This window comes from Streptomyces sp. ADMS, assembly GCF_033441795.1.
Taxonomy (GTDB): Bacteria; Actinomycetota; Actinomycetes; order Streptomycetales; family Streptomycetaceae; genus Streptomyces.
The window spans coordinates 1-55007 of sequence record NZ_JAVFVX010000029.1; the positions used below are offsets into that span (position 1 = coordinate 1).

The 55007-nt window shown below is 70.8% G+C and carries 56 protein-coding genes and 3 pseudogenes (1 of these 59 running past the window's edge); 25 read left to right on the forward strand and 34 right to left on the reverse strand.

Annotation, left to right across the window (positions count from 1 at the left end; all coding sequences use genetic code 11):
- Positions 1–401 precede the first annotated feature (401 nt).
- Positions 402–533: pseudogene (locus RB628_RS15050) on the forward strand (triacylglycerol lipase); the annotation flags it as partial.
- A gap of 139 nt (positions 534–672) precedes the next feature.
- Here RB628_RS15050 and RB628_RS15055 read toward each other — a convergent pair.
- The gene (locus RB628_RS15055; protein WP_318320915.1) at positions 673–2103 is read right to left on the reverse strand and encodes a glycoside hydrolase family 43 protein; all 1431 of its coding nucleotides are present in this window, start codon (positions 2101–2103) and stop codon (positions 673–675) included.
- Positions 2104–2491: 388 nt separating this feature from the next.
- A complete protein-coding gene (locus RB628_RS15060) occupies positions 2492–4762 on the reverse strand; it encodes a family 43 glycosylhydrolase (RefSeq protein WP_318320916.1) in 2271 nt (756 codons plus the stop codon).
- A gap of 465 nt (positions 4763–5227) precedes the next feature.
- Between RB628_RS15060 and RB628_RS15065 the strand changes: the two genes are divergently transcribed.
- From RB628_RS15065 to RB628_RS42615, 3 genes and pseudogenes are all read left to right on the forward strand, one after another.
- A complete protein-coding gene (locus RB628_RS15065) occupies positions 5228–5797 on the forward strand; it encodes a hypothetical protein (protein ID WP_318320917.1) in 570 nt (189 codons plus the stop codon).
- 143 nt (positions 5798–5940) lie between these two features.
- A pseudogene (locus RB628_RS42610) lies at positions 5941–5997 on the forward strand (hypothetical protein); the annotation flags it as partial.
- A 142-nt stretch (positions 5998–6139) separates the two neighbouring features.
- Positions 6140–6202 (forward strand): hypothetical protein, encoded by a 63-nt coding sequence (locus RB628_RS42615; RefSeq protein ID WP_412180659.1) that lies wholly within the window; start codon positions 6140–6142, stop codon positions 6200–6202.
- Between the two features lie 177 nt (positions 6203–6379).
- On the opposite strand, the gene RB628_RS15075 is transcribed toward RB628_RS42615, so the two are convergent.
- The 3 genes from RB628_RS15075 to RB628_RS15085 form a co-directional block, all read right to left on the reverse strand.
- On the reverse strand, positions 6380–7006 hold the full coding sequence (locus RB628_RS15075) for a YigZ family protein (RefSeq protein ID WP_318320919.1): 627 nt from the start codon (positions 7004–7006) through the stop codon (positions 6380–6382).
- 123 nt (positions 7007–7129) lie between these two features.
- Positions 7130–7675 (reverse strand): histidine phosphatase family protein, encoded by a 546-nt coding sequence (locus tag RB628_RS15080; protein WP_318320920.1) that lies wholly within the window; start codon positions 7673–7675, stop codon positions 7130–7132.
- The gene (locus RB628_RS15085; protein ID WP_318320921.1) at positions 7672–8400 is read right to left on the reverse strand and encodes a hypothetical protein; all 729 of its coding nucleotides are present in this window, start codon (positions 8398–8400) and stop codon (positions 7672–7674) included. Before RB628_RS15085 ends, RB628_RS15080 begins: the two co-directional genes overlap by 4 nt.
- A 43-nt stretch (positions 8401–8443) precedes the next feature.
- Between RB628_RS15085 and RB628_RS15090 the strand changes: the two genes are divergently transcribed.
- Positions 8444–9097 carry an MFS transporter gene (locus RB628_RS15090; RefSeq protein ID WP_412180656.1) on the forward strand — a complete coding sequence of 218 codons (654 nt, stop codon included), beginning with the start codon at positions 8444–8446 and terminating at the stop codon, positions 9095–9097.
- A 658-nt stretch (positions 9098–9755) separates the two neighbouring features.
- Positions 9756–10463, forward strand: a complete 708-nt coding sequence (locus tag RB628_RS15095; RefSeq protein WP_318320923.1) for a TetR/AcrR family transcriptional regulator — start codon at positions 9756–9758, stop codon at positions 10461–10463.
- A 99-nt stretch (positions 10464–10562) separates the two neighbouring features.
- On the opposite strand, the gene RB628_RS15100 is transcribed toward RB628_RS15095, so the two are convergent.
- Complete coding sequence (locus tag RB628_RS15100; protein WP_318320924.1) at positions 10563–10973, reverse strand: acyl-CoA dehydrogenase family protein; 411 nt, start codon at positions 10971–10973, stop codon at positions 10563–10565.
- Between the two features lie 196 nt (positions 10974–11169).
- Between RB628_RS15100 and RB628_RS15105 the strand changes: the two genes are divergently transcribed.
- Positions 11170–11577, forward strand: coding sequence for a CoA-binding protein (locus tag RB628_RS15105; protein WP_318320925.1), 408 nt, complete (start codon positions 11170–11172; stop codon positions 11575–11577).
- A gap of 27 nt (positions 11578–11604) precedes the next feature.
- Here RB628_RS15105 and RB628_RS15110 read toward each other — a convergent pair whose 3' ends face one another.
- Positions 11605–13044, reverse strand: coding sequence for an alginate lyase family protein (locus RB628_RS15110; RefSeq protein ID WP_318320987.1), 1440 nt, complete (start codon positions 13042–13044; stop codon positions 11605–11607).
- Between the two features lie 153 nt (positions 13045–13197).
- Between RB628_RS15110 and RB628_RS15115 the strand changes: the two genes are divergently transcribed.
- Positions 13198–14433: a 4-hydroxybenzoate 3-monooxygenase gene (locus RB628_RS15115; RefSeq protein WP_318320926.1), complete on the forward strand. Its 1236-nt coding sequence runs from the start codon at positions 13198–13200 to the stop codon at positions 14431–14433.
- Between the two features lie 28 nt (positions 14434–14461).
- Here the strand turns inward: RB628_RS15115 and RB628_RS15120 are convergent, their stop codons facing one another.
- Positions 14462–15019 carry a YbaK/EbsC family protein gene (locus RB628_RS15120; protein WP_318320927.1) on the reverse strand — a complete coding sequence of 186 codons (558 nt, stop codon included), beginning with the start codon at positions 15017–15019 and terminating at the stop codon, positions 14462–14464.
- Positions 15020–15061: 42 nt separating this feature from the next.
- Complete coding sequence (locus RB628_RS15125) at positions 15062–15634, reverse strand: XRE family transcriptional regulator (RefSeq protein ID WP_318320988.1); 573 nt, start codon at positions 15632–15634, stop codon at positions 15062–15064.
- Between the two features lie 176 nt (positions 15635–15810).
- Here RB628_RS15125 and RB628_RS15130 point away from each other — a divergent pair, with 176 nt between their 5' ends.
- Positions 15811–16668 carry an EamA family transporter gene (locus RB628_RS15130; RefSeq protein WP_318320928.1) on the forward strand — a complete coding sequence of 286 codons (858 nt, stop codon included), beginning with the start codon at positions 15811–15813 and terminating at the stop codon, positions 16666–16668.
- 25 nt (positions 16669–16693) lie between these two features.
- On the opposite strand, the gene RB628_RS15135 is transcribed toward RB628_RS15130, so the two are convergent.
- Complete coding sequence (locus tag RB628_RS15135) at positions 16694–17485, reverse strand: acyltransferase (protein ID WP_318320929.1); 792 nt, start codon at positions 17483–17485, stop codon at positions 16694–16696.
- 106 nt (positions 17486–17591) lie between these two features.
- Between RB628_RS15135 and RB628_RS15140 the strand changes: the two genes are divergently transcribed.
- Positions 17592–18161 carry a gamma carbonic anhydrase family protein gene (locus tag RB628_RS15140; RefSeq protein ID WP_318320930.1) on the forward strand — a complete coding sequence of 190 codons (570 nt, stop codon included), beginning with the start codon at positions 17592–17594 and terminating at the stop codon, positions 18159–18161.
- Between the two features lie 46 nt (positions 18162–18207).
- Here the strand turns inward: RB628_RS15140 and RB628_RS15145 are convergent, their stop codons facing one another.
- The 3 genes from RB628_RS15145 to RB628_RS15155 form a co-directional block, all read right to left on the reverse strand.
- The gene (locus tag RB628_RS15145) at positions 18208–18849 is read right to left on the reverse strand and encodes a DedA family protein (RefSeq protein WP_318320931.1); all 642 of its coding nucleotides are present in this window, start codon (positions 18847–18849) and stop codon (positions 18208–18210) included.
- A gap of 63 nt (positions 18850–18912) precedes the next feature.
- Positions 18913–19095, reverse strand: a complete 183-nt coding sequence (locus tag RB628_RS15150) for a hypothetical protein (protein WP_318320932.1) — start codon at positions 19093–19095, stop codon at positions 18913–18915.
- A gap of 71 nt (positions 19096–19166) precedes the next feature.
- A complete protein-coding gene (locus tag RB628_RS15155) occupies positions 19167–21074 on the reverse strand; it encodes an RICIN domain-containing protein (RefSeq protein ID WP_318320933.1) in 1908 nt (635 codons plus the stop codon).
- Between the two features lie 523 nt (positions 21075–21597).
- On the opposite strand from RB628_RS15155, the pseudogene RB628_RS15160 reads away from it, so the two are divergent.
- Positions 21598–22482 (forward strand): annotated as a pseudogene (locus RB628_RS15160) (UTP--glucose-1-phosphate uridylyltransferase).
- A gap of 123 nt (positions 22483–22605) precedes the next feature.
- On the opposite strand, the gene RB628_RS15165 reads toward RB628_RS15160, so the two are convergent.
- Positions 22606–23043 carry a DUF4442 domain-containing protein gene (locus RB628_RS15165; protein ID WP_318320989.1) on the reverse strand — a complete coding sequence of 146 codons (438 nt, stop codon included), beginning with the start codon at positions 23041–23043 and terminating at the stop codon, positions 22606–22608.
- Positions 23044–23130: 87 nt separating this feature from the next.
- Here RB628_RS15165 and RB628_RS15170 point away from each other — a divergent pair, with 87 nt between their 5' ends.
- Both RB628_RS15170 and RB628_RS15175 read left to right on the forward strand, forming a co-directional pair.
- Positions 23131–24246 carry a hypothetical protein gene (locus tag RB628_RS15170; RefSeq protein ID WP_318320934.1) on the forward strand — a complete coding sequence of 372 codons (1116 nt, stop codon included), beginning with the start codon at positions 23131–23133 and terminating at the stop codon, positions 24244–24246.
- A 125-nt stretch (positions 24247–24371) separates the two neighbouring features.
- Positions 24372–25670, forward strand: coding sequence for an MFS transporter (locus tag RB628_RS15175; RefSeq protein ID WP_318320935.1), 1299 nt, complete (start codon positions 24372–24374; stop codon positions 25668–25670).
- Between the two features lie 29 nt (positions 25671–25699).
- Here RB628_RS15175 and RB628_RS15180 read toward each other — a convergent pair whose 3' ends face one another.
- Positions 25700–26581: a fused MFS/spermidine synthase gene (locus tag RB628_RS15180; RefSeq protein ID WP_318320936.1), complete on the reverse strand. Its 882-nt coding sequence runs from the start codon at positions 26579–26581 to the stop codon at positions 25700–25702.
- A gap of 67 nt (positions 26582–26648) precedes the next feature.
- Positions 26649–27818 carry an elongation factor Tu gene (tuf, locus tag RB628_RS15185; RefSeq protein WP_318320937.1) on the reverse strand — a complete coding sequence of 390 codons (1170 nt, stop codon included), beginning with the start codon at positions 27816–27818 and terminating at the stop codon, positions 26649–26651.
- A 450-nt stretch (positions 27819–28268) separates the two neighbouring features.
- On the opposite strand from tuf, the gene RB628_RS15190 reads away from it, so the two are divergent.
- Entirely contained in the window at positions 28269–29054 is a 786-nt protein-coding gene (locus RB628_RS15190) for a TVP38/TMEM64 family protein (protein ID WP_318320938.1), read from the forward strand.
- A 43-nt stretch (positions 29055–29097) separates the two neighbouring features.
- Here RB628_RS15190 and RB628_RS15195 read toward each other — a convergent pair whose 3' ends face one another.
- From RB628_RS15195 to RB628_RS15205, 3 genes are read right to left on the reverse strand one after another with little or no spacing between them, the layout of a single operon-like run.
- Positions 29098–29829, reverse strand: a complete 732-nt coding sequence (locus RB628_RS15195) for a cupin (protein ID WP_318320939.1) — start codon at positions 29827–29829, stop codon at positions 29098–29100.
- Positions 29826–30761 carry a PmoA family protein gene (locus RB628_RS15200; RefSeq protein ID WP_318320940.1) on the reverse strand — a complete coding sequence of 312 codons (936 nt, stop codon included), beginning with the start codon at positions 30759–30761 and terminating at the stop codon, positions 29826–29828. The genes RB628_RS15195 and RB628_RS15200 overlap by 4 nt, the downstream gene beginning before the upstream one ends.
- Entirely contained in the window at positions 30758–32029 is a 1272-nt protein-coding gene (locus RB628_RS15205) for a Gfo/Idh/MocA family oxidoreductase (RefSeq protein WP_318320941.1), read from the reverse strand. The genes RB628_RS15200 and RB628_RS15205 overlap by 4 nt, the downstream gene beginning before the upstream one ends.
- Positions 32030–32378: 349 nt before the next feature.
- Between RB628_RS15205 and RB628_RS15210 the strand changes: the two genes are divergently transcribed.
- Positions 32379–33254, forward strand: a complete 876-nt coding sequence (locus tag RB628_RS15210) for an undecaprenyl-diphosphate phosphatase (protein WP_318320942.1) — start codon at positions 32379–32381, stop codon at positions 33252–33254.
- A 94-nt stretch (positions 33255–33348) separates the two neighbouring features.
- Complete coding sequence (locus RB628_RS15215; RefSeq protein WP_318320943.1) at positions 33349–33528, forward strand: hypothetical protein; 180 nt, start codon at positions 33349–33351, stop codon at positions 33526–33528.
- 89 nt (positions 33529–33617) lie between these two features.
- Here the strand turns inward: RB628_RS15215 and RB628_RS15220 are convergent, their stop codons facing one another.
- Both RB628_RS15220 and RB628_RS15225 read right to left on the reverse strand, forming a co-directional pair.
- Positions 33618–34361, reverse strand: coding sequence for an SDR family oxidoreductase (locus RB628_RS15220; RefSeq protein ID WP_318320944.1), 744 nt, complete (start codon positions 34359–34361; stop codon positions 33618–33620).
- 36 nt (positions 34362–34397) lie between these two features.
- Positions 34398–35042 (reverse strand): DUF4291 domain-containing protein, encoded by a 645-nt coding sequence (locus RB628_RS15225; protein ID WP_318320945.1) that lies wholly within the window; start codon positions 35040–35042, stop codon positions 34398–34400.
- Positions 35043–35132: 90 nt separating this feature from the next.
- On the opposite strand from RB628_RS15225, the gene RB628_RS15230 reads away from it, so the two are divergent.
- Positions 35133–35624: a nuclear transport factor 2 family protein gene (locus tag RB628_RS15230; RefSeq protein ID WP_318320946.1), complete on the forward strand. Its 492-nt coding sequence runs from the start codon at positions 35133–35135 to the stop codon at positions 35622–35624.
- Positions 35625–35787: 163 nt separating this feature from the next.
- Positions 35788–37362 carry an apolipoprotein N-acyltransferase gene (gene lnt / locus RB628_RS15235; RefSeq protein WP_318320947.1) on the forward strand — a complete coding sequence of 525 codons (1575 nt, stop codon included), beginning with the start codon at positions 35788–35790 and terminating at the stop codon, positions 37360–37362.
- On the opposite strand, the gene RB628_RS15240 is transcribed toward lnt, so the two are convergent.
- Positions 37280–38191 carry a Gfo/Idh/MocA family oxidoreductase gene (locus RB628_RS15240; protein WP_318320948.1) on the reverse strand — a complete coding sequence of 304 codons (912 nt, stop codon included), beginning with the start codon at positions 38189–38191 and terminating at the stop codon, positions 37280–37282. The two genes, lnt and RB628_RS15240, sit on opposite strands and share 83 nt — an antisense overlap.
- Before the next feature lie 127 nt (positions 38192–38318).
- Here RB628_RS15240 and RB628_RS15245 point away from each other — a divergent pair, with 127 nt between their 5' ends.
- The gene (locus RB628_RS15245; RefSeq protein ID WP_318320949.1) at positions 38319–38837 is read left to right on the forward strand and encodes a DinB family protein; all 519 of its coding nucleotides are present in this window, start codon (positions 38319–38321) and stop codon (positions 38835–38837) included.
- Positions 38838–38987: 150 nt separating this feature from the next.
- Positions 38988–39488: a hypothetical protein gene (locus RB628_RS15250; RefSeq protein ID WP_318320950.1), complete on the forward strand. Its 501-nt coding sequence runs from the start codon at positions 38988–38990 to the stop codon at positions 39486–39488.
- Between the two features lie 61 nt (positions 39489–39549).
- Here the strand turns inward: RB628_RS15250 and RB628_RS15255 are convergent, their stop codons facing one another.
- The 7 genes from RB628_RS15255 to RB628_RS15285 form a co-directional block, all read right to left on the reverse strand.
- Positions 39550–40083, reverse strand: a complete 534-nt coding sequence (locus tag RB628_RS15255; RefSeq protein WP_318320951.1) for a hypothetical protein — start codon at positions 40081–40083, stop codon at positions 39550–39552.
- Positions 40084–40204: 121 nt separating this feature from the next.
- Positions 40205–40888 (reverse strand): uracil-DNA glycosylase, encoded by a 684-nt coding sequence (locus RB628_RS15260; protein WP_318320952.1) that lies wholly within the window; start codon positions 40886–40888, stop codon positions 40205–40207.
- Between the two features lie 117 nt (positions 40889–41005).
- A complete protein-coding gene (locus RB628_RS15265) occupies positions 41006–42586 on the reverse strand; it encodes an ABC transporter substrate-binding protein (protein ID WP_318320953.1) in 1581 nt (526 codons plus the stop codon).
- Positions 42587–42946: 360 nt separating this feature from the next.
- The gene (locus RB628_RS15270; protein WP_318320954.1) at positions 42947–43705 is read right to left on the reverse strand and encodes an SDR family oxidoreductase; all 759 of its coding nucleotides are present in this window, start codon (positions 43703–43705) and stop codon (positions 42947–42949) included.
- Between the two features lie 16 nt (positions 43706–43721).
- Complete coding sequence (fabG, locus tag RB628_RS15275) at positions 43722–44483, reverse strand: 3-oxoacyl-ACP reductase FabG (RefSeq protein ID WP_318320955.1); 762 nt, start codon at positions 44481–44483, stop codon at positions 43722–43724.
- Between the two features lie 138 nt (positions 44484–44621).
- Entirely contained in the window at positions 44622–45005 is a 384-nt protein-coding gene (locus tag RB628_RS15280) for a DUF3037 domain-containing protein (RefSeq protein WP_318320956.1), read from the reverse strand.
- Positions 45002–45784 (reverse strand): HipA family kinase, encoded by a 783-nt coding sequence (locus tag RB628_RS15285; protein ID WP_318320957.1) that lies wholly within the window; start codon positions 45782–45784, stop codon positions 45002–45004. The genes RB628_RS15280 and RB628_RS15285 overlap by 4 nt, the downstream gene beginning before the upstream one ends.
- 114 nt (positions 45785–45898) lie before the next feature.
- Between RB628_RS15285 and RB628_RS15290 the strand changes: the two genes are divergently transcribed.
- Positions 45899–46336 (forward strand): Rieske (2Fe-2S) protein, encoded by a 438-nt coding sequence (locus RB628_RS15290; protein ID WP_318320958.1) that lies wholly within the window; start codon positions 45899–45901, stop codon positions 46334–46336.
- Between the two features lie 3 nt (positions 46337–46339).
- On the opposite strand, the gene RB628_RS15295 is transcribed toward RB628_RS15290, so the two are convergent.
- Positions 46340–46990, reverse strand: coding sequence for a cysteine hydrolase (locus tag RB628_RS15295; RefSeq protein WP_318320959.1), 651 nt, complete (start codon positions 46988–46990; stop codon positions 46340–46342).
- A gap of 145 nt (positions 46991–47135) precedes the next feature.
- On the opposite strand from RB628_RS15295, the gene RB628_RS15300 reads away from it, so the two are divergent.
- Entirely contained in the window at positions 47136–47603 is a 468-nt protein-coding gene (locus tag RB628_RS15300; RefSeq protein ID WP_318320960.1) for a pyridoxamine 5'-phosphate oxidase family protein, read from the forward strand.
- Positions 47604–48030: 427 nt separating this feature from the next.
- On the opposite strand, the gene RB628_RS15305 is transcribed toward RB628_RS15300, so the two are convergent.
- Entirely contained in the window at positions 48031–48933 is a 903-nt protein-coding gene (locus RB628_RS15305) for a LysR family transcriptional regulator (protein ID WP_318320961.1), read from the reverse strand.
- 73 nt (positions 48934–49006) lie between these two features.
- Here RB628_RS15305 and RB628_RS15310 point away from each other — a divergent pair, with 73 nt between their 5' ends.
- Positions 49007–49978 carry a DMT family transporter gene (locus RB628_RS15310; RefSeq protein WP_318320962.1) on the forward strand — a complete coding sequence of 324 codons (972 nt, stop codon included), beginning with the start codon at positions 49007–49009 and terminating at the stop codon, positions 49976–49978.
- Between the two features lie 309 nt (positions 49979–50287).
- Here RB628_RS15310 and RB628_RS15315 read toward each other — a convergent pair whose 3' ends face one another.
- A complete protein-coding gene (locus tag RB628_RS15315; protein ID WP_318320963.1) occupies positions 50288–51619 on the reverse strand; it encodes an aminotransferase class I/II-fold pyridoxal phosphate-dependent enzyme in 1332 nt (443 codons plus the stop codon).
- A gap of 46 nt (positions 51620–51665) precedes the next feature.
- Here RB628_RS15315 and RB628_RS15320 point away from each other — a divergent pair, with 46 nt between their 5' ends.
- Together RB628_RS15320 and RB628_RS15325 are read left to right on the forward strand one after the other, a co-directional pair.
- Positions 51666–52418 (forward strand): pyridoxamine 5'-phosphate oxidase family protein, encoded by a 753-nt coding sequence (locus RB628_RS15320; RefSeq protein ID WP_318320964.1) that lies wholly within the window; start codon positions 51666–51668, stop codon positions 52416–52418.
- A 5-nt stretch (positions 52419–52423) separates the two neighbouring features.
- Positions 52424–53056 carry an FMN-binding negative transcriptional regulator gene (locus tag RB628_RS15325; protein ID WP_318320965.1) on the forward strand — a complete coding sequence of 211 codons (633 nt, stop codon included), beginning with the start codon at positions 52424–52426 and terminating at the stop codon, positions 53054–53056.
- 141 nt (positions 53057–53197) lie between these two features.
- Here RB628_RS15325 and RB628_RS15330 read toward each other — a convergent pair whose 3' ends face one another.
- Positions 53198–54154: a DMT family transporter gene (locus RB628_RS15330; protein WP_318320966.1), complete on the reverse strand. Its 957-nt coding sequence runs from the start codon at positions 54152–54154 to the stop codon at positions 53198–53200.
- A 222-nt stretch (positions 54155–54376) separates the two neighbouring features.
- Positions 54377–55007 carry the 3' portion of an EamA family transporter gene (locus RB628_RS15335; protein ID WP_318320967.1) on the reverse strand. It continues 365 nt past the right edge of the window, so only the last 631 of its 996 coding nucleotides appear in the window; its start codon lies beyond the right edge, outside the window — the gene reads right to left on this strand; it ends in the stop codon at positions 54377–54379.

Consider the following 55007-nt stretch of genomic DNA (forward strand, 5'->3'; position numbering starts at 1 on the left):
AGATCTGGCGGCTCACCGGCAAGGACTGACCAGCGGCGGATCCCGCTGAGTCTCCAGGCCACGCCGACAAGAACAGGCCCCGCCTCCCCGCAGGGCCCCGAGAGGGGGCCACGACACCTGGTCGTGGCCCCCTCTCCACGCGTGTACCGGCGTCCCCGGCCCCGCCGACCACCGTATGGGGGCCGGGGACGCCGGAACCGCGGACAGCCCGGCAGCCCGCGATCCCCGGCTCAACGAGCGCGCAGTACCAACGCCCCGTCACCGGGCCGAGCACTGTGGGTGATCCGCCACCGGACGGCGCTCGACGAGGCCGACCCCCTGAACCGGCGTACGCGCAACGGACGAGTGCCCGAGGACCGGGCGAAGGCCCGGCCACGTCGCGGGGTCCAGGAGGTGTTTCGGGCAAACCCATCGCCGACGTCATCGCCGCCGAACCCCGCGCCCAGGCCGTCCTCGACGCTCAGCGCATCGGGACGCTCAAGCCGACCGGGCCGGTCCGTGTGGTCACCGGCATCCACGACGACATAGAGCCGTGCAGCGGCCCACCCCCCGGTCTCCGGAAGGGTGGGCCGCTGCACAGGACGGTCGTGGGCGTGGGGTGCCGGTGCCTGCCCCGCTGGTGTGCGGGCGGCGGGTGGGAAGTCGCCTGAGGGCGCCGGCATCCCGGTCAGGTCAGCTCGTCACCTTGAAGGTGGCGTCACTGCGCCCCGTCGTGGTGGTGATCCGGTCGAGCTTCAGTTCGTACGCGTAGTGGCGGATGTACCGGTCGGGGTAGTTGTACGACTGGAACGAGGACCATGTCGAGTCGGCGAGCCCGGCCACCTGACGGAACGTGGCGTCCGCGGCGAACTGGGCGGTGCCGTCGTTGTAGACCAGCTGGAAATCGAATCCGGCGTGCCGCAGGAAGTACCCGGGGTAGTTCACCGACTCGAAGGAGACGGTGCCGGACCCGGCCAGGCCGGGCCGCAGCCGGAACTGGGCGTCCTGGCTGGTGACGTTCTGGTCGATGCGCACGTCGAATCCGGCGTGCCGCACGTACCGGTCCTGGAAGTTGTACGACTGCAGCCGCTGGGCCGTGGTGTTCGCCCAGCGGGCGAGCACGCGGGTCTCCTCGGCGGCCGTCAGGTTCAGGATCGAGCCGTGGCGCTTCTTGGTGCCACCCAGGGAGTAGGTGCCCGAGACCGGGCGCTGGTAGGTGCCGGGGTCGGACGGGTTGGTCGTCGTGACCGGCATGTAGCCGCGGCCCGTGGCGTACTGGTCGAGGTAGAGGGTCCACTCGTTGCGGTCTCTGAACTTCATCCACATCGGACCCTCGACATCGGAACCGGTCAGGCCGATGCCGGAGAGGTTGCCGAGGCTGGTCCAGGTGCCCAGGATCGAGTTGCTGCCCTCGATCGTGATCTGGCCGTCGCCGGAGGCGCGCACGTAGCGGTAGTCGCCCACTCCGGACGGGGCCTCGACGATCTGGGTGTCGATGATGCCCTGCGTGCCGGGGCGGTCGATGTAGAGCTGCGGGGTGGTGGTGGTACGGAAGTCCGTGGTGCGGGCGTAGTAGATACGGTGCTTCAGCACGCCGTCGAGGGTCGCGTTCGTCGCCCAGTACAGGACGTAGTCGTTGGTGTCCGGGTTCCAGATCGCCTCGGGCGCCCAGGCGTTGCGCCCGTCGGGGATCGCGCCGGCGACGTTGAGCAGCCACGGCGCCGACCAGGTGACCAGGTCCGTCGACTCCCAGATCACGAGGTTGCGGCTGCCGTTGCTCTGGGAGCTGGACCACGTCTGACCGCAGTTGATGCACAGGTCGGTCGCGATGATCCAGTACTTGTCACCGCCCGGGGAGCGGACCAGTGCGGGGTCGCGCACCCCGCGCGTACCGACCGTGGAACGCAGGGCCATTCCGCCGCCGTTGAGATCGGTCCAGTTCAGACCGTCCGCACTGTACGAGAAGTACATCTGCTGGTTGGTCGACCCCTCCCCGATGAAGTGCGTCATCAGGTAGCCCGGGTCGGCGGCGGCCGCCCGGTCCGGTGTGGTCAGGGCTTGACCTGTGAAGAGCAGGGCGACGGCGACCAATATCGCCGCCAGCCGGGAGTGAAGCACAGACATATGCGTTTTCTGCCTTTCTGCGGGTGCCACAGTTGGGGTGAGAGTGGGGGAGGTGGGGTCGAGATCGGTCGCCGCTCCGAGGCGGCACCATGTGCCGCGGGACTTCGCGTCCTGCCGGTCAGCGGGCCGGGGAATCGGGTGTCAGGGGGTCGATGCCCACGGGTGGCCACCTACGACGGCGAGCGCCGTCGACGTGGCGCACAGGCGGTGCCCGAAGAAGAGCTACGGCTTGAGATGCCCATGGCGGATGTGGCTCCCTGAGGTGGAGGAGGGCGAGGGGAGAGGGCGGACCACGGACGTCGCGGTGAAGCCTGTCAACGGGTCGTCGGCTCCCTCGGTGACCCGCACGGCAGAGCCGCGCAGGTCACCTGGCGGGCGGGGAATGCGATCAGGCCCAGGGGCTGACCGCCCTGAAGGAACTGTCGGCGCGGAAGGTCGCGTTGTCCTGGAAGGCGTCGACGCGCAGCTCGTAGTTCTGGTGGCGGAGGTAGCGGCCCGGGTAGTTGTACGACTCCAGGCCGACCGAGCCGGTGACCGAACCCGGACGGGCGCAGAAGGTGGCGTCCTTGCTGAAGAGTGTCGTGCCGTTGCTCGCGTCGAAGCGGACCCGGAAGTCGCGGTGGCGCAGGTAGCGGCCGGCGGAGTCCCGGAACGAGTAGCACTTGGAGTCGGCCAGGCCGGGGATGACGGTGAAGGTGGCGCTCTGCTTCAGCGCCGTGGTGCTGGAGGAAGTCACCGGGTCGAGGTAGCCGAGGCCGTCGGAGCGTACGACGGCGTAGCGGCCGGTGAAGTTGACCGACTGGAGCGAACGGGTGGTGTTCGTCGGCAGGGCGGTGCCGCCGGATACCGGGTTGATGCTGCTCAGGGTGGGGACGACCTTCTTGATCAGGCCGTCTGAGTCGAACTCCATCTTGTCGATGGTGGTTTCGCGGTGGGTGCCGTCGCCGCCGGGGATGGCGAAGCGGTGGTAGACGACGTACCAGTCGTCGGTGCCCGGCACCTGCACCACGGAGTGGTGGCCGGGTCCCTTGATGCCCAGGTCGAGGCGCTTCTCCAGGATCACGCCCCGCTTGGTCCAGGGACCGGCGGGCGAGGCGCCGGTGGCGTAGGCGACGCGGTAGTTCTCGTCCCGGGTGTCGTTCTCCGACCAGGTGAAGTAGTAGGTGCCGTTGCGCTTGACGACGAAGGCGCCCTCCCTGTAGCCGCTGGGGGTGATGTCGGTGACCTTGGAGGCGTCGAAGGAGACCATGTCGTCGTTCAGGGGGACCACGTAGGCGCGGCCGTTGCCCCAGTAGAGGTATGACCTACCGTCGTCGTCGGTGAAGACCGCCGGGTCGATCATCTGGCCCGTGTAGTCACCGGACTTCAGCAGCGGCTTGCCCAGGGCGTCCGTGAACGGGCCGGTGGGCGAGTCGGAGACCGCGACACCGATGTTCGCCTCGGCGCAGAAGTAGAAGTAGTACTTGCCGTTCTTCGCCTCGATCGCCGGGGCCCAGGCTCTGCTGTCGGCCCAGCTGATGTCCGGTCCGAGGTCGAGGATGACGCCGTGGTCCTGCCAGTGGACCAGGTCCTTGGAGGAGTACGCCTTGAACTTCGTACCGCTCCAGCCCGCGAAGCCGTCGGTGGTCGGGTAGATGTAGTAGGTGTCGCCGAACCTGATGATGTTCGGGTCGGCGTTGAGCCCCGGCAGGACCGGGCTCCTCATGATGAGCGCCTCGACCGTCCAGGTGCGCTTCTCGCCGCCCGGGCCGGTCACCTCGTACGTCACGGGCGCGGTGAAGTCGCGTGGGGTGGCGGAGGCCGGGCTGATGGACGCGCCGCCGGCGAGGGCGAACTGCGGGGCGAGCGCGGTGACGTCAGTGCCCTCGGTCAGCGGGAGGGTGACCTTGCTGTTGGCGTCGTCGATGATGGCGTCGATCTTCAGCGCGGAGTGGGTGGCCGTGGCGATGCCCGTGGTGTTCCCGCTGAGGTCGAGGACCTCGCTGGGCGCCAGCGCGCGGTTGTAGACCCGGAAGTCGCGGATCTTGCCCTTGAAGAGCTTGTCACTGGTGTAGAGGGACTTGCCGATGTAGTTGGCCGTGGTCGTGCCGGACCCGATGGAACCGGGGGTGGTGGTGACCGACGTGTTGCGGGCCACCTCCACGCCGTCCCGGTAGAGGACGCCCGTGTTGCCGGTCTGGGTGTACGTGACGTGCTTCCAGACCGAGCGCTGCAGCGCGCCGGAGGCCCCGGTGTTCTGCTCTGTGGACGAGCTCCCGGAGGCGATGGCGGTCCGGAACGAGTTGCCGGTGGTGAACAGGTACCCGTTGCCGTTGCCGTTGGAGGTGTTGCCGAAGCCGTAGAGGAAGTACGGCGTGGCCTGGGCGGCGTCGATCTGCACGTCCATCGAGACGGTGATCGAGTTCATGCCGCTCATGATGTTGTCCGGCACCTTGATGGAGGTGCTCGACCCGTCGAACGTGAGCCCTTCCCCGGCACCCGACCAGCTCGCGGTGCCGCTGACGGTGCCGTTTCGGCCATTGCCCGAGGCGTCCGCCGCCACGGTGCCCGAGGTGGCGTCGAGTTTGTACCAGAGGGCCAGGCCGTCGGTGATCTCGGCCGCCTGGGCGGGTGCCGCCGGGCCGACGACGCCCACTAGGAGCGAGACGGCGGCGGCCACGGCGGCCAGAGCGCTCTGCCGGAATCTTCGGCGACCCTGAGGTCTCACGCTGTACATGGGTTCACATCCCCTGAAGAAGACATGCCGGAGGAAGGGTGCGCGAGGCCTCGGCCGAGGTGCTGACGTTCCCGCCCGCAGGACATCGCGTTGGCGAGTGTGAATTGAGACATGATCAACGTCAATAGGTTTCGAACAGCATCCGGCAGGTCGAACAGGTTCCTTCCGGCGCAGCAGCTCGCAGCCGCACACGGACTCCCGACACGTCCGACGGCCCGAACAACACGAGAGATCTTCCCCCTCGCCGACATCCGCGGCCGGAGGGGTTCGCCCGTTCCGGTTTCCTCCCCGCCACCGCCCAGAACTGCGCGGTCTTCCGGCGTTCGCGCGGCCCCCGGCCGTCCGAGTGCCGGAGATGCCCATGGTGCCGACTACGGCTGGAACTGACCGGAGTCAGGGATTTTCACATTGTCCCGTCTCCTGCTCGCACGCACGCCGGCGGCGCGTCTGGTGCCGGTGTTCCTGCTCGCGGCACTCGTGCTGGTCGGCGGCCTCGCGTCGCCGGCCGGCGCCCATCCGATGAGCACTTCCGCCGTCCTCCTCGACGTCCGCGACGACCGGGGCGAGGGGGAGGTGCAGCTGCCCGTCGACCGCCTGGCCGTCGCCGTGGACAGGGACCTCACCCGGGGCGTCCTCGGCGCCGACCGCGCGTTCCTCAAGTGCTACACGGCCGAGCACATCGCGGCCGCCGGCGAGGACGACCGGCCCTGGACCGTCACGCTCGACACCGGGTCGGTCCGCACGACCGACGGAGTGGCGCACCTCGTCTATCCCCTCGGACTCCGCCCGCCCGACGGGCGGGTCACCAACTTCCGTCCGCGCTACGACGTCATCGTCGCGGCACTGCTGACCCACAAGGTCGTCGCCACCGTCCGCTACGACTTCGACCGCGGCATCCGGAAGACCGACGACGCCGAGACCCTCGGGGTCCTCTGCTTCGACACCCAGAGCCTCGAAGTCCCCGCGGGCGAGGGCTGATGGCTACGGGGCTTCGCCACCACCGCCGCCCTGGGCATCGAGCACGTGGGCGAGGGCGCCAACCACCTGCTGTTCCTGCTCATGCTGGCCCCCTGGTGGCCGCGGGTGGTCGATCGCGCGCGGCCCCCTCACCGCGCCGCAGCATGGTCCGCGTCGTCCATGCCGTCACAGCCCTAGCCATCGGCCACTCGCTCACCCTGGCGCCGGCGGCCACCGGGGTGATCAGCCTGCCGACCCGTCCGGTCGAGACCCTGATCGTCTCTCGACCGCGGTGTCCGCGGTCCATGCCCTGCGCCCCAGGTGGCCCGCGGCGAGGTACTCATCGCAGCCGGTTTCGGTCTCGTGCACGGCCTGGCGTTCGCCTCCCTGATCGGCGACCTCGGCTCGGCCTCGGCTCGCTCTTGACCACGTTGCTGGGCTTCAACCTGGGCATCGAGCTGACCCAACTACTCGTCGTCGCCCTGACGATGCCCTCCCTGATCGTCCTGTCCCGCACCCCCCGAAACCAGCAGCCGGGTCCGACAGTACGGGTGGTCACTCCCGTGTCGGCCCGATGTGCGGACCCCGGGGCGATCGTGCCGCTCACGCGTCCCCGTACGCCTCGCCGCCGAGTGCGAACCCGGCCGTTCCCGCCGTCACGTCCGCCAACCACGCCCTGAACGCCTCCACATCGGCGTCCGGCAACCCGATCTCGATCGTGACGGCCTCCCCGTACCGCACGTCACGAACCTCGCGTCCGGTGGACCGCAGGTCGTTCTGAACCTTGCCGGCCCGCCGGTGGTCCACGGTCACCGTAGCCAGCCGGAAGCGGCGGCGGGTGCGGGTGCCGAGCGTGTCGAGGGCTTCGCCGACCGCTCCCCCGTACGCCCTGATCAGGCCGCCCGCGCCCAGTTTCACGCCGCCGTAGTAGCGGGTGACGACGGCGACGACGTACCGCATGTCGCGGCGCAGCAGCATCTGGAGCATGGGGACGCCGGCGGTGCCACCCGGTTCGCCGTCGTCGCTCGCCTTCTGTACGGAGGCATCGGCGCCGATGACGTACGCGTAGCAGTTGTGGGTGGCGTCGGCGTGCTCCTTGCGGACAGCGGCGACGAACTCCTGGGCCTCCTGCTCGGTGGCCGCCGGGGCGAGGGCGCACAGGAAGCGGGAACGGCTGACCTCGGTCTCGTGCACGCCCGCGTGGGCCACTGTGCGGTACTCGTCCGGCATCCGGCCACTTTACGGGCGTCTTCGGCCACGGCGAGGTCGCCCCGGTCACCCGCGAGGTACTCCGCCGCGCGGAACCGGACCCGGACCGCCGCCCACGGATGCACGTGGGCTAGCCAGGTCGGATCAGTTAGTCCTGTTCCCGCGCGCCACGATCATGCCCGTCAGCAGGGCCGTGCCGGGGGTGAGGTCGTGCCAGCTGTCGCCGTGCCAGGCGAGGACGGCGATCGCCGAGGTCGGGAACTTCACTTGTACGTTGTCCAGCGCGTCGTCGAGCGCGTCCCCGGCCAGCTCCAGCACCAGTTCCTCCAGGCCGGGATTGTGCCCGACCACCAGCAACGTGCGCGTCTCGGACGGGACTTCGTGCACGACGGCCAGCAACTCCGGTACGTCGGCGCCGTACAGCCTCGGATCGTGCCGCACCGGCGGCGGGGTATCCCACTCCGCCGCCGCCAACTCCCAGGTACGGCGGGTGCGTTCGGCGGTCGAGCACAGGGCGAGGTCCGGCAGACAGTCGGCGTCCGCGAGCGCGCGTCCGGCGGCGGGAGCGTCGCGCAGGCCACGCGGCCCGAGGGGGCGGTCGTGGTCGTCGACGCCCATCGGCCAGGCCGACTTGGCGTGCCGCAGGACGACCAGACGGCGCGGCGGGGCCATGCCCTGGCGGGCGGTCATGCCAAGGTCCCGATGTCGCGGGTGAGTTCGAGGCCGAGGATCCGGTCGGCGTAGGCGTACGTCTCGAAACGGGCTCCGTCCGGCAGTCCGTCGAGGGTCTCGACGCGGCGCAGGACACCCAGTACGGCGGGCACGTTCAGGTCGTCCTCCCAGGCGCCGCGCAGGTCGTGGCGTACGGAGTCGGGCACCGGTCGGGACGGCTGCCCGGCCCAGAAGGCGACCGACCGGCGCCAGCGCGCGAGCGTGCCGCCCGCGTCGGCCAGGGCGGCCGGGGTCAGGTGGACGGGCTCGGAGCGGGGGTGGGTGAGCAGGGCGAGGCGGAGGGTGGCGGGGTCGATGTCCCCGGGGGCGCCCACGGAGTCGGCGGAGTCGACCGGGGCGACGTCTAGCCGGATACCGCCCGTTGTCCGGTCACCCCGGCTCGCCACCTGGATCAGCCGGGCCCCGGCGAGTTCCGGTCCGACGTCCCGCCGGTCCTCGAAGGGACGGATACCCAGAGTCGCGGCGCAGGCCCGGAGCTCGGCCACCCGTTCCTCGCTGGCCAGCACGGGCCACGCGGGGGTTCCACCGACCTCCAGGGCGCGGACGAGGACATCGGCGACGAGGAGGACGCGCAGGGCGGTGGCGTCGCAGCCCTGAGCATGCGCCTCAACGCGGGTCAGGGCCCGGCGGGCCGGGGCTGCTGCGGCGGACTCGCCGGTTCGGGCGTCGAAGATGCGGAGCACGGTGCCGAGCGTAACGCTCCGCCGGATCGGCGGTTCCATACTGATGCCGAACATTCCCAACGTCTCCGAAGGCCTCGGCTGGTCCGGCACCCACAACGCCATCGTCACCAGCCCCATCAGCGCCATGATCATCGTTGCGGCCGTCGGTACCGGCTTCCTCGCCCGCCGGGTGGACACACGGCTTCTTCCGGGCGCCGGCTCCGCGCTCACCGCCCTCGGCTACGGCATCGGCATCGGCATCGGCATCGGCATCGGCATCGGCATCCAACTGCACCACAGCGCTCCCCAGATCGTGGGGATGGGCCTCATCGCGGGACTCGGCACAGGCATGGTCATGGCCATCGCGCCTACCATGATCATCAAGGTACTCACGCCCGAGGAGCAGTCGCTGGCCAACAGCGCCCAGACCCTCGGCCAGGGCGTCGCGCAGATCAGCGTGTCCCAGCTGGCCTCCGTCGCGATGGCACAGCACGGGGCGATCATGCGCGGCGCGCAGTTCTCCCTCGACACCGGCTTCGCCAACGGGCTCGGGCTCGTCGTCCGCGGCTGCGCCGTGGGCACGCTGCCCGTCTCCCTGATCCCCAGGAGCAAGCGCCTCGACGAGGCCCAGTCGGCGGCCAGGCCGCCGTCCGACCCCACGGCTCGGCACGTCGTGATCGGTGCCCTGCGACTCGTACGGTGGCGACGGGCCCGGTGACGTCCGGGTGTGCCTGCGCCGTCCGGCCCCTCGCGGACGAACTGCCGCGCCCCGCCCGGCGAACCGTACGCCCCGCCCGGCGACCCGGTGCCCATGCGCGCGACAGTGAACTCCGCCCGGTCAGGGCCGGAACCGCGGAAACGCGTGGGGGACGGCGTGCCCCCACCGCCTCGTCCACAGCGCGACCGCACAACACGACGGGGCCCGGTCTCCCGGCGAGTGCGACGAAGCGCGTCGCTCATCGGGAGACCGGGCCCAGCCGGTCCTGCACGGCAGGAGAGTCCGCGCCCTCCCGCCTTCGCCGCCGCGTACGACAGGTTGTTGTCGAGCCCGAACATACCGCTGGAGGTGGTCAGTACGACCCTTCCGTACCCCTGCTCCACGAAGTACGGCCAGGCGGCCCGCAACGTGTTGGCCTGCTGGGGCGCGTCGGTCGTCATGCACGTCCTCGCAATGCTCGCGCGGGCAGTACAAGGCCGCGCCGCCGGAGTCCATCTTTTAATGTACCGCCTGGTCTAGTAAACTGGTCAAGCACAATAGAACAAGGCCCCGGACCCACTTTCCCCCGGATGTGCCACAGGCCGTCCGGACGCGGGCCCGAGGGTCATGTCTCATCGGCACGTCGAAATGTCGACACAGCAGGCGGGGAGAGAACCACATGCCACGACCACCGGGCCACGGGCCGGACTACGAGGTCAGGCGTCAGAAGATCATCGACACCGCGGCCACGCTGTTCGCCCGTCACGGCTACGAGGCGACCTCGATCAACGAACTGGGCCGTGCGGTCGGCCTCGCCAAGGGCGCCCTGTACTACTACATCGGGTCCAAGGAGAACCTGCTGATCGAGATCCAGTCGCGGGTGATGGAACCGCTGCTCTCCCGCGCCCGGCAGATCGCGGGCCTCGACGCGGACCCACTGGTGCGGCTGCGCCTGTTGTCGGAGTCGCTGCTGACGATCATCTTCCGCAGACTCGACCACATCTGGGTCTACGAGCACGACTACCGCAGCCTCACCGGCGACTATCTCGACACGCTCCTCGGCCAGCGCGCGGAGTTCGAGCAACTGGTCCGGGGACTGCTCACGGAGGCCGTGGAGCAGGGCACCTTCCGTGCGGTCGAACCGCACCTGGCCACCCTGCAGTTCCTGAATCTGCACAACCACACCTACCAGTGGGTGAAGCCGGACGGCCGCTGGGACGCCTCGTACCTGTCCAGCGAGTACTGCGACACCCTGTTGCGGGGGTTCGGCGCACCCGGCGCCGCCCTCCCGGACGTGGAGGAGGAGGCCGCGGCGTTCAAGCGCGACCGGCCCGACCTGCCGCTCGACCCCGAGGCCGTATGGCAGCCCGCCGCCCTGGCGAGCTGAACCGGCCGGCACAGGGGCCCGCGGCACCCGCCGCGGGCCCCTTCGCGTCTCACGCCGGCTGCAGCAACGCCCGCGCGACGACGTCACATTGGATCTCGTTCATGCCCTCGCCGATCTCCAGGAGCCGCAGCTGTGACCGCGGTCCCGGTCGGGACGTAGAAGATGACGAACCGTTTCCGCCCGTCCTCGTTCGTGCCGGTCTGTCAGCAGGGTGACGCCCTGACTGATGCCGGTGCCCGCTCTGGTGATGAACATCTTGGTGCCGTTGATCAGCCAGCCGCCGTCCGCCCGGCGGGCCGTGGTGCTGATGCCGGCCGCGTCGGAACCGGCGCCGGGCTCGGTCGGGCCGAAGGCCCCGAAGGCCTCACCCCTGGCCAGCGGGGCCGGCCAGCGCTGCTTCTGCGTCTCGGCCCCGGACCACTCCGCGGCGTTCGGGGCGATCTTCTTCGCCCCGAACTCACAGACCATGTCCTGGAGATCGCGGGTCTCCTCCGGCAGGTCGAAATACATGTCACAGTTTCTTCGGAGTGAGGAGCACCTTGAGGTGTTCGGCCCGATCGGCGGCCAGGTCCGCGAAGACGTCGGCCATCCGTGAGCGGGAAACCACCCCGGCGGCAACAACGGGGAATCAGCGCAGGCCGGCCGCTGTTGTCGCACACGACAGCGGCTGTACGAATCCTCAGGACACATCCCAAGGAGGCCGGGCGTGCACGGCGACCCAGCGACGATCCGCAAGATCCTCACCGAGCTCGGCGACACCTGGGCGATCGTGGGCCTGTCGGGGAACGACCAGCGAGCCGCGCACCGCGTGGCCGAGGTCCTCCAGCGCCACGGCAAGCGGATCGTCCCCGTCCACCCGAAGGCCGAGACGGTCCACGGCGAGCAGGGCTACGCCTCGCTGGCCGACATCCCCTTCGACGTCGATGTGGTCGACGTGTTCGTGAACAGCGCCCTCGCCGGTCCGGTCGCCGACGAGGCAGCCGCCGTCGGCGCGAAGGCCGTCTGGTTCCAGCTCGGCGTCATCGACGAAGCCGCGTACGACCGCACCCGCGCCGCCGGGCTCGACATGGTCATGGACCGCTGCCCGGCCATCGAACTGCCCCGCCTCGGCTGACCCACCGGAGTGCGGCCTGCGGCGCCCTCACCGAGTGGACCCACCGGACCGCCCCCGGCGCCGCAGCAGCAGAAGTCCGCCCGCGAGAGCGGTGATCCCGGTCGCGGCGGTCCAGGCGACGACGTCCGTCGTACCGGTCGCGGCGAGATCGTCGCCCTTGCCACCCTGGGGAGTCGCGCCGGCCGGAGGCGACGCACTCGCCCCGCTGAAGCTCGCGCTCCCACTCGGACTCGCGCTCGGACCGGGGCTCGGAGTCGCACTCACGCTCTCCCTGTCTCGGGTGAACGCCAGTGTCCCGAAGCCCAGTTGGTCGTATCCACCGCTGTTGGGGCCGTAGTCGCCGCCGCCGCCCTCGGGGGACGCCTGGGCGGCGATACGGGTCAGGTAGGTCGCGGACAGGCCACGGCGTCCGGTGTAGTGGTTGGCGATCATGGCCCAGATCGGGCGGGTCATCGCCGGGTCCACGCCGGCCGCGGCGGTCGCGCTCTCGCTGCCCGACCACCCGTTGACGGCGCCCTTCCTGCGGGTGTTCGCCGTGTAGGGAACCTCGCCGCCCATGCTCCACTTGGCGACGTACTGGGCGCCCTTGAGGAAGCGGCTGTCGTCGTAGCCGTACAGGTCGATGCCCTGGTTCCAGGCCATCTCGCAGACCGTTCCCATCAGGCCGACGCCGAGCAGCGCGTGGCCCTGGTCGCGGCCCGCCTCGACCCATTCGCCGAGCCCCTGGTCGTCGTACACGACCGGGATGGCGTTCTTGACCGATCCCATACCGGCGCCGTGCTTGAAGTACTCGACGGCACGGTCGATCCTGGCGCGGTCGTCGCAGAGGATGCCGATGGCCAGGACGCAGGCGATGGCCGTGAGGTCCCAGTTGGCCCAGTAGTTGGTGATGACGGCGCCGTTGTGGTTCGCCAGGAAGTCCTCGCTGAGCGGATGAAAGACGTCCAGCATCATCCTCTGGAAGCGGGCGAGGTCGAAGTCCGCGTGGTCGCGGACGAGTTCGGCCGCGTTGGCGAACTGGTAGCCGTACAGGCCCGCGGCGAGGAACCGGTCGGCCGAGCCCGCCAGCTCGGTCAGCTTCGCCGACCAGGCGTTCAGGATCGTGACGGCGGTGTCTCCGTACACGCTCTCACCGGTGACATGCCACCGCAGGGCGTTCTGGTAGGCCGCGTGGATGTCGTTGTAGAGGATCGCGTAGTTCTGCGGCGAGCCGGAGCCACGGTAGACCGTGGCCTGCGGGTTGGCCGTCCAGCCGCTCTGCGCATGCCGGTTGGCGGTCAGCCGCGCGAAGCCCGCGGTGTAGGGCGCGGCCCCGGCCTTCACCTTCTTCGCCATCCGGTCCAGATCCGTCCGGGTGTGCAGCATGCCCGGGTGTACGAGACTCGCGCCGGCCGCCGTGGCCTGCGGGGCGGTGAGAGTCGTCCCGATGGCGACGGCGCCCGCTGTCGCACCGGTGTACTTCAGCATGCCGCGACGGCTGATCCGTGTGTTCAAAGCAACGGTCCTTGGCTCTGGGGGGTGAGGTGCTCTCGGAGATACGGAGAGGAGACGCGCCCCAGGGACGCCGATAACGAAAAAGCGGGTTACCCAACCGCGGCAGGCGGTCGACATAATGCTGGAGTGACCTTCGCCTCACCTCACTCCGGCTCGACCCCCAACTCTCCGTCCGCGCAACGCTTTCCGGTCGTGATCGTGGGTGCCGGGCCCGCCGGACTCACCGCCGGGAACATCCTGCGGGCCGCCGGCATCGACTGCGTCGTGCTGGAGACGGAGAGCCGCGAGTTCATCGAGCAGCATCCCCGGGCCGGGTTCATCGAGGAGTGGGCGGTCCGTGCGCTCCGACAGCGGGGCCTGGCCGACACGTTGCTGGAGCGGGCCGGTACGCACACGAGGTGCGAGTTCCGGTTCGGCGGCCGCCGCCATCGCTTCGAGTACGCCGAGTTGTCGGGCCACCGCCACTTCGCCTATCCCCAGCCGCTGCTGGTGACGGACCTGGTGCGCGAGTACGCGGACGTACGCGGCGGCGACATCCGGTTCGGTGTCCGGGACGTACTCGTGCACGACCTGGACACCGACCGGCCCGCGGTGTCCTACGTCTCAGCAGAGACGGGTCAACGGGAGTATGTGCAGGGCGAGTTCATTGCCGGGTGCGACGGCGCCCGTGGTGTGACCCGTACGGCGATTCCGGCGACGCACACCCGCGTCGCGCGACACGACTACGGCATCGGCTGGCTGGCCCTGCTCGCCGAGGCGCCGCCGTCCAACGACTGTGTGATGTTCGGTATCCATCCGCGCGGCTTCGCCGGGCACATGGCCCGTGGCCCCGAGGTCACCCGCTACTACCTCGAGTGCCCGCCCGGAGACGTCCCGGAGAACTGGCCGGACGACCGCGTCTGGGCCGAACTGCGCGAACGGCTCGGCGCGTTGGGAGCGCCGCCGCTCAACGAGGGCCGTCTGATCGAGAAGCGCGTCCTCGACATGCACAACTACGTGGTGGAACCCATGCAGTTCGGGAGGCTGTTCCTGGCCGGCGACGCGGCCCATCTCACCGCCCCCATCGCCGCCAAGGGAATGAACCTGGCCCTGCACGACGCCTTCCTGCTCGGCGACGCACTCGTCGACTACCTCACGAAGGGCGACCCCGACGGCCTGAACGGCTACTCGCAGGCGTGTCTGCGGCGCGTCTGGCAGTACCAGGAGTTCTCCCTGTGGCTGTCCGACATCTACCACGGTGCGTCGTCGGGCGACCCGTTCCGCTCCGGCACGTCCCTCGCCCGCCTCCGTCGCATCCTCAACTCCCCCGCAGCCGCAGCCGCGTTCGCCGACGTGTACATAGGCAAGGACGCCGACCACTGAGGCCGTCGCAGGTTACCGCCGCCTGACGTCAGTTGACGCCCAGCCCCGCCACCACCACCGCGCCCGGAAGCCCGGCGAACGCCTTTCCGGGCACCAGCAGTTTGCCCCGTCGCCGCCCGCTGCCGACCAGCACCCAGGGAAGGTCGGCGACGGCCGAGTCGACCAACAGGGGCCAGGAGTCCGGGAGCCCGATCGGCGTGATCCCTCCGTACTCCATGCCGCTCTCCCCGACGGCCGTGTCCATCGGCGCGAACGAGGCCTTGCGGGCACCGAGTTGGCGACGTACCACGCCGTTCACATCGACCCGGGTGGTGGAGAGGACGAGACACGCGGCAAGGGTGGTCTCGCCGCCGCGTTTGCCGGCCACGACCACACAGTTCGCCGACTGATCGAGCAGCTCCCGTCCGTAGTGCTCCACGAAGACGGCGGTGTCCGCCCATGCCGGGTCGGTGTCCACGTACAGGATCTGGTCGGCGGGCAGACTGGCGGACCAGTGGCGTACGGCGTCGGCGACCGGGCGGACGAGTTCACCGAGGCAGTCGGGTGCGGGGGTGGCGGTGTCGAAGTCTCCGATGGGGGCGCGCATGACGGCACGCTAACAGCCGTGGGCAGGCCCCTGCCGGGCGTCTCAGCTCACCGGCGGGACCGACACCGACATCATCATCTCCAGCGGTACGGCGCCGTCGTTGCCGTACGTATGAGGGACGTTGGCCTCGAAGGTGGCGCTCGCGCCCTCCGGGACACGATGTTCGACTCCGTCGACCGTGAGCGTCAGTTCGCCCGCCGTGACGTGGAGGATCTCGAACGTGCCCGCCGGATGCGGGTCGGACGGGCTGCTGTCGCCGGGCATGAGACGCCAGTCCCACAGTTCCAGCGGGCCCGGCGCCTCGGTGCCCGCGAGGAGCCGGTTGTAGCTGCCGGCGTCGGTGTGCCACAGCCGTACGGCCTGGTCGGCGGAGACGACCCGGACCTTCGTGCCCTGTTCGTGGTCGAGCAGGGTGGTGATGCTGACGCCGAGCGCGTCGCCGATCTTCACGACCGTGCCGAGGCTGGGGTTGGTTCGGGCCTGCTCGATCTGGATGAGCATGCCGCGGCTGACCCCGGCACGGGCGGCGAGCGCCTCCAGGGTGAAGCCGCGTTCGGCGCGCCAGCGCTTCACGCTGCGCGCCAGGGACTGGGTCAGCAGGTCGAGGTCCGACAACGTTCCGTCCAAGTTCTCGTCCGACACTCTCGTTCGGCCTTGTTTTCGGCCCTGTCTTCAGCACCTCATCCTGCCGCACTCGCCAGAGTGCAAGATTATGGATGACATAGTTCAGTTCACTGCACTACCGTGTGGTGCACCGAATTGTTCACTCCACTGTACTGCGAGGCGCCCTCATGACCGCACTCTTCGCCCTGGTCACCAGCCTGCTCTGGGGCCTGGCCGACTTCGGCGGCGGGCTGCTGACCAGGCGAATGTCCGCGCTGACGGTGGTCGTCGTCTCGCAGTCGATCGCGGCGGCCGTACTCGGCACGGTCGTGATCGCGACCGGCGGCTGGAGCGAGGCCGGCCCGCGGCTGTGGTTCGCGGTCGCCGCGGGCCTGGCCGGACCGGTGGCGCTGCTCTCCTTCTACAAGGCGCTCGCCCTGGGCCCGATGGGGGTCGTCTCCCCGCTCGGCTCTCTCGGCGTCGCCGTCCCCATCAGTGTCGGGCTCTTCCTCGGCGAGCGCCCCGGGCTGATCCAGTTCGCGGGAATCGCGGTCGCCGTCGTCGGGGTCGTGCTCGCGGGCGGGCCGCAGCTCAGGGGTGCGCCCGTGCAACGGCAGGCGATCCTGCTCACCCTGCTCGCGGCATTCGGCTTCGGCACGGTCTTCGCCCTGATCGCGGAGGCATCGACCACACTCACCGGCCTGTTCCTAGCACTCTTCGTGCAGCGCGTGACGAACGTGGCAGTCGGCGGCGCCGCGCTGCTCGTCGCGGTCCGGCGGGGCGGCGCCGCGCTCCCGGCGGGCGGCTTCCCCTGGCAGACCCTCCCGGCGCTCGCCTTCGTCGGCCTCGCCGATGTCGCCGCCAACGGCACCTACTCGATCGCGGCCCAGCACGGCCCGGTCACCGTGGCCGCCGTACTCGCCTCGCTCTACCCGGTGGTCACCGCCCTCGCGGCACGCGGATTCCTCAGCGAACGCCTGCGCACGGTCCAGGCGGCGGGCGCGGGCCTCGCCCTGGTGGGCACTCTTCTGCTGGCGACGGGCTGAGCCCCGGTCACCGCAGCGGCCCTGATCAGGACTCGGCGCGTACGTCCCCGGCGTGCTCCTCGGCGGCCGGCTCCGCAAGCCGTGCCACCGCCCCCGCGTCCAGCGCCGCCAGCGCCCGCAACTGCTCCGGGGTGATCCCCTCGGGGATCGGTGTCGGAGCCGGGGTCCGCAGCGGCGGCAGCCAGCCCTCGGCGGGCGTCCAGCGGCGTACGACCCTGGCCGGAGCCCCCGCCACCACCGCGTGGTCGGGCACCGTGCCGCGTACCACCGCGCCGGCCGCCACCACCACGTTCCGCCCGATCCGCGCCCCCGGCAGGATCACCGCACCGGTTCCGATCCAGCAGCCCGGGCCGATCTCCACCGGCTCCATACGAGGCCACTGCTTCCCGATGGGCTCGTGCGGATCGTCGTACGAATGGTTGGTGGACGTCACATACACATACGGCCCGAAGTAGCAGTCACTGCCGATGGTCACCGTCGTGTCGGCGATGACATGGCTGCCGCGACCGAGGACAACACCGTCGCCGATGCGCAGTATGGGATCGGGACCGAGTTCGAGGTCCGGCATCAGACCTGCCGTCAGGGTCACCTGCTCACCGACGATGCAGTGGGAGCCCAGCTCGATCCAGGGCTCGCCGAAGACCGTGCCCAGCGGGAAGGCGAGCCTGGTACCTGTTCCCAGTGCCCGGAAGCGCAGCCGCCCAGGATGCTCGGCGGTCACCGAACCCGTGCGCTGCACCCAGGCCCAGCCCGCGTGCACCGCGCGCTGCGCCAGCCGACGCCGCCATGACGAGAACGTGTTCTTGGGCTTGGGCACCCGCACACCGTACTCACGGCGGGGCGGGCCCCGTGTGCCGCACACCTGTGATCTTCGCCCTACGGAGGTGGCGTACGGTCTGGGGTATCGAGGACCAGGAGGCGAGATGGCGCACAGGGCGTTGATCACCGGCATCGGCGGCAGGGAACCGAAGGTGGACGTGGAGGCGTTCGTGGCGCCCACGTCCTCGGTGATCGGGGAGGTGACCCTGGCGGCGGGCGCGAGCGTCTGGTACGGCGCGGTGCTGCGCGGCGACGTCGAGGGGATCTCCGTCGGCGCCCGGAGCAACATCCAGGACAACTGCACGCTGCACGCCGACCCGGGCTTCCCCGTGACCATCGGCGAACGCGTCTCCGTCGGCCACAACGCGGTGGTGCACGGGGCGACGGTCGGGGACGACTGTCTGATCGGCATGGGCGCGACGGTGCTCAACGGCGCGGTGATCGGCGCGGGGTCACTGGTGGCGGCACAGGCCCTGGTACCGCAGGGTATGGAGGTCCCGCCGGGGGTGCTGGTGGCGGGGGTGCCTGCCAGGGTTCGGCGTGAGCTGACCGTGGAGGAGCGGGAGGGGATTTCGCTGAACGGCACGATGTACGCGGAACTGGCGAAGGCCCACCGGGAAGTGCACGGGGACTGGAGCGCCCCGGCGGGGGCGCGGGGCTGCGTCGATGTGTGAGCCCGCCGCGTGCGCGAGACAGGCCCCGGTCAGCCCGTGCGCAACGTCACGTCGCAGCCCCCACGGTCTCCACTTCGGCCGCCCGCGAAGCTGACTTCGCCCTGCGCCTGAGCACAAGCATCGACGCGACGCCGATCAGCACCGCCAGCACCAGCCCCACCCACGAGAACCGCTTCAGCCAGGACTCCGCGACAACACCCACGTAGTAGATGACGGCCGTCGTACCGCCCGCCCAGAGAATCCCGCCGAACACGTTGGCGATGAAAAACTTCCAGTACGGCATCCGAAGCACACCCGCCAGCGGCCCCGCGAAGATCCGCAGCAGGGCGACGAAGCGGCCGAAGAAGACGGCCCACATGCCCCACTTCTCGAAGGACCGCTCGGCGGTGGCGATGTGCCCCTCACCGAAGTGCTTCGGGAACCTGCCCCCGAGCCAGGCCAGCAACGGCCTGCCGCCCTTGCGGCCGATGGCGTAGCCGATGGAGTCGCCGATGACCGCGCCGGCACTCGCGCAGGCCCCGAGGACGAACGGGTCGATCTCGCCGTGCTGGGAGGCGAGCAGCGCGGCCGAGACCAGAATGATCTCGCCCGGCAGTGGAATACCCAGGCTCTCCAGCCCGATGACCACTCCCACCAGCGCGTAGATACTGACCGCCGGGATCGTCTCCAGCCACTCCTGCACGTGCAACGCCGGTTTCCTTCCGATCTCGCCGACGCCCGGTATGTCTGCGTCGCCGGGAAGCCTACCGGGTCACGGTGACACCGAGGACGCCACCGAGTCCCAAAGCTCGTACTGGCGTTCCCATCCAGTGGTCGCGCTCAGGGCGTTCCCGCCCGCGGACCGGTCCGCAGCGAGAGGACCAGGCCGGGGCGGTCGGGCATCGCGGGCCAGGTCGGCGATGCCGGCTGCGCCCCGGGGATCCGCGTCGGTCATGGGCCGTCACTCCTTCTGTGGGGGAAGGTGACCGCGCCGGGGAAACCAGGACCCGCAGTGACTCGTGCCAGTCAACTGGGCGTGAGCGAACCGACAGCCGTCGTGATCGAGCCGAGCGTCTGCACCACCGGGACGACGACCGGCTGCGCCGCTTCCAGCGGCTGCGGCGGCAGCGCAGCCGGAACGGGTTCGGGCTCCTCGCAGCAGTCGTCCGCGACGTACCGTGTCTCGAACTCCCCCTCCGGAGTGGTCGTGGACGAGGGCGTGGGTGCCGGCGACCCGGGGCTCCCCGAAGTCCCCTCATCGGCACCGGGCTTCGGCTCCTGTCCCGCTTTCTGCTGCGGGCCGGATGTGCCGTCCTCGGTGTCCCTGCCGTTCTCTGCCCCGCCGCTCTCCGGCCGGTCGCTCTCCGGCCGGTCGCTCTTCTCGGCGGAGCTGTCGGACTCGGACGTCGCGGAGGCGAGCGTCCAGGTCTCGTCCGCCGACCCGGCCCTCGTCCTGACGACGACGTTCGCGCCGGCGCGGAGCGAGACGGGCGCGACAACCAGTTCCTCGCGCCAGCGCGGCAGCAGTTCGCCCTGGACGGTCAGGTCGTAGCGCACCTCGTCGGCGTCCGCCGCGGCCGACCCGACGCAACCGGAGAGGACGACTTCTCCATCGGCGGCGTGGGAGTCGAGGCACAGGCTGGGATCGGCGAGGCTGCGCAGGAGGCCGTCGTACTCGTACGACCACTGCTGGGTCGCGGCGGCCGAGCACACGGCCAGCCGGGTCCCGGCGCCGGCCTCGACCCGGCCACCCCTGATGTCCAGACACAGGCCCGTTGCGAGGTGGCGCAGCCTGCCGCGTTCCGCCATCCCGGGATACCCGGCAGGGTCGGCCGACGGAGAGTCGGCGGCCTGCGGCGGGGCGACCGCCCCGGGGTCGGCGGTGCCCGGGGAGGCGGTATCCGGACCGGCCGAGTAACCGCTCGCCGCGCCCCAGGTGGCTGTCGGCACGGTGCTCCCGTCCGACCAGCCGCGGGCGGCGAGCACGCTCGCGAGCAGCGCGAAGGACATCACACCCACCCCGACGGCCACGGCCCGCGTCCGCCTTCCCGGGAGGGCGAACCGCTCGTCGGACAGCGGGATGTGGGCCATGAGGCGATGACGGCCACCACCTCCGGGACGCCCACCGCCCCGGCCGGTCTGTCTGGGGGGAAAGGCACCCGGGCCGCCGCGCCCCGGCCGGGATTCGAGATAGCGGCGGGCTCCCCAGCCGAGCATCGCCTCGGCGAGCAGCGTGCCGAGCTCGCCTTCGAAATGGCTGAGTTGCTCGGCGGCATGCCGGCAGTGACGGCAGACCAGCAGATGCTGCTCGACATCGGGCAGGAGGGCTCCGCCGCGCCGGATCGGGACGTCGAGGAGACGGTTGTAGAAGCGGCATTCCTTGGTGGGGGCGAGTTCGCGATGGGCGTGTACACAGGTGGTCCGGAATTGTTCGCGCGCCTGCTCCAGCGCTGCCGAAGCGCTTGCGGAGTCCACCCCCAGCAGACCGGCCGGTACGGATATGGGCTCGGCCTCGACCTCGGTGTGCCACAGGAGGCACTGGGCCGCTCTCGGCAGGGCACCGAATGACCGCTCGGCCAGTTGCCGCTTTTCGGATGTCCGGGCCCTTGCCGCGCGTAGACCACGCGCACCGGTGGGTTTGCGGAGTTCCGGGAGCAGCACCGAAATACCGTCCTCGGCGGACCACTCCCGGACCGTTTCCCGTACTGCCACGAGGAGTTGGGGCCGCAGCGCCTGATTCGACTCACTGCGCTCCAGCCGGCCGAACACCCGGTGGAAGGCCGACGTGGCCGCCATGGCGGCGAGATCACCCTCGACCGCGAGACAGATGGCGGCGTAGTCGTACGTCGCCTGCCAGTGCCGTGCCAGCAGCAGAGCCACGGCGTACGCGCTCTCGCCCTCCACCCGCCCGCGCAGTTGCGCGGCCAGGTTCATGTCGGATTCCCCCGGACTCACACCAGGACGGGGAGGGTAGGGCGGGCGCGGCGGGTGAGGGGATTGCACAGAACAAATTCCTTCCAAGCCGCAGGACGGCACGACCGAATTGCACATCCACCGGAAAGCAGTGCTTGATTGGTGTGTACCTACGACTCGTCACCTATGGACTTCGGGTCGACCGGCACGGAATCCCGAGCGGGAAAAGGGGGTCTGACCTCCGCCCCCGCACGAGTTGGCCCACACTCGCACACAGGTCTCACGGGAAACAAGCAGTTCGAGTGACCGAAGTTCAAAACGAAGAGAATTCAGATGTGTTACCGGCGGTATCCGTACCGGCTTTCGAAATCACACCCCATCCGGGTGCCAAGTTGTGTGCACGAGCACCCGGATGGCACACACAATCTTCAACTTGCGGCTTCACAAGAGGCGCAGGCCGCGAAGCCCGCCCGTGACCACTCCCGGCCCACGCACAGGGTGCTCCCACCTTTCTGTCGGGGGTTTCTCATGCCCGCGCGTCAGCATGAGCCGCATGATCGAACCCCCCACCGCACCCAGGACCGTACGCAAGGCGGACGTCCCGGCGGCCGGCGGCCGGCCTCGGCACCCGCTTCCCGCCCGCGACAAAGGCGCCGCCGAAGGAGATGCTCCCGGTCGTCGACAAGCCCGCCATCCAGTACGTCGCCGAGGAGGCCACCGCGGCCGGACCGGACGACATCCTGATGGTCACCGGACGCCGCAAGCGGGCCATCGAGAACCACTTCGACAACGCGGCCGAACTGGAACAGGCATTCGCCGCGAAGGGCGACACCGCACGGCTGGACGCCGTACGTGATCCCGCGCGCCTGGCACACATCCACCACATCCGGCAGGGCGACCCGCTGGGCCTCGGACACGCGGTGCTCCGCGCCCGCAGCCACGTGGGCGACCAGCCCTTCGCGGTCCTGCTCGGCGACGACCTGACCGACCCGCGCGAGGCCCTGCTCACCTCGATGCTGGACGTGCGGTCCCGGTACGGCGGCAGCGTGTCGCGTTGCTGGAGGTCGACCCGGCGCAGATCCACCTCTACGGCCGCCCTGCCGTGGAGCCGGCCGGCGCGGACGACCTCGTGCGCGTCACGGGCCTGGTGGAGAAGCCGTCGCGCGAGAAAGCGCCGAGCCGGTACGCCGTCATCGGCCGCCATGTCCTCGACCCGGCTGTCTTCGGAATTCTGGGGCACACACCCCCGGGCCGGGGCGGCGAGACACAACGGACCGACGTCCTCCAGGAGTTGGCCACTGACGGAGCGGTCCACGGGGTCGTCTTCGACGGGCTGCGATACGACGCCGGCGACAAGGCGGACTACCTGCGCACCGTCGTCCGTCCGGCCTGCGACCGGCCGGACCCGGGGCCCGAATTCGTCTCCTGACCCAGGGGGTTCGCCGCGGGGTTCGACAGCGGAAACAGGCCGTCCATCGGCACGGGCGGCGACGGCGACGGCCGGATCGCGGTATGAGAACCGGGCACTCGGTCAACCACCTCCGGCCGACTGTCAGTTGTTCGGCCGGAGGGTCCAGATGACGGTCATCTCGCCGGTGACGGCACCGTCCTCGCGCTGAATGGCGACGGTCACCGGGAACACGGGGCGCCTGCCCTCGTCGAGTTCGGCGACGACCTCGGCGGCGGGGCGGCCGAGCGTCGCGGTGGCCCTGACGGGACCGAGCGCGATCTTCCTGAACGCGATCTCGGCGCTGACGGGCAGCGGTACGGCACGGGAGAGCTGATCGCCGAAGGCCGCGAGCACGATCGCCCCACTGGCCGACTCGCCGAGCGTGAACATGGCTCCGGCGTGCGGCCCGCCGACGTGGTTGCGGTACTCACCCTGGTCCGGCAGAGCCAGGACGGCCTTCTCGGGCGTGGTCTCCAGGTACTCGAGGTTCAGCGTACGAACCATCGGCACCGTGGCGGTGAGAAGTTCACCGATCGACATCTGGTCTGCGCTCATGCCTGCATGTTACCCACGAGTAGCCAAGTCTGGCCAGATACCGATCCCCGGACCGCCGTATCGTTACCGGCCATGTGGCCAGAACAGCAGCCGCCCGGGGGCGAGCAGAACCCGCAGGACCCGCACAATCCGCAGGTCCCGCCGCACAATCCCTACCAGCACCCGGGCCATCAGCAGCCGAACCCCTACCAGCAGCCCGGATACCAGCAGACCGGGCATCCGCAGCCCAACCCCTACCCCCAGGCCCCGCAACAGCAGCCGCAGCCGCAGCCGCAGCCGGGGTGGGGCACTCCGGCGCCGACGGGCACGCCGCAGCCGCCGTCGGGCGGAGACGGAGGCGGAAACCGAACGAAGATCACCGCGATCGTCGCGGCCACCGCGGTGGTGATCACGGCCGGGGTGACCGGCTTCCTCGTCCTGGGCGGTGACAAGGACGAGGAGGCGGGCTCCGGCGCGAAGGACAGGCCCGGCCAGTCGGCGCCCGCCTCGACGCCCGCCCCGGAATCCGCGGACCCGAGCGATTCGGCCTCCGCGTCCGCGTCTGCCTCGGACGACAACCCGCGGAGCTCCCAGGCCGAGCAGCCGACCGTCGCCGGCTGGAAGGTGGTCGTGAATCCGAAGTGGGGCACGGCCTTCGACGTACCGGCAGACTGGGAGGTGGAGTCGCCGGGCACGCTGATCGGTTTCGAGGACACCGACGCCAAGGCCGGCGCCAAGCCGCTCATCACCATGTCGGCGCCCGCGTACTACAAGTCGAAGTGGTGCGTGTCGGACGACGACAAGGACGGCCGTACGTCGGACACCGCACTCGCGGCCGTGGGCACCAAGGGCGCGAGCGGGGCGAAGAACGCCGACGAGGTCGCCCTCAACCAGGTCCCCTGGTGGGTCTACGGCGGCTACACACAGCCCGACAAGAAGAGTCTCGTCTTCGACGAGAAGGCGACGCCGTACACGACGAAGTCCGGCATCGCGGGCAGCCTCGCGCGGGCCCACTCGAAGGACACGCCGCAGACGGGTAAGTGCGCGAGCGACGGCAAGGCCATCACCTTCGGCTTCAAGAACTCGGTCGGCGACTACGTCGCGTGGAGCCTGCACGGGGCCACGGGCGTCACCGGGGAGGTTCCCGAAAAGACGATCATGCAGATCCTGAGCACGGTACGGCTGCACGGGGACCCCACCGGCGCGTGAGGGACGGGAGGAGCGCGAGGGGCGGCGTTCGGCGGATGCCGGTGACCGGCTGAAACCGGCCGGTCCGGGTCGGGGCGGTTCGGAAATGGATTGGCAAGTCGGCGGCGGGCGGCAATAGTCGGCCGGTGACCTCCGCCGACTCCCATGCTGTACGCCGGCGCCGCCCCTCCTGGGCCGGCCGCAACTACGTCCTGCTGACCGCCTCGGCGGGCGTGACGAACCTCGGCAGCAACGGAGCCCTGATCGCCGCCGCGTTCGCCGTACTGGAGGCGGGTGGCGGCGCCGGTGACGTGGGGCTGGTGGCGGCGGCCCGCACGTTGCCGCTGGTGTTGTTCCTGCTGATCGGCGGCGCGGTCGCCGACCGGCTCCCCCGGCATCATGTGATGGTCGCCGCCAACGCCCTCAACTGCCTCTCCCAGGCGGCGTTCGCGGTGCTGGTCCTGGCCGGTGAGCCACAGTTGTGGCAGATGATGTTCCTGACCGCCCTCGGCGGCACCGCGCACGCGTTCTTCGGCCCGGCGGCCGAGGGGATGCTGCTGTCCTCGGTCGAGGGCGAACACGCCGCCCGCGCCTTCGCGGTGTTCCGGATGGCGATGCAGAGCGCGGCGCTGGGCGGCGCGGCCCTCGGCGGTGCGCTGGTCGCCGTGCTCGGGCCCGGCTGGGTCCTCGCGGTGGACGCGGTGGCGTTCGCGGTCGCCGGGTCGCTGCGCTCCTTCCTTGACGTGGCTCACATCCCGGCGCGCGAGCCGGGCGGCGGGATGCTCGCCGATCTGCGGGAGGGCTGGCGGGAGTTCGCCGGACGGTCGTGGCTGTGGGCGATCGTCGTCCAGTTCGCCGTCGCCAACGCGGTCATCGGCGCGGCCCAGTCGGTCTACGGCCCGCTCGTGGCCCGCGACAGCCTCGGCGGGGCCGGGCCGTGGGGGCTGGCACTGGCCGTGTTCGCGGCCGGCACGGTCGCCGGTGCCGTGCTGATGATGCGCTGGAAACCACGCCGGCTACTGCTCGCCGGCACACTCTGCGTGTTCCCCCTCGCCCTGCCCGCCGCCGCGCTCGCCGTACCGGTTCCGGTGGCCGTGCTCTGCGCGGTGATGTTCGTGACCGGCGTGACGCAGGAGGTGTTCGGCGTGAGCTGGATGACCGCGCTGCATCAGGAGATCCCCGAGGACAAGCTCTCCCGCGTCGCCGCGTACGACTGGTTCGGCTCGGTCGCGATGCTCCCTCTCGCCACGGCACTGGCGGGCCCGGCGGAACACGCCTTCGGCCGCGCCCCGGCTCTGTGGGGCTGCGCGGCCCTGGTCGTGGTGGTGACGGCGGCGGCCCTGTGCGTACGGGACGTGCGAAACCTCACCCGGCGCACGAAGAAGGTCACCCGGGACGCGGCTCAGGAGGCCCCGGTGAAGGGTGAGTTGGAGAGCGCCGGCTGATCCCCGCCGCCGCCTTCGCCCACCGGGCGTCAGCCGATGCCGAACGCCCCCTGCGGCGGCTCCGGCGAAGGCACTGCCTCCTCGTCCCGTACGGGTGCGGCACCCCCGATGAACTCCCGTAGCGCGGGCCCGTGTTCGAGACGGGCCGGGAAGGCGTCGGAGGCGACACGGCGGGACAGGGCGGCCACATCCAGGGGGCGGTGCGCGGCGACGAGGACCGCGTTGCCGAAACGGCGGCCCCGCAGGACACCTGGCTCGGCGATCAGCGCCAGTTCCTCGAACACCACCGAGACCGTGGCGAGTTGGGAGCGCAGAAAGGCGAAGGGCGCCGCATCGGCCAGGTTGGCGAGGTAGACGCCGTCGCCGCGCAGCACCCGCCCGGCCTCTTCGGCGTACGCGAGGGACGTCAGGTGCGCCGGGACACGTGAGCCGCCGAACACGTCGGCGACGAGCACGTCGGCGCTGTCGTCCGGGGCGGCTTCGAGCCAGGCGCGGGCGTCGGCCGCGTGCAGGGCGATGCCCGCGCCGACGGGGAGCGGAAGGTGTTCGGCGACCAGATCGAGCAGCCCGCGATCGGCCTCGACGACGTCCTGCCGGGAACCGGGCCGCGTCGCGGCGACATACCGGGGCAGCGTGAGGGCACCCCCACCGAGGTGCAGCACGTCCAAAGCCCGCCCCGGCTCCGCGACGGTGTCCAGCCCATGCCCGAGCCGACGCGCGTACTCGAACTCCAGATGCGTCGGCTCGTCCAGATCGACGTACGACTGGGGAGCCCCGTCGACGGTGAGCAGCCAGGCGCGCTCACGGTCGACGTCGGGCATCAGCTTGGCGAACCCGTGATCGACGGCACGGGCAACGGGTATCGACTCGTCGTTCACTTTCTCATTGTGCCTGGCCGCAGCGCGCCCCATAGGGGCGCGGGGAACCGCGCGGCAAGCCCCCACCGGCCCCGCGGTCGCCCACGCACCGCAACCACCCTCACACGACGGCCGTCACGGTCCCCGCCCCCACGGTCCGGCCACCCTCACGGATGGCGAAACCGAGCCCGGGCTCCAGAGGCACCTCCCGTCCCAGCGAGACGGTCATGGTGACCGTCTCCCCGGGCCGCGCGACCGCCGTCTCACCGAGGTCGACATCCCCGACCACGTCCGCGGTCCGGATGTAGAACTGCGGCCGATACCCCGTCGACACCGGCGTCGTACGTCCACCCTCACGCCCCGACAGCACATACACCCGCGCGGAGAACCGGCTGCTCGGCACGACACTGCCGGGCGCCGCGACCACATGCCCGCGCCGGACCGCGTCCCGCGGCACCCCGCGCAGCAGCAGCGCCACGCTGTCCCCGGCCTGCGCCTCCTCCATCGGCCTGCCGAAGGTCTCCACGCCGGTGACGACCGTGTCCACGGCCGCGCCCGGCACTTCGACCCGGTCGCCCACCCGGACGGTGCCGCGCTCGACGGCACCCGTGACGACGGTTCCCCGGCCGGTGATGGTGAGCACGTTCTCGACCGGCAACAGGAACGGTGCGTCGACGTACCGCTCGGGCATGGGCACATACGTGTCCACCGCGTCGAGCAGCGCGTCGATCGACGCCGTCCACCGGGGGTCCCCCTCAAGGGCCTTGAGGCCGGACACCCGTACGACGGGTACCGCGTCACCGCCGTAGCCCTGCGCGGTGAGCAGGTCGCGGACCTCCAGTTCCACGAGGTCCGTCGACTCCTCGTCACCCGCGTCGGCCTTGTTGATGGCGACAACGATGTGATCGACGCCCACCTGCCGGGCGAGCAGCACGTGCTCGGCGGTCTGCGGCATGATCCCGTCGAGCGCGGAGACGACGAGGATCGCCCCGTCGAGCTGCGCGGCCCCGGTGACCATGTTCTTGACGTAGTCGGCGTGGCCGGGCATGTCGACATGCGCGTAGTGCCGGGTGTCGGTCTCGTACTCGACGTGCGCGATGTTGATGGTGATGCCCCGCGCGACCTCCTCCGGGGCGCGGTCGATCCGGTCGAACGGAACGAACGTGCCGGAGCCGCGCTCGGCGAGCACCTTGGTGATGGCCGCGGTCAGGGTGGTCTTGCCGTGGTCGACGTGGCCCATCGTGCCGATGTTGAGATGCGGTTTCGTGCGGACGTATGCCGTCTTGGACATGGCGGTACCTCGAAGCCTCTTCAGCGGTACTGGGTGATGGCCCCGGCGCGGAGAACGCGGCCGGAACGGGGACCCCGAGGAAGTTCGCCGACCCTCCCCCTGCGGGGTCCGCCGGACGATCCGGGAAGGGTCAGCTTCGGGCGCCGTCGGCAGCCACGAGGATCGGGACGGCAGCCTTCGGGGCATCCGCGACTGCGGATGCTGCGAGGAGGAAGGCGTACCGGAACATGAGGCCGATCATCGCCGACGCGGCACCGCACGTCGAATGGTTTTCCGCGGACGAGGGCGCGAGGGGCGCGGACGCCCGCCGCAGTGGCGCATGTCACGGCACGCCGTTTCCGCAGGGTGTGGGCACACGTGTCACCCGGCGCGCAGGGAGTCCCCCTCCTCGTTCCACCCTTGAGACGAACCATACGGCGATCACACATATACGTCGGTTAGTGTCGCCGGATGCTCGATGCCACCACCCGCTCTGGGGGCACCGCCACGGCCACTCCCCCGGCCATCGCCACGGAGCTCTCCCCGCTCTCCCCGGCCGTACTCGTCGTCGCCCCGCCCGGCGGCCTCGCCGCGCGCTGCACGAGAGCACTGCTCTCGCCGTGGTCGCGACTGTCACTCCTGGTGACGCTGCTCGGCGCCGCGGCGTCGTGTGTCCTGCTCTTCGAACCCCAGCGGCTGCTCGCCGACGGCTGGCCACCCCAGCTCGGCGGTGCCGCGGCGGCGGTGCTCTTCGGAGCGGCGTACGGACTGTGCACCGTGGCGTTCGTGCCGCGTCCGCTGCTGAACCTCGCGGCGGGCGCGCTGTTCGGTTCCCAGGTGGGCCTGGCCGCCGCGCTCGCGGGCACGGTCCTGGGCGCCGGCACCGCCTTCGGCCTGGGCCGCGTCCTGGGCCAGGACGCGCTGCGCCCGCTGCTGCGCGCCCGCTGGCTCCAGGCGGCGGACGGCCAGCTCAGCCGGCACGGCTTCCGCTCGATGATGGCGGCGAGACTTTTCCCCGGGGTGCCCTTCTGGGCCGCCAACTACTGCGCCGCCGTCTCCCGCATGGGGTGGCTGCCGTTTCTGCTCGCGACGGCCCTCGGGTCCGTACCGAACACCGCCGCGTACGTCGTCGCGGGCGCCCGCGCCTCGTCGCCGACCTCCCCCGCCTTCCTGATCGCGATGGGCTTCATCGCCGTCCCGGCCGCGGCGGGCGCGGTGGTGGCCTGGCGCAAGCGCCACCACCTGCGCGGGCACTGACGCCAGGCCCGGAAGCCGCGCAGTCACTCCCTGGGCATCCTCCCTAGGGGGTGCCCCTGTACACGTCCAGCCGCCCGCACATCCCGAACTTCCCGTGCGCCGAAGGCTGCTCGGCCCGTACGACGGCCTCCGCGAGGTGGGACGTGTCGCCCCGTTCCAGACGGTCGAGCTGGTCGCCCGTCGCAGCGGCCGCCGCCTCGGCGCCGCGCCGCCAGCGCTCACGCCACTCGGCGAGCCGGGGCCGTACGAGAGCCGCCGCCGCCTCGTGGAAGGCGGCCAGAGCCTCCGGCCCCTCCGCGTCCCGCAGCGCCCGATACCCCTCAAGGGCGAGGTCGCGCCGGGCCCGGGCGACCCGTTCCTGCTCGGCAACGGGCACGCCGGCCGGGATCACGGTCGCGGCGGCGTACGTCTCCGGGTCGGTCAGGTACTTCGGCGGCAGCGTGAGCACGGCGTCCCCCGCCTCCGGCAGCCCGCTGTTCTGCATGAGGACGGTGATGCGCAGTTCGTCCTCGTTGACCAGCCGGTGGATGGTGCCGGGCGTGAACCAGGCGACCGTGCCCGGGGCGAGCGGCGTCACCTCGTACCCGGACGTCGTGAGTGTCTGCACCGCGCCCCGCCCTCCCGTGACGACGTACGCCTCCGAACAGGTCAGATGCATATGGGGAGTTCCGCCGCACACACCGTCGGCGGCCGGCCAGTCGTAGACGGAGAGGTGCGAGACGGCGACACCGCCCGGCAGTCCGGCGAAGGCCGTTCCGTCGGGTCCCTGGCTCACCACGGGTGCTCCTCCAGGTACTTGGCGACGCCCTCGCGCTCCCACTCCCCGTCGGCGACGACGACCCGGTAGCGTCGGGTGAGTGTGTCGCCGGGCGCGAGCTCCAGTTCGTCGTGGAAGGCCCAGGAGGGGGCGACGGCGGCGAACGGCTCGTTGCGCACGAACCAGTGGGCGGGATGGGCGCCCCCGGCCCCCAGGTGGTCGTTCTCGGGCGCGTGGGCGAAGACCAGCGTGGCGTGGCCGTCGGCACCGTCGAACTCGCCGGAGTACGCCAGCCACGGCGCCTGCTCGCCCATCAGCCCGGGCCCCTCCGAGTCGGGGCCGAGGACGCGCCCGTCCCGGAAGGCGCGCGGGCCGCGCCAGAACAGGCCGGTGTAGCCCGCCGCCTCGCGCCCGGCGGTGGTGGGGCTGCCGAAGAGCAGCGGCTCGTCACGCCGGTTGGTGATCGCGCTCGTCCAGGTCAGCGCCCAGGAACCGGCCGCCGGATCGACGTCGTGCACCTCGACCCGCCGCTCCTCCTCGGCCCACAGGTCCCCGCTGTACGGGTGCCAGGTGAGCCGCTCCGCGATGACGACCCGGCCCGCGTCCGAGGCGACCTCGTCGAACGCGACGTGGGCCATCGAGCCGACGCGCTCGGGGAGGGCGAGATATCCCTCGCCGTGCACATAGGTGTTGCCGCCCCACAGGTTCGACCCCGACAGGTGCGAGGCCGTCAGCTGCAGGCCCTTGTGCCAGCGGTGGTCGTTGGGCCGGTAGTCGGTGACGACGCTGCCGGCGAGCGTCCGGATCGGGTGCAGATACGGCTTCGGCGCCTCCCAGGCCGCCTCCGCCCCGTACACGTAGCTGAACAGTTCGACCCCGGTGACGGGTTCGGTCACGGTGATGCGGTCGCCGTGCGCGTGGACGATGCGCAGGTCCTTGGACGTGGTCACGCGGACGCCTCCTCGGTAGCGGTTCCGGGAACATCGCCATAGTCATCGTCGTCGTCATCGGGCGTGGGCGCCCAGCCGGGCGCGCCACCGTGCAGCGCGGCGTAGTAGGGGTCGCCCGGCCCGATGTCGCCGACCTTGACGGTCGTGTCCGTGAAGGCGGACCTGTACAGCGCGGTGATCAGTTCCAGGCTGGTGCGCCCGTCCGCGCCGCTGCTGCGCGGCCGTTCACCGGCGCGCATGCTCGCGACCAGCTCGCGCAGCTGCGCGAGGTGCGAACTCGGCACATCCGCACCGAAGTCCCGCCAGGCGGCGACCTCCGCCTCCGGCACGTCCGGCGCAGGGGTGATGGTCCAGTTGGCGTTGGAGTGCCCGTACAGATGGGTCAGCTCGACGGTGGCGCGCTCGCAGTCGATACGGATACGGCTGACCTCGTCGGGGCTGAGCACACTGTTGACGACGGTCGCCAGCGCGCCGTTCGCGAACCGGACGAGCGCGGTGGAGACGTCCTCGGTCTCGACGTCGTGGACGAGCCGCCCGGCCATGCCCCGCACCTCGCTCCACGGTCCGAGCAGGTCCAGCAGCAGATCCATCTGGTGGATGCCGTGTCCCATGGCGGGCCCGCCGCCCTCGGTCTGCCAGCGCCCGCGCCAGGGCACGGCGTAGTAGGCGGTGTCGCGGTACCAGGTGGTCTGGCAGTGCGCCACGAGCGGCCGGCCCAGGGCCCCCTCGGCGAGCAGCCGCCGTACGTGGGTGGAGGCGGAGCCGAAGCGGTGCTGGAAGACGATCGAGGCGTACGGGCCGCCTGCGAGCCCCTCTTCCGCCTCGATGGCGTCGAAGTCGGCGAGCGTCGGCACCGGCGGCTTCTCGCACCACACCCAGGCCCCGGCGCGCAGCGCGGCGACGGTCTGCTCGCGGTGCAGGGTGGGCGGCGTGCAGATGGTGACCAGGTCGGGCCGCTGTTCCCGGAGCATCTCCTCCAGGTCGGTGTACGCGTGCGGAATCCCGCTCTCCGCGCAGAACGCCTTCACCGCGCCGGCGTTGATGTCGACCGCGGCGACGACCTCCGTCTCGCCCTCGTCGGCCAGTTGGGCGAGCGCCGGCAGATGCGACCCCCGCCCGATCGCGCCCGCTCCGATGACGGCGGCCCGGATACGACGGCCGGTGAGGGGAGGGAGAGGGGCGAGTGAGGCCGGTGAGGTCAGGCCGCCCTGAGGAGCGATCCCTGGGGCGGCGGGGGAGGTGCCGGGACTGGTTGCGGATGTGGTCATGTGCGTGATCAGCACTCCATCGGACGCGATGTCTGACGTGGGCCAACGCGTGATGACTCCGGACCCTCCGGGGGCAGCAAGCGCTTTCTCTTCGCTGGCAACGTATGTTCCGTCCGAGCGGTCGGTCAACACCACGGCGAGGGTGTCCACGGGGTGGATGGCGCGGGGTGGGCGACAGGGGAACCCCGCCCTTTGCAACCCCTTGACCCGGGCCCCTGTGCTCGGCCTGTCACCGGAGGCCGCTAGGCTGCCCCCAACACACCTGATCTCCGCCGCCCTTCGCTTCGCGCGCGGGGGCCCGGTGTGTCCGTCGGCCCTTCCACGATCAGCGCTTGGACCACGTAACTTCATGTCTTGGTTTGAATCTCTCATCCTCGGACTCGTCCAGGGGCTGACCGAGTTCCTCCCCGTCTCCTCCAGTGCGCACCTGCGTCTGACGGCCGCGTTCTCCGGCTGGGAGGACCCGGGTGCCGCCTTCACCGCGATCACCCAGCTGGGCACGGAAACGGCGGTGCTGATCTACTTCCGCAAGGACATCGGACGGATCCTCTCGGCGTGGTTCCGTTCGCTCACCAACAAGGCGATGCGCAGCGATCACGACGCCCAGATGGGCTGGCTGGTGATCATCGGCTCGATCCCGATCGGTGTCCTCGGAGTCACGCTCAAGGACCAGATCGAGGGGCCGTTCCGGGATCTGCGGATCACCGCGACGATGCTGATCGTGGTGGGCATCGTCATCGGCATCGCCGACCGGCTCGCGGCGCGCGACGAGACCGGCGGGAAGCACCGGGCGGCCAAGGAGCGCAAGGGCCTGAAGGACCTGAACGCACGGGACGGTCTGATCTTCGGCCTGTGCCAGGCGATGGCACTGGTCCCCGGCGTCTCCCGGTCGGGCGCGACCATCAGCGGCGGCCTGTTCATGGGCTACACCCGCGAGGCGGCGGCCCGCTACTCCTTCCTGCTGGCCGTCCCGGCCGTACTCGCCTCGGGCGTGTTCGAGCTCAAGGACGTGTCGGAGGGCGGCCATGTCTCCTGGGGCCCGACGGCCTTCGCGACGGTGGTCGCTTTCGCGGTCGGATACGCGGTGATCGCGTGGTTCATGAAGTTCATCAGCACGAAGTCGTTCATGCCGTTCGTCTACTACCGCATCGCCCTCGGCATCGTGATCATCGCCCTGGTGGCGACGGGTGCGCTGAGCCCGCACGCGGCAGAGTCGTCGGGCTGACGTCACGGCGGTTCCGGCGACCGTGACCAACCACATACCTCGTCAGTAGCCACTTGGTAGCGCACTGTCAGTCCCTGCCCCTACGCTGGTGCGCATGTCCCCCGAATCCGTGGCCCCTGGTTCCGTGCGGTCTGCTGCCGCGTTGAACGAGCAGATCCGTGCGCTCTGGCTCCGCGCGGGCGGTTCCCTCTCGGCCCAGGAGCGGAAGGAGTACGAACTGTTGGTGGTCAGGTGGGCCGCGGCGATACGCGGCGAGATCATCGAGGCAGCCTGACCGCGAGCCGGTCGCCGGCAGAACAGGGCGCGTGCGGGACGCCCCGCTCTGCTGATCCGTCTCTTCCCCTCCCGACCCGCCAGGCAGCGTCACCGCCCGCCCGACACCCGCAGCACAGCGCCCGTCGCGTACGAGGATTCCGCGGACAGCAACCAGGCGATGGCTGCGGCGACTTCCTCGGCCAGCCCCGGTCTGCGGAGCGGAATCGTCGCGGACGCGCGCTGCGCCCGGCCCGGGTCGCCCATCGTCGCGTGCATCTCGGTGTCGATGATGCCCGGGGCCACCGCGTTGACGCGGATGCCGTCCGGACCGAGTTCCTTCGCCAGACCCACGGTCAGCGCGTCGACCGCGGCCTTGGTCGCCGCGTAGTGGACGTAGTCGCCGGGGCTGCCGAGGGTGGCGGCCGCCGAGGACACATTCACGATCACGCCGGCCCCCCGGGCCGTCATGGCCCGCGCGGCCCGGCGCGAACACAGCAGCGTGCCCAGCAGGTTGACCTCCACCACGCGCCGCAGATCGGCCGGCTCCGCGTCGGCGAGCCTGCCCAGAGGGCCGGTCACCCCTGCGTTGTTCACCAGCCCCGTGACAGGCCCGAGCCGCTCCTCCACCGTGTCGAAGAGCCGGTCCACTTCGGCCTCGACCGCGGTGTCCACCGGCACCGTCACACAGCGGACCCCCGCCGCCCGCACCCCCGCCGCGACCGATTCGGCGGCGCGGACGTCCCGCACGTACCCCACCGCGACGTCGTGACCGTCCGCCGCGAGCCGCAGACAGGTCGCGGCACCGATCCCCCGACTGCCGCCCGTGACCACCGTGACCGACGACCCGCTCATGGGCTTGTCTCCCTGTCTCGCCGTTCCGCACCCGGTCTACGGTCGCAGGTGCGCAAGCACATCCTCGTCGAGCGGGAAGGGCCGCTCCACCGGCAACAGCCCGGCCGCACGGTCCAGTCGACCCGCCCGCACCAGCCCGTGAACCTCGGTGGCGAGCGGCGTCACGTCCTCGATCCCGACGATCCACTCGTCGGCGTACAGCGCCGCCGCCTCCCCGGAAAGCCCCAACTGCAGGGACCGGTACGGCAACGGATTCAGCCGTAGATCACGCTCGGGGTCCCACTGCACCCGCGCCGACGCCCGCCTCAACTGCCGCTTCCAGGCGCCCTGGTCATCGTGCAGACCGGGAACGTAGTGCGACAGACACGCGTTGCGCAGTGCCCGGACGAACCCGTCCCGGCTGATCTCGACGGCCAGCACGGTCTCCTGGCCCTCCTTCGTGCCCCATCCGCAGCGGTACATCATCCAGGTGAAGGAGGGCTTGATCCATGTCATCCGGTCCCGCTTCCACGCCACCGGAAAACGGCCGTCGCGTGCCGCGGCGAGCCCGATCTCCGGGCGGTAGGCCTGATAGACGGTCACCGTGGACGCTGTGTGGCGGGCGCGCACGCGGAACTTGGGTTCCTGTTCGCCGGAAACTTCGGAATGGACATCGGGAAGAGTGACTGTCTGATCATTCACGCGACCAGCTTGGGAGCCGGACACGCCCATCGGCCACCGAATATCCGCACTTCCCTTGGCTCCGCCCGCCTCGTACCCAACACTGAGCCGATGACGCAGCGTGTGGAGCTCGCGACCGTGATGGACAGGCTCTCCCTCGACGGACTCGTCACCGAGTACGCGGTGGCAGTCGACGACGGCGACTGGGAGGCGTACATGGGACTGTTCGCGCCGGACGGGCGGGCGGACTACCGTTCGGCCGGCGGTATCGAGGGGGACGCCCAGCAGGTCGCCGGGTGGCTCGCGCAGAGCATGGAACTGTTCCCGATGCGACAGCATCTGATCGTCAACCGCAGGGTCGGCTTCGGTGTCCTGGACCAGGACACCGGCGACACGGCCCGTGTCCAGGCCGACTACATCAACCCCATGCGCCTCGCGGACCGAGGTGGCGCAGGCGACTCCACCGCACCCGACTTCGTGTGCGGTGGCCGGTACGCCTTCGGGCTGATCCGTACGGCGGACGGCTGGCGGTTGCGCGAGGTGGTCGTGGAGGAGAAGTGGCGCCGCGCGCCGAAGGCCGCCCGGGAACCGGCACGTGGCTGACCTCTTCCCCGCCCCGGACAACCCGCCATGGGCCGTACGAGGAATCCGCCGCCCCTGGCCGGAGTCCTTCTGGCCCGAGATCGTCCCCACCACGCACACTTGACCCACCGGCTGGGTAACCGACCGGGAAGCGACCGGGAAGCCGACTGGTAGGAGGCGCCGTATGAAATTGCCCGGCCACTGGATCGCCTCCCCGTGGCGACGTTCGGTCGCCGCCGCGCTGGCCGGTGCTCTGCCGATGTTCGCCTTCCCGGCGCCGGCGCTGTGGTGGTTCGCGTACGTCGCGCTCGTGCCCTGGATTCTGCTCGTCCGGTCCGCGCCGACCGGCAGACGGGCGGCGTACGACGGCTGGTTCGGCGGCCTCGGGTTCATGCTCGCCGTGCATCACTGGCTGCTGCCGAGCCTGCATGTGTTCACCCTCGTCATCGCGGCGCTGCTGGGCGCACTGTGGGCGCCCTGGGGCCTGCTCGTGCGCCGGTTCCTGGCGGGCCGGCCCTCGGCCGGGCGGATCGCCGCAGGGCTGGTCGTCCTGCCGTCGGGGTGGCTCATGGTCGAGCTGGTCCGCTCGTGGCAGGGGCTGGGCGGGCCGTGGGGCATGATCGGATCCAGCCAGTGGCAGGTGGCGCCCGCGCTGCGGCTGGCATCGGTCGGCGGAGTGTGGCTGCTCAGCTTCCTGGTGGTGGCCGTGAATGTCGCGGTCGCCGTCCTGGTCGCGGTGCGCGAGTCCCGGGTGCCGGCCGTGGCCGGGCTCGTCGCCACCGCCGCCGTGACCTCCGCGGTCTGGGTCTGGTCACCGCGTCCGGAGTCGGACGGCCGGGTACGGATCGCCGTCGTACAGCCGGGCATCGTCGACGGGGCCGGCAGCGCCGAGAAGCGCATCGCACGCGAGGAGGCCCTCACCCGCGGGCTGGCCGGCCAGGACGTGGATCTGATCGTCTGGGGCGAGAGCAGCGTCGGCTACGACCTCGCCGACCGCCCCGACCTGGCTGCACGGCTTGCGTCGCTCTCGCGCACGACCAGGACCGACATCCTCGTCAACGTGGACGCCAGGCGCTCCGACCGGCCCGGCATCTACAAGAGTTCGGTGCTCGTCGGTCCGGACGGCCCCACCGGTGACCGGTACGACAAGATGCGGCTTGTGCCGTTCGGTGAGTACGTTCCGGCACGTTCACTGCTGGGCTGGGCCACCTCCGTCGGCAAGGCGGCGGGCGAGGACCGCAGGCGCGGCAGCGAGCAGGTGGTGATGAACGTCGGGGACGGACTGCGCATCGGGCCCATGGTCTGCTTCGAGTCGGCGTTCCCGGACATGAGCCGCCATCTCGCCCGGGACGGCGCCGAGGTGCTGATCGCCCAGTCCGCGACCTCGTCGTTCCAGCACAGCTGGGCCCCCGAGCAGCACGCCTCGATCGCGGCCCTGCGCGCGGCCGAGACCGGCCGCCCCATGGTGCACGCCACGCTGACCGGCGTCTCCGCCGTCTACGACCCGAGGGGCGAGCTCGTCGGCTCCTGGCTCGGCACCGGCGCGAGCACCTCGGCGGTGTACGACGTACCGCTGGCCCGGGGTGTCACGCCGTACGTCCGCTTCGGCGCCTGGCCGGTGCACACTGCCGTACTCGCCCTCGTCGTCCTGGGTGCGGTCGAGGGCAGCCGCGTCCTCAGACGGCGCCGGTCCGCTCTCCCACGGCTCGCACCACCTGCTCGCACAGTTCATGAGTCGCCAGCGCGTCCCGGGCGCTGAGCACCTTTCCCGCCCGCACGGCGCCGAGGAACACGAGCACGGCCTGTTCGATGCCGCGCTGGCGCGCCACCGGCACCCAGTCACCGCGCCGCCGTACGGTCGGCTGCCCCTTGTGGTCGATCACCTCGGCGAGGTTGATCACCTGACGTTTGGTGTCCTGACCGGACACTTCGAGGATCTCCTCGGCCGAGCCGCTGAGCCGGTTCATCACCCCGAGCGCGGTGAATCCGTCCCCGGCGAGCTGGAGCACCACGTGGTGCAGCAGGCCGCCCTCCGTGCGGGCGCGCACGGTCACGTCGTCGACCGGGCCCGGCACCAGGAACCGCAGGGTGTCCACGACGTGGATGAAGTCGTCGAGGATCATCGTCCGGGGTTCCTCGGGCAGCCCGATGCGGTTCTTCTGCATCAGGATCAGCTCGCGTGGGTGGTCGGCGCACTGGGTGTACCCGGGCGCGAAGCGCCGGTTGAACCCGACGGCGAGCGAGACGGCACGCTTCTCCGCCAGCGTCACCAGCCGCTCGGAGTCGGCGAACTCGTAGGCGAGCGGCTTGTCCACGTACGTCGGTACGCCCGCCTCCAGCAACCTGGTCACGATCTCCGGGTGGACAGTGGTGGGGGCGTGCACGAAGGCCGCGTCGAGGCCCTGGGCGATCAGATCGTCGAGGCCGGCGTGGCGCTGCCCGGCCGGCAGCCGCAGTTCGTCGGCGACCCGGGCGAGCGTCGCCGGTGTGCGGGTCTGAAGGTGCAGTTCGACGCCGGGGCGGCTGCCGAGCACCGGCAGATACGCCTTCTGCGCGATGTCACCGAGTCCGATGCAGCCGACCTTCACGGGGTCTCCTTCAGAGGTTGCCTGCCAGGGTCATGCCGGAAGCATACGGCGGCCGGAGGCTTCGCCGGCCGGCCGAGCCGCCGGCGAACGCGTGGTGGGGGCGGTCGCGGTGGGCGACCATTCCTGCATGACGACACAGACGCAGCGCAGTGAACCCGCCCAGAACGCCGACGAGCGCACCATGTTGGAGGGCTGGCTGGACTACCACCGTCAGACCCTGGCGTGGAAGTGCGAGGGTCTGACCGACGCCCAGCTCAGAACCGCCTCCGTGGAGCCTTCCGAGTTGTCCCTCATGGGCCTGGTGCGGCACATGGCGGAAGTGGAGCGGGGCTGGTTCCGCAAAGTACTGGTGAGCGACGATCCGGGGCCGATCTACTACACCGAGGAGGACCGGGACGGCGAGTTCCATCCGACCGAGGCGGACAGCTGGCAGGAGGCGTACGGCACCTGGCAGGCCGAGATCGAGATCGCCCGGCGCAACGCCGCGGACTTCGGCCTCGACGAACTCTCCCGCGGCAGGAGCCGGTTCACCGGCGAGCCGTTCAACCTGCGCTGGATCTACACGCACATGATCGAGGAGTACGCCCGCCACAACGGCCATGCCGATCTGATCCGCGAACGGCTCGACGGAACGACCGGCGACTGAGCCAGGCAGGCGGAGGGCGCGTGCCGGGATGGTGATGCCGTCAGCCGGGGCCGCCCCGCGCCCTCCGTACGGGGCCGGAGATCACCCGTGTGGGGCATCCAGTGCTTCTCCACGGTTCCGAATCGGGCCGGACACAGCAGAGTTGCGCGGGTGCATCGAACGACGACCACCGCAACGCTTCTGGTCACCGTGGCTGTCACGGCCCTCTCCGGCTGCGTCACGATCCAGCACCCGACCGCTCCCGGCCCGCCTCCGGCACCGTCCCAGCCGTCGGCGCCCCGTCCTGACGGCCGGGCCGAGCCGCAGATCGTGCAGGCGCCCGCCCGGGAGGCGCTGGAGCTCATCGGCCCCGACAGGGTGCCCACGCGGGCCCAGCGGGCACCGCAGGCACCAGGGGTGCCGCACCGTCCGGCCGCCGTGGCGCCCCCGCCCCCGCCGGCCGCCGCTCCGGCACCCCCGCCCCGCCGGACCAAGCCGAAGCAGCGCCCGCCGAAGCCGGACCGCCGCCACACCCAGCCCCGCGTCGAAATCCCCGACGTGTCCCGTCCGGTACGCGAGAACACGGACGTATGCGCCCTCGGCAGGAAGTACGGCGGCTGGGGCAAGGACGCCCCGCAGACGGTCATCTGCAAGGACGCGTACAAGCGTTGAGCGCGCAGAGACCGGTCTGACGCGCGAACACCTCCAGAGCCTGCAGAGCCGTTCGGAACCTCTAGGGCCGCTGTCTCGGCGGCCCCCAGGAATCCCCTTCCGGCGAGGAGTCGCCCTCCCCCAGCCTCAGCTCCAGCCGGCCGATGGCCGCCCGGACTCCGTCTCCGTAACTGTCGTCGCCCAGGGCGTCGGCCGATACACGGGCGCGGCGGATATGGGTGCGGGCGGCCTCGGGGCGGTCCAGCTTCACGTAGTCGGCGGCGAGGTTCAGGTGCAGCGAGGGGTACAGGGCGCGCACCGCGAGTGCCCCCTCGTGCTGGACGACCTCCGCCACCCGTTCGTCCGACAGTTCCTTCGCCGCCGACAACGCCCGCAGATCCCAGGCCAGTTCGTCCGAGGGATCGTCCTGCGTGTCGGCCATGTAGTGCGCCAGCGTGCAGCGGTGCAGCGGGTCGCCGTCCTCGCCGATCTCCGCCCACAACCCCAGGAGGCGTTCCCTGGCTTCCTCGCGGTCGCCGCCGTGGTGCAGCATGACGGCTTGTCCGATCCGGGTCATCATGGCGTCCGGCGCCACCTGTTCCTGCCGCTCCGTCACCGCACCCTCCACCCTGTCGACTGTGCTCGCTGTCCCTGCCGACGCTAACGCCAGGCACTGACAATGCCGGTCAGGCGGGCCGGTGCGGCACCGGCCCGGCGGCGCGGCTCCCCCTCCCTGATCAGCCCAGGTCGGGAATCGTCCAGTCGATCGGCTCGTGACCCTGACCGGCCAGCGCCTCGTTGATCCGTGTGAACGGGCGCGAGCCGAAGAACTTCTTCGCGGACAGCGGCGACGGGTGCGCCCCCTTCACCACCACGTGCCGCTCCTCGTCGATCAACGGGAGTTTCTTCTGCGCGTAGTTGCCCCACAGGACGAAGACCACCGGGTCGGGACGGTCGGCCACGGAGCGGATCACCGCGTCCGTGAACTTCTCCCAGCCCTTTCCCTTGTGCGAGTTGGCCTCGCCGGAGCGGACCGTGAGCACCGCGTTGAGCAGCAGCACGCCCTGCTCGGCCCACGGCATCAGACAGCCGTTGTCGGGAACGGGCGTGCCCAGCTCCTCCTTCATCTCCTTGTAGATGTTGCGGAGCGAGGGCGGGGTCTTCACCCCGGGCCGGACCGAGAAGCACAGGCCGTGGCCCTGCCCCTCACCGTGGTAGGGGTCCTGACCGAGGATCAGGACCTTCACCTTGTCGTACGGCGTCGCGTCGAGCGCGGCGAACACCTCTTCGCGCGGAGGATGGACAGGACCCTTCGCCCGCTCCTCCTCGACGAACTCGGTCAGCTCCTTGAAGTAGGGCTGCTGCAGCTCGTCACCCAGGACGCCGCGCCAGGACTCGGGCAGCATGGCGATGTCGGTCACGTGAACTTCCTCCGGTGTGCGGTGTGTTCCACTCACCGAAGAACCTACCGGCGCCCACTGACAACGGGGCAAGGACAACGGTCCCCGACGCCGGCCGTGCTCGAGCCGCGCGCTCCGCTACCAGCTGGTCTTCCAGTACAGCTCCCACATCACCATCATCGTCGCCGGGTCGATGGACGCCTCCGCGCCGCCGATCTCCTCGTTCGCCGCCACGTGTTGCTTGCCCTGCCACAGCGGCAGCAGCCGGGCATCGTCCAGGAGGATCTGCTGGGCCTCCTCGAACTCCTCGCCCACGGCACCGCGGTCGCTCTCCCGTCGTGACGCGGGCAGCAGTTCACCGGTGATCTCGGGTGACGTGTACGGCGTACCGAGCGCGTTCTGCTCACCGACGAAGGGGGCGATGAAGTTGTCGGCGTCGGGGAAGTCGGGGAACCAGCCGCGCCCGAACACCGGGTACTCGCCCTTCTGGTAACCGTCCACGTAGGTTTTCCAGGGACGGCTCTGGAGCGTGACGGTGAACAGGTCGGAGGCCTCCAGCTGCCGCTTCAGCTCCTCGAAGGCCGGCTTGGTCTGGGAGCCGTAGCGGTCGCTCGTGTACCAGAGGGTGAGCGGGACCCGCTCGGTGATGCCGTCCTCCAGGAGGATCTGCTTGGCCTTGGAGGAACTGGGCCTCCCGAAGTCGTCGAAGAACCCCGTGGTGTGCCCGACCAGGCCCTTGGGAATCATGGAGTACAGCGGCTCCACGGTGTCCTTGTAGATGTTGTGGGCGAGCGCCGGACGGTCGACGATCTGGGCGATCGCCTGGCGGACCGAGAGCTTGCTGGACCACGGGTCCTTGGGATTGAACACCAGGTAACTGATCTCGGTGGTGGGGTTCTCGATGAGCTGGAGCCCCTGCTCCTTCTCGTTGTCCTGGATGTCCACGATGTCCGTCGCACTGAGACCGCGGTAGATGACGTCGACCGTCTTGGCCCGGAGAGCGTCGGCCACCTCGGACGACTCCTGGAAGTAACGGATGGTGACAGCGTCGTTCCTGAGGTCCGCGATGCCCTTGTACTTGTCGTTCCTGACAAGTACGGCCTTGTCGCCCTCCTTGTAGGACTCCAGGGTGTAGGGCCCCGAGCCACTGACCTTGCCGTCCTCGCGGAGGGACTTCGCGGGGTATTCCTCGGGATCCACGATCGACATGGCGGGCGTGGAGAGCACGAAGGGGAACGTCGCGTCGGCCTGGTTCAGGTGGAAGACGATCTCGCGGTCGCCCTTCACCTCGATCCGGTCGAGGCTGGTCAGCAGGCCGGCGGGGCCGCCGTTGACGTTGATCGCCTTGATCCGGTCGATGGAGTACTTGACGGCCTGCGCGTCCAGTTCGTGCCCGTCCGAGAACTTCAGACCATCGCGCAGCTCACAGCTGTACACCGTGCTCGAACTGTCGGTGAACTCGCAGCTCTTGGCGGCGTCCGGCTTGAGCTCGGACCCGCCGGTGCCGAAGTTGAGCAGGGTCTGGTGGACGTTGCGGAACAGCTCCCAGGAGCTGTCCCACGAGGCCGCAGGATCCAGCGTGCTGGGTCCACTGGTCGTCCCCACCACGATCGGCTTCCCGTCGTTGGAGGAGCCGGAGGAGAAGACTCCGCATCCGGCGACCATGGATATGGACGCGGCTGTCGCCAGCTGCCGCAGGCCCCGGTTCCGGTTGAACACGTGCACGCTCCTCGATCTGCCATACCAAGCCAACGGTCGGCAGACCATACCGCAGTGCCCCACCGGGTGGTCCAGCTTCCTGGGAGGCCGCTTGATCAGCGCGTATCGGACGGCACTGTCATCGGACTGCGTGACCTCGCATGTCGACACAGGAGCTTTTTCTGTCAGCCCCCGGTGCATAGGTTTGCGATGGTCGACATGGGAACTTTCGGCCGCTCATCTTCCGGTGGATGTCGGAGCGGACATCAAAATCGACAGCACAAGGAGACGTCGCGCAGAGCCGCCACTGCCGCGACGCGGGGCGGACGCTCCCTCACCGGGGAACGCCCGCCCCACCCTCGTACCCATGGGGTACGCGCGTCAGCTGTTGCCCGCCTTGAGGAAGATGCCGCCGTCGACCACGAGCGTCTGGCCGGTGATCCAGTCGGCCTGGGCCGAGGTCAGGAACGCGGCGGCGCCGCCGATGTCGGAGGGTACCCCGAGGCGGCCGAGCGGATAGGCGGCGGCCGCCTCCTCCTCCCGGCCCTCGTACAGCGCCTGCGCGAACTTCGTCTTCACGACGGCCGGCGCGATCGAGTTGACCCGTACCCCGGGCGCGTACTCGTGCGCCAGTTGCAGCGTCAGGTTGTCCATCGCGGCCTTGCTGATGCCGTACGCGCCGATGAACGGGGAGGCCGAGAGACCGGCGACGGACGTGATGTTGACGATCGCGCCGCCGTTCTCCTTCTGCCAGGCGTGCCAGGTCTTCTGGGCGAAGCCGAGCGCCGAGACGACGTTGGTCTCGAAGACCTTGCGCGCCACGTTGAGGTCGAGGTCGGCGATCGGCCCGAACACCGGGTTCGTACCGGCGTTGTTGACGAGGTGGTCGACGCGCCCGAACGCCTCCAGGGCGCGCTCGACGGCGACGGCCTGGTGGGCCTCGTCGTGGGCCTTGCCGGCCACGCCGATGACCCGGTCGGCGCCGAGTGTCTCGACAGCCTCCTTGAGCGCGTCCTCGTTGCGTCCGGTGATGCACACGCGGTCGCCGCGCGCGAGCAGCGCCTCGGCGATGCCGTAGCCGATGCCCCGGCTGGCGCCGGTGATGAGAGCGACCTTGCCCGAGAGTTCCACAGTGGTCATGTTCCTGTCCCCGGCCCTAGTCGAGCGGTCCGCCGGCGACGTACAGCACCTGGCCGGAGACGAATCCGGCGGCCTCGCCCGTGAAGAAGGCGATCGCGTTGGAGATGTCGTCCGGGTTGCCCACGCGCTGCACGGGGATCTGGGTCGCGGCGGCGGCCTTGAAGTCCTCGAAGCCCATGCCGACACGCTCGGCGGTGGCGGCGGTCATGTCGGTGGCGATGAAGCCGGGGGCGACGGCGTTCGCGGTGACGCCGAACTTGCCGAGTTCGAGGGCGAGGGTTTTGGTGAAGCCCTGCAGACCGGCCTTGGCGGCGGAGTAGTTGACCTGGCCGCGGTTGCCCTGGGCGGAGGACGAGGACAGGTTCACGATCCGGCCGAACTTGGCGTCCACCATGTGTTTCTGACAGGCCCTCGACATCAGGAAGGCGCCACGCAGGTGCACGTTCATGACCGTGTCCCAGTCGGACACGCTCATCTTGAAGAGCAGGTTGTCGCGCAGGACACCCGCGTTGTTGACGAGGATCGTGGGTCCGCCCAGTTCCTCGGCGATGCGTGTGACCGCGGCCTCGACCTGGGCCTCGTCGGAGACGTCGCAGCCGACTGCGATCGCCTTGCCACCGGCGGCGGTGATCTTCTCGACGGTGTCCTTGCAGGCGGCCTCGTCGAGGTCGATCACCGCGACGGCGCGGCCCTCCGCCGCCAGTCGTACGGCGGTCGCGGCGCCGATGCCGCGCGCACCGCCGGTGACTACGGCGACCCGCTGCTCTGTGGTGGACATTGCTGGTTCTCCTCGCCCTTGAAAAGCCTGCGGCCCACGGTACGCCCTCAGGTGAGCGACCGCTTAGTACCTTCGGTACACGTGACGCTAGAAGTCCTGGCACCCGGTGTCAACGGCCTGCCACACCGGTGTGAGCCATTACCTGACCAGCAGGTCGAGCAGCCGATCCGCCTCGGCCCCCGGATCGGCGGTGAGGCCCGTGTGCACAGGCCCCGGCTGGACCACGGTCGAGCGCGGCGCGATCAGCCAGCGAAAGCGCCGTCCGGCATCGTCCAGCGCCGCCTGACCTGCGGCTGCCCCACCCGCACAGACCCCTTCGACCGCACGCAGCGCTGCCTGCACACCGGCCACGTCGGCCTGCGGGTCCAGCGCCCGCAGCTTGCCCTCGTCCAGATGTGTGCGCGCCGCGACGAAGGACTTGGCGCGGCAGTACACCAGGACACCGGCGTTGAAGCACTCACCGCGCTCGATCCGCGGTACGACCCGCAGCAACGCGTACTCGAAGACGTCCCGCTCGCTCACTTCTCCCCCTTGAGGCCCTGGACGCGCTCGACGCCTGTGACGCGCTCGTGGATGACGGCGGCGCGTGCGAGGAGCGGCTGCGCGTAGGCCCGCCGGAGCGCGTCCGGCGACTCGAACCCGGGTTCGTCCGCGAGCCAGGCGTCGGGGATCTCGGCGGTCACCTCGGCGAGCAGTTCCTCGGTGACCAGCGGCGCCAGTCCGGCGGCGGCCGAGGCGATGTCCGGGCCGAACGGCGCGAGCGCGTGCTCGGAGACGTCGTACGGCTTGGCGGCGGAGGCCTGGGCACCGGGCCAGTGGTGATGCCAGATCATCGTGGCGCCGTGGTCGATGAGCCACAGGTCGCCGTGCCACATCAGCAGGTTCGGGTTGCGCCAGGACCGGTCGACGTTGTTGACGAGCGCGTCGAACCACACCACCCGCCCGGCCTCCTCGGCGCTCACCTCGAAGGCGAGGGGGTCGAATCCGAGCGCCCCCGACAGGAAGTCCATGCCGAGGTTGGTGCCGCCGCTGGACCTGAGCAGTCCCTGCACCTCCTGGTCGGGCTCGCCGAGGCCCAGCACCGGGTCGAGGGCGACCGTCACCAGCCCCGGCACCCGCAGGCCCAGCCGCCGGGCCAGTTCACCGCAGACGACCTCGGCGACGAGTGTCTTGCGCCCCTGTCCCGCGCCGGTGAACTTCATGACATACGTGCCGAGATCGTCGGCCTCGACGAGCCCCGGCAGCGAGCCGCCCTCACGCAGGGGCGTGATGTAGCGGGTCGCGATGACTTCCTTGAGCATCGGCCCAGGTTACTGGGGCGTTCACGGGCGGATGCCCGCCCCGCGTGAACGGCGCGCACGTGGGGTTCGTATCTTCGTACGGATCAGGAAATGCCTGCGGAAGGAAACGCCAGCATGAGCAGCGCCTCGCTTCAGCCCGTATCGGGACCGGCACGTCGTACGGTCATGGCGGCGGCCGGCGCGGCGGGGCTCACCGTCGCGCTGACCGCGTGCGGGTCGGAGGACGACTCGTCCGACGCCGCCACCGAGCAGGGCGCCGCCGCCGGCACCGCCCTCGCGAAGACCTCCGACATCCCGGAGGGCGGCGGCAAGATCTTCAAGGACCAGGGCGTGGTGGTCACTCAGCCGACGGCGGGCACCTACAAGGCGTTCTCGTCGAAGTGCACCCACGCGGGCTGCGCGGTGACGGGCGTCGCCAACGGCGTCATCAGCTGCGCGTGCCACAACAGCGAGTTCTCGGCCACCGACGGCAGCGTGAAGAAGGGCCCCGCGACCGAGGCACTGGCCGCCGAGGAGATCACCGTCTCCGGGGATTCCATCACTCTGGCCTGAGCCTCACCCTCGCCCGGCGTGGCGAGGCCGCCTGAGACAGGCCAGCACCTCGTCGGCGGTCGCGACCGTGGCGACCAGCGCGAGGGTGTTGCGGATCATCGCGGGGGTGTAGTCGGAGGGCACCCCCGCGATGGCGTCCCTGGGCACGACGACGGTGTATCCACGGTTCACGGCGTCGAACACGGCGTTGGGAATCGCGACGTTGGCCGAGACCCCGGTCACGATCAGCGTGCGGCAGCCCAGGTTGCGCAGCAGGGCGTCGGCCTCGGTGCCCTGGATCGGCGACAGGCCGTGCAGCCGCCGTACGACAAGGTCCTCGTCGGCAACCTCGACGGGCGGGGCGACGCGCACCGCGGTGCTGCCCGTGAGCTGCTGGACGGGGAGCCGTTCGGCGGCGCGGAAAAGCCGGGCGTTGCGGTTCGCGCCCCGGCCGTCCGGACGGCGTTCGGCGATCGCGTGGATGACCTGGACTCCGGTCTCGTGGGCGGCGGCGACCAGCCTGGCGACCTGGGTGAGCGCCCCCGACGACCGCACCTCCTCGGCGAGTTCGGGCAGGGCGCTGTCCGGTCCGACGACGCCCTGCTGGCACTCGACGGTGAGCAGGACCGTGGCCGCGGGGTCGAGGAGTTCGCTGAGCTGTTCGCACGACGGCATGGCGCTCCCTGGCCGCGGACACTATGGACGGGCGGGCGAGACTAACGCCCGTTGCGTATGGACGGAAGACAACCCATTTTCTTTTCTGACGTGATGTCAGAGGATCACCTCTGACACGACGTGGGAAAACAAGAGGGGGGATCGCATGACCGCCACTCAGCGCCGGGGCCGGAAGATCATGATGACGCCGGGCGAACTGGACGAGTTCCTGACGACCCAGCGCACCTGCCGGGTCGCCACCGTGTCGACCGAGGGCGCTCCGCACGTGAGCACGCTGTGGTTCGCCTGGGACGGCACGTCGATGTGGCTGTACTCGGTGGTCCGCAGCAAGCGCTGGACCGACCTGTGCCGCGACCCACGGGTCGCGATAGTCGTCGACACGGGCGAGGAGTACGACGAACTGCGCGGCGTCGAACTGTCCGGCGCCGTCGAGTTCGTCGGCGAGACCCCGCGCACCGGCGAACTGCGCGCCGAACTGGACGTCCCGGAGACGCTGTTCGCCCGCAAGAACTTCCGCCTGGACGAGATGCCGCACGACGGCAGACACGCGTGGATACGCCTGACTCCGGAAAAAATCGTCTCCTGGGACTTCCGCAAGCTACCTGCGCGGTAGGCGACATATCAGCTGCTCCGGCTCCTGATGACAAGACCGGTACGACACAACCGTCTCTCCCACCGCCCACCGCTCCCACGGCCCAGCCGGCACCCCTGCAGCCCATCCGGCGTTCGAGGACAATGCCTGCCCAGGGCCGGCTTCTCTCCCACCCACGCACCCCGCCACGTCTCCACCCCAGGCGAAACCCTTCCGCCCCAGGCGGGACCCCTCCAGCGCCGGCCGGTACCTTCCCGGCGCCGGCCGGCATCTCCAGCCCGTCTGGCGTTCCCCCTCTGGGGGAGTTCGAGGACGAGGCCCGGTGAGGGCCGTAGCAGGGGTCTGGGGGCGCAGCCCCCAGGAACGGCATGGGACGGGTACTGGCAGCGGGGGCGAAACCCCCCGCATACCCCTGGCACCCTCACCCGCCAAACCCGCGGAGCGCGTCTCACCCGACCGTCCGCCCCGCCGCCCGCAGCGCCTCGACCGCCGCACGGATCGACGGACGGCGGTCGGCATCCGCGCGCCAGACCACGTACACATGGCGGCGCACGCGCTGACGCAGCGGAACGGTGACGACTCCGGCGGGTACGGGGTGGCGGCCCAGCAGCGGGGCGATGCACACGCCGAGCCCCGCGGCGACCAGCGCCAGCTGAGTGTGCGTCTCCGCCGCGCGATGACCGACGCACGGCTCGACACCCTTGGAACGCAGCGTGAACATCAGCCACTCATGACAGAACTCGCCCTCGCCCCAGGTGATCCACTCGTCCTCGGCGAACTCCCCGAGGTCCACTGCGCTCCGGTCGGCGAGCGGATGGCCGACCGGCAGCGCCACGTCCGCCCGGTCGTCGAGGATCGATGCCTTCACCAGACCGTCGGGCAGCGGCATCGGCTTGTTGTACCAGTCGAGCACGACCGCCAGGTCGAGATCTCCGCGCACCACCCCGGCGACCCCAGCTTCCGGTTCCAGCTCGCACGAGCGCAACCGCAACCCGGGGTGCTCCGCGCGCAGGGTCGCGAGCGCTGCCGGGAACAGCCCGCGCGCGGCGGTCGGGAACGCGGAGAGCCGCAGTTCGCCCACCACCTGTCCGCGCTGCGCCTCCAGGTCGGACTGGGCCAGCTCGACCTGGGACAGGATGCGCGCGGCGTGGTCCGCGAGCAGCCGTCCCGCGTCGGTGAGCCGCACGCCCCGCCCGTTCTTGGCGAGCAGCTGTTGCCCGACTTCCCGCTCCAGCTTGGACATCTGCTGCGACACGGCGGACGTCGTCACATGCAGCCCCTCGGCCGCCCCGCTGACCGAGCCGTGCCGGGCGAGGGCGTCGAGGGTGCGCAGGCGCTCCAGGTTCAACATGTAAGTGATTCTACGAGATTCGGCGAACAAATGCTCGCTTGTGCTACGAGATCGACTCCGGGATCGTAGCCGCATGAGCCGCCTCACCACCCCGGAACCAACCAGCCCACAACCCACGCAACCGGCACTCCCGCCCGCACCCTCACCCTCCCCGGCCCGCCGCCGCCCCGCCCTTGACTGGCGCATCCGCTTCGCCGTGCTGTCCCTGATCTGGGGCTTCAGCTTCCTGCTGATCAAGGTCGGTACGCAGGGTTTCGCGCCGTTCCAGGTCACCTTCGGCCGACTGCTGTTCGGTACGGCGGTCCTGGCGGCGGCCCTGGCCGTGAAGCGGGAGGGGTTGCCGCGCGGCGCGCGTACGTGGGGGCATCTCGCGGTGGCAGCGTTCCTGCTGAACGCACTGCCGTTCTCGCTGTTCGCGTACGCGGAGCTGACGATCCCGTCGACCCTCGCCGGCATCTGCAACGCGACCTCGCCTCTGTGGGGCATGGCCCTGTCCCTGGTCGCACTCTCGGAGGACCGTCCTACGCGGGTGCGGGTGGCCGGTCTCGGCCTGGGCTTCGCAGGTGTGCTGACCGTTCTCGGCGCCTGGCAGGGTTTCCACGGCCTGGACGCGACGGGCACGGCACTGGCTCTGCTGGCCTCCCTCAGCTACCCGGTCGGCTGGATCTACGTCCGCCGCACGCTGGCGGGTTCTAACCACTCCCATCTGTCGCTCAGTGGCGCCCAACTGCTGTTGGCCACCTTCCAACTGGCCGTGGTCACACCGCTGTTCACTCGGATACCCGACGACCTCCCCCTCGCGCCGCTGCTCGCGACCGTCACCCTCGGCGCACTGGGCACGGGCGTCGCGATGCTGCTGCAGTACGGCCTGGTCGCCGAGACGGGCCCGACGACCGCCCAGATGGTCACGTACTTCATCCCGGTCATCGCCACGGTCGCCGGCGTCACCCTGCTCGGTGAGACCCTGACCTGGTCGACACCGGTGGGTGCGGTGGTGATACTGGCCGGCGCGGCGCTCACCCAGGCCGGCCACAGGCGCCGCTAGTGCCTCTCTGGGGGCAACGCCGGAGAGGCGGGGCCTGGCATGCCCGTCTCCGGCGTTGCCGTCACGCCCGAACAACCTCGCCCGGGGACCCGTTCATCCCCGGCTCCCCTTCACCCGCCCGGCGCCGCGGCCATGCTCCGTGATCCGCCGGACAGATCCCGGGCCAAGCCTCGGACGCGGTTCCGCGCCGAGCGCGCCCCGGAAACTCCGGTGCGCCGTCCGCGGGTCCGTCGGGGCCGGTCGCACCCATGCGGCGGAGCCTCGGAGCTGCACGGCCCCGCCCCTTCGGGGCGCCTTCACCGGGCCCGCTCAGACGTGGGTCCGCGCGCCGGCCGGTCTCACCGCCGAGGCGATCGCGTCCGCCAGCGGCCCCGTCTCCGCCTGGGTCAGGGTGGCGACGGTCACCCTGATGCCGGACGGGGCGTTCATCCGGAAGCGGGCGCCGGGGGCGACGGCCCAACCCGCGTGCAGCAGCCGGGCGACCGCGCCGGTCTCGTCCGGGACCGGGATCCACACGTTCAGCCCGCTGCGTCCATGGGCCGCGACCCCCCGCTGCGCGAGCGCCTCGATCAGCGCGTCCCGACGCCGCCCGTACGCCGAGGCCACCACGCGCGTGTCCAGCGCGTCATCGGCCCACAGCCGTACGACGGCCCGCTGCAGCAGCCGGCTGACCCATCCCGGCCCGAGCCGCTGCCGTCCCAGAACCCGGTCGACGGTGACGGCGTCCCCGGTGAGAACGGCGAGGCGCAGATCGGGACCGTACGCCTTGGCGACCGAGCGGACGAACGCCCAGTGCCGGGTGACCCCGGCCAGCGGATGAAGGGGCTGGTCGACGATCCGGTAGCCGTGGTCGTCCTCGATGAGCAGGGCCTCCGGGTGCTCTCGGAGCACGGAACGCAGGGCACGCGCACGCGTGGCGCTCAGCACGGCCCCGGTCGGGTTCTGCGCACGGTCCGTGACGATCAGCGCCCGCGCCCCGCCCGCCAGCACCTGCCGCACGTCCTCGGCGCGCGGCCCCTCGTCGTCGACACCCACCGGGACCATGCGCAGCCCCAGCGCCGGCACGAGGTCCAGCAGCCCGCCCCACCCGGGGTCCTCGACGGCGACGGTGTCCCCGGGCCTGAGGTGTACGGAGAGGACGCGCTCGATGCCGTCCAGGGCACCGGAGGTGACGGCGAGGGACCCGTCCGGCACGCCGTCGGCGTCGAGGCCGGCGCGGGCGATGCGGGCCAGCTCGGGTTCGACGGTGGCGTCTCCGTAGAGCACCGGCGCCCGGTCACCCTGCTCGCCCGCCGCCGCGAACGCCGCCGCCAGTGACGGCAGCAGCGCCGGATCGGGATTGCCGTGCGCCACGTCCCGCACACCGGCCGGCACCTCCACCCGGATGTACTCCCGCCCGGTGGTGGCGGGCTTGGAGCGCACCCGACTGCCGCGCCGCCCATGGGTCTCGATGACCCCGCGTTCGCGCAGCGTGCGATAGGCAGCGGCCACGGTGTTGGGATTCACCGCCAGCCGCTCAGCCAACTCCCGCATGGGCGGCAGTAGTTGGCCGGGCTCCAGCTCACCGGCACCCACCGCGCTTTCGACGCTCGCGGAAATCTCTGCCGCACCCCGACCTTTGATCGGATATTCTCCTAGCACAACAAAGATTATGTACTAGTGCAATAGAGGACGCAAGGAGACCGCGATGCCGGGGACCCCACAGGACGCAGAGCAGGACGCCGTGCAGGAATCGACGCCGCAGGCGCCACAGGCGGCCGCCGGCCAATCGCCCCCACAACCCACCGACGCCACCTACGCCCCGACCGATCGCACGGTCCCCACCCGCTCCCCCCACCGGGCTTCGTACGACAAGGAGTCGGTGCACGCGATCCTCGACGAGGGCTATGTGTGCCACCTCGGTTTCGTCCGCGACGGCGCGCCGGTCGTACTGCCGACGCTGTACGCGCGGGTCGGCGAGCGCCTCTACGTGCACGGGTCGACGGGCTCGCGCCCGCTGCGGATGACGGGCCAGGCCGACCCGGGTCTGCCGGTCTGCCTGACGGTCACGCATGTGGACGCGCTGATCCTGGCCCGTTCAGCCTTCCACCACTCGATCAACTACCGCTCGGTGGTGGCCCACGGCATCGCCCACCAGGTGACGGACCCGGAGGAGAAGCGCCTGGCCCTGGACGCCCTGGTCGACAACGCGGTGGCCGGCCGCTCGGCCGACTCGCGGCCCGCCAACAACAAGGAACTGGCTGCCACCGCCGTGATCCGCATCGACCTCGGCGAGGTCTCCGCGAAGGTGCGCACGGGCGGGGTGAACGACGAACCCGAGGACCTCGCCCTCCCCCACTGGGCCGGCGTGGTCCCGCTGCGAAAGGGGTACGCAACCCCGCTCGACGACGCGGAGCTGGCACCGGGGACCCGGCTTCCCGACTATCTCAGGGCGCTCTGATCCCGATGCTGATCCATCCCTGGGACGCGGCGCGCGACGACGCGGAGTGGCAGCAGTGGCTTTCCGCCCGCGACTTCGGCCAGCTCTCGGTCAACGGCTTGCCTGGCGAGGCGCCGTACGTCCAGCCGCTGCACTTCGCCTACGACGCCGGGCGCGCCGAGGCGGTCACCCATCTCGCCCGCCCGAACCCGCTCTGGCCCGCGCTGGAAAGGAACCCCGCTGTACTCCTGAGCGTGGTCGACGACTACACGTTCATTCCCGGACCGTGGCAGGCCGCCCCGGACGGCCCCTCCGAGCAGGGCACGCCGACGAGCTTCTACGCGGCCGTCCAACTCCGGTGCACCGCGCACGTCGTGGACGACCCGGCGGAGAAGGCCGCCCTGCTCAACCGTCAGACGGGCCACTTCCAGCCGGAAGGCGGCTCGGCGCGAGTGGCGGCGGACGAGGCGCCGTTCGGGCGGATGCTCGCCGGTATCCGTGGCATCAGGCTCGAAGTGACGGACGTACGGGCGAAGTTCAAGTACGCCGGGAAAAAGCCAGTAGAGGTCCAGGACCGCATCGCGGCCGGGCTGGCGGCGCGGGGCGGGCCACGGGACGCTGGGGCACTGGCGGTTCAGCGGCGCAGGCGGGTGCTGTAACGCGTCGCTGCTCGTCGACGGTCTTCTCATCGACGCTCGGCGCATCGTTGTGCGGCTCGCCGACGTTCCCAGGCCCTGTGGACGGCGGGGCGCTCAGGCTGCCCAACAACCGCGTCGGACGCCTCGCAGGGCACGTGAAGCTCAGCCGAACGCGCCTCCGGGCTCCGTCCGCCGCTCCACACCACCGCCCCGCGTCTCCGCCACCGCGAGTCCCGCGACCGCGCCCAGCATCAGCAGCGTGCCCACGACGGTCGCCGCCGTCAGCCGCTCACCGAGCAGGGTGACGGCGAGAACCGCCGCGCTCACCGGTTCCAGGAGCATGATCACGGAAACGGTCGCCGAGCGGACGACGGCGGCGCCGGCGAAGTACAGCCCGTACGCCAGGGCGGTCGGCACAGCGGCGACGTACACCAGGAGTCCGGCCAACCGCAGTCCGTCGCCGGTGTGCGGCAGGAGTCCCTCGGCGAGCCCGAACGGCAGCAGGCACAGTGTCGTCACGCCGAAGGCCCTGACCGACGTGCCGAACGCGTCCGTTGCTCCGTCCCGCCCCCACCAACGGGTGAGGACCGTCATCGAGGCGTAGCCGGCCGCGGACAGCACGGCCCATGCGAGCCCTGACGGCCGCACCTCGGCGTCGCCGCCGCCCAGCACCAGCACAGCGAGCCCGGTGAACGCTCCGGCGCCGGCGACGATCCCGCCCGCCCCCAGCCGCTCGCCCATGGTCAGCCGGGCACCCAGTGCGATGAGGACGGGCCCGGCGCCCAGTGTGACGACGGTGGCGACCGCCAGGCCGGTGGCCTGGACTGACGCGAAGTACGCGGTCTGGAACACGGCGAGCGAGAGTCCGGTGACCCCGGCGCGCAGGGCCTTTCGGCGCCACGGTTCGGACCCGGCCGGCGTACGGCGGCGCAGTGACCGGGCCAGGAGCAGCAGCACGAATCCGCCCGCGCAGCGCCAGAACGAGAGGGCGACGGGGCCCATGTCGCTCACCCGGTAGACGAGGGAGGCGGCAGCGCCCGCGGTGCCCCAGGCGGCACCGGCGACGACAAGGAACAACAGGCCTCGCCCGATGGGCAGGCCGGAAACAGCATTCGACACGTGAGTCTCTCCGCAGACGTGCGGAGACCGGCCGAAAGACCGTCCGCCGCACGGAAGTTGACGAAAGGACCCGGGCCCTCAGGGCTTCAGGGGGTCCTCGGACGTCGTCTGCGGGCAGCACCGTTCAGCCCGACGGCGATGCGTCGGGCAAAATCTCCGGGGAGCCCGCCTCAGGCGGCCGGCGGCGGAAGGACGAGTGCGCGTGCGTACATGATCGCGACCCTACGCGGCGGTACGGCGGGCCGTCACATCCTTTTCGGGTCCCCGGGCGACCGGTTCCGCCGACCCCTTGGCAGGCGCCGACGACTGCGCGATGAACGCGCCCACCAGAACCACCGCGCCCCCGACGATCTGCGGCGCCGACAGGCGCTCGCCCAGCAGCACCCAGGCCAGCACGGTCGCGACGACCGCCTCCAGACACGCCACGACCCCGGCGACCTGCGGCGAGAGCCGCCGTACGGCAAGCACACCCGTGACGTACGCGACGACCGTGGCGACCAGCACGATCCAGCCCAGCAGCAGCCCGGCCATGACGGGCGCGCCGTCCATGTGCGCGGTGCCCGCGAGCACGGACCAGTCCATGCGCCACGGACGCGCCACGAAGGTCAGCACCAGCGCGCCGACGAGGAGACCATGGGCGATGACACCTAGCGGGTCCGGCGCTTCGTCGCCGGCGTCGCTGCCCTGGTCGGACAGGACGAAGTAGCCGACCTGACAGCAGGCGGCGCCCAGAGCGAGCAGCAGCCCGATGGCGTCGAAGCCCAGCCCGGCCCACACCTCGACGACACAGGCGAGCCCGCCGACCGCGAGGACCACACCGAGCGCGGCGGCACGGGTCACGGGCCGGCGCTGC

Excerpts from the sequence above, each read along its gene's own strand:
- RB628_RS15055 (WP_318320915.1), bottom strand. The coding sequence starts at position 2,103 with ATGTCTGTGCTTCACTCCCGGCTGGCGGCGATATTGGTCGCCGTCGCC.
- RB628_RS15075 (WP_318320919.1), bottom strand. The coding sequence starts at position 7,006 with ATGCCGGACGAGTACCGCACAGTGGCCCACGCGGGCGTGCACGAGACC.
- RB628_RS15080 (WP_318320920.1), bottom strand. The coding sequence starts at position 7,675 with ATGACCGCCCGCCAGGGCATGGCCCCGCCGCGCCGTCTGGTCGTCCTG.
- RB628_RS15090 (WP_412180656.1), top strand. The coding sequence starts at position 8,444 with ATGCCGAACATTCCCAACGTCTCCGAAGGCCTCGGCTGGTCCGGCACC.
- RB628_RS15095 (WP_318320923.1), top strand. The coding sequence starts at position 9,756 with ATGCCACGACCACCGGGCCACGGGCCGGACTACGAGGTCAGGCGTCAG.
- RB628_RS15100 (WP_318320924.1), bottom strand. The coding sequence starts at position 10,973 with ATGTATTTCGACCTGCCGGAGGAGACCCGCGATCTCCAGGACATGGTC.
- RB628_RS15110 (WP_318320987.1), bottom strand. The coding sequence starts at position 13,044 with ATGCTGAAGTACACCGGTGCGACAGCGGGCGCCGTCGCCATCGGGACG.
- RB628_RS15120 (WP_318320927.1), bottom strand. The coding sequence starts at position 15,019 with ATGCGCGCCCCCATCGGAGACTTCGACACCGCCACCCCCGCACCCGAC.
- RB628_RS15130 (WP_318320928.1), top strand. The coding sequence starts at position 15,811 with ATGACCGCACTCTTCGCCCTGGTCACCAGCCTGCTCTGGGGCCTGGCC.
- RB628_RS15140 (WP_318320930.1), top strand. The coding sequence starts at position 17,592 with ATGGCGCACAGGGCGTTGATCACCGGCATCGGCGGCAGGGAACCGAAG.
- RB628_RS15150 (WP_318320932.1), bottom strand. The coding sequence starts at position 19,095 with ATGACCGACGCGGATCCCCGGGGCGCAGCCGGCATCGCCGACCTGGCC.
- RB628_RS15155 (WP_318320933.1), bottom strand. The coding sequence starts at position 21,074 with ATGAACCTGGCCGCGCAACTGCGCGGGCGGGTGGAGGGCGAGAGCGCG.
- RB628_RS15165 (WP_318320989.1), bottom strand. The coding sequence starts at position 23,043 with ATGTCGATCGGTGAACTTCTCACCGCCACGGTGCCGATGGTTCGTACG.
- RB628_RS15170 (WP_318320934.1), top strand. The coding sequence starts at position 23,131 with ATGTGGCCAGAACAGCAGCCGCCCGGGGGCGAGCAGAACCCGCAGGAC.
- RB628_RS15180 (WP_318320936.1), bottom strand. The coding sequence starts at position 26,581 with ATGGGGCGCGCTGCGGCCAGGCACAATGAGAAAGTGAACGACGAGTCG.
- tuf (WP_318320937.1), bottom strand. The coding sequence starts at position 27,818 with ATGTCCAAGACGGCATACGTCCGCACGAAACCGCATCTCAACATCGGC.
- RB628_RS15190 (WP_318320938.1), top strand. The coding sequence starts at position 28,269 with ATGCTCGATGCCACCACCCGCTCTGGGGGCACCGCCACGGCCACTCCC.
- RB628_RS15205 (WP_318320941.1), bottom strand. The coding sequence starts at position 32,029 with ATGACCACATCCGCAACCAGTCCCGGCACCTCCCCCGCCGCCCCAGGG.
- RB628_RS15210 (WP_318320942.1), top strand. The coding sequence starts at position 32,379 with ATGTCTTGGTTTGAATCTCTCATCCTCGGACTCGTCCAGGGGCTGACC.
- RB628_RS15215 (WP_318320943.1), top strand. The coding sequence starts at position 33,349 with ATGTCCCCCGAATCCGTGGCCCCTGGTTCCGTGCGGTCTGCTGCCGCG.
- RB628_RS15220 (WP_318320944.1), bottom strand. The coding sequence starts at position 34,361 with ATGAGCGGGTCGTCGGTCACGGTGGTCACGGGCGGCAGTCGGGGGATC.
- RB628_RS15230 (WP_318320946.1), top strand. The coding sequence starts at position 35,133 with ATGACGCAGCGTGTGGAGCTCGCGACCGTGATGGACAGGCTCTCCCTC.
- lnt (WP_318320947.1), top strand. The coding sequence starts at position 35,788 with ATGAAATTGCCCGGCCACTGGATCGCCTCCCCGTGGCGACGTTCGGTC.
- RB628_RS15245 (WP_318320949.1), top strand. The coding sequence starts at position 38,319 with ATGACGACACAGACGCAGCGCAGTGAACCCGCCCAGAACGCCGACGAG.
- RB628_RS15270 (WP_318320954.1), bottom strand. The coding sequence starts at position 43,705 with ATGACCACTGTGGAACTCTCGGGCAAGGTCGCTCTCATCACCGGCGCC.
- fabG (WP_318320955.1), bottom strand. The coding sequence starts at position 44,483 with ATGTCCACCACAGAGCAGCGGGTCGCCGTAGTCACCGGCGGTGCGCGC.
- RB628_RS15285 (WP_318320957.1), bottom strand. The coding sequence starts at position 45,784 with ATGCTCAAGGAAGTCATCGCGACCCGCTACATCACGCCCCTGCGTGAG.
- RB628_RS15290 (WP_318320958.1), top strand. The coding sequence starts at position 45,899 with ATGAGCAGCGCCTCGCTTCAGCCCGTATCGGGACCGGCACGTCGTACG.
- RB628_RS15295 (WP_318320959.1), bottom strand. The coding sequence starts at position 46,990 with ATGCCGTCGTGCGAACAGCTCAGCGAACTCCTCGACCCCGCGGCCACG.
- RB628_RS15300 (WP_318320960.1), top strand. The coding sequence starts at position 47,136 with ATGACCGCCACTCAGCGCCGGGGCCGGAAGATCATGATGACGCCGGGC.
- RB628_RS15305 (WP_318320961.1), bottom strand. The coding sequence starts at position 48,933 with ATGTTGAACCTGGAGCGCCTGCGCACCCTCGACGCCCTCGCCCGGCAC.
- RB628_RS15310 (WP_318320962.1), top strand. The coding sequence starts at position 49,007 with ATGAGCCGCCTCACCACCCCGGAACCAACCAGCCCACAACCCACGCAA.
- RB628_RS15320 (WP_318320964.1), top strand. The coding sequence starts at position 51,666 with ATGCCGGGGACCCCACAGGACGCAGAGCAGGACGCCGTGCAGGAATCG.
- RB628_RS15325 (WP_318320965.1), top strand. The coding sequence starts at position 52,424 with ATGCTGATCCATCCCTGGGACGCGGCGCGCGACGACGCGGAGTGGCAG.